This is a genomic window from Enterobacter sp. BNK-22 (assembly GCF_048684805.1).
GTDB lineage: Bacteria > Pseudomonadota > Gammaproteobacteria > Enterobacterales > Enterobacteriaceae > Enterobacter > Enterobacter quasiroggenkampii.
The window spans coordinates 2862875-2919444 of record NZ_JBLQTT010000001.1 but is presented as its reverse complement, the minus strand read 5'-3'; the positions used below and the strand labels follow the sequence as shown (position 1 = coordinate 2919444).

Sequence of the window (56570 nt, the reverse complement as noted above, 5' to 3'; positions counted from 1 at the left end):
CGACCCAGAGTTACCAGGACGGTTTTGAGAAGCAGTACGTGAGCTACCTGCAGCAGAACGACAAGCTGTACCAGATGGCGGTCGAAGACAGCAACAGCTCCTACAGCCAGGCTATCTGGGTGCTGATCAGCGTCCTGATTGCCGTGCTGGTGGTGATCGTGGCCGTCTGGCTGAACATCAAGCAGACGCTGATCTCCCCGCTGAATCGTCTGATCGACAACATTCGCCATATCGCCAGCGGCGACCTGGTGAAGCGCATTGAGGTTCAGGGCACCAACGAGATGGGTGAACTGGCCGACTCGCTGCGCCATATGCAGGGCGAGCTGGTGCGTACTGTTGGCGACGTGCGTAACGGCGCGAATGCGATCTACAGCGGCGCGAGTGAAATCGCGATGGGCAACAATGACCTCTCCTCCCGTACTGAACAGCAGGCCGCTTCCCTGGAAGAGACCGCTGCCAGCATGGAGCAGCTGACGGCGACCGTTAAGCAGAACGCCGAGAACGCCCGTCAGGCGAGCCATCTTGCCCTGAGCGCCTCCGAAACCGCGCAGAAAGGCGGCAAAGTGGTGGATAACGTGGTGCAGACCATGCGCGATATCGCGGGCAGTTCGCAGAAAATTGCCGACATTATCAGCGTGATCGACGGCATTGCTTTCCAGACCAACATCCTGGCACTGAACGCGGCGGTAGAAGCGGCGCGTGCGGGCGAGCAGGGCCGCGGTTTTGCGGTGGTAGCAGGTGAAGTGCGTAACCTGGCCCAGCGCAGCGCCCAGGCGGCACGCGAGATCAAGAGCCTGATTGAAGACTCCGTGGGTCGCGTGGAAGTGGGTTCAACGCTGGTCGAAAGCGCCGGTGAAACCATGGGTGAGATCGTGAATGCGGTCACCCGCGTCACGGACATCATGGGTGAAATCGCCTCTGCGTCTGACGAGCAGAGCCGCGGTATCGACCAGGTCGGTCTGGCGGTGGCAGAGATGGATCGCGTGACCCAGCAGAACGCCTCGCTGGTGGAAGAGTCTGCCGCAGCGGCAGCCGCACTGGAAGAGCAGGCAAGCCGTCTGACGCAGGCCGTGGCGGTGTTCCGCATTCAGCAGGAGCAGATGAAAGCGCGCGAATTCGCTTCTGCGAAAACCGTTTCAGCACCGGCGATGGCGCGTAAAACGGTTACCGCTGATGCAGGTGATAACTGGGAAACCTTCTAACGCCGTATGTTGTGCCGGGTGGCGGCTGCGCCTTACCCGGCCTACGGTTCGTGGTTTTGCCGGGTGGCGGCTGCGCCTTACCCGGCCTACGGTTCGTGGTTTTGTAGGCCCGGTAAGCGCAGCGCCACCGGGCGATATTACAGAGGCAGGCGCATGGCGCAGCGCGTTTCATATGCGAAACCGTGCGCTGTCTCTTCTTCCCTTTTCTGACGCAGTTCAGGCGTCAGCGTCGTCATTTTTTCAAACCCCAGCCGCGCATAGAACGGCGCATTCCACGGGACGTCCCTGAACGTCGTCAGCGTCAGCGCTGTCAGCCCTCTGTTACGGGCATGGTCTGCCACGCAGGCGATGAGCTGCCTGCCGATCCCTTTTCCCTGCCAGTCCAGATCAACCGAGAGTTCGACAATAAACAGTGATGACGGATGGGCTTCGGCAAGGATAAACCCGACGGGGTGGTCGTTTGCCAGCGCCAGCCAGCTTAGCCCGCGTTCGACATAGCCGAGGTGTTGCTCAGCGGAAATGACCTCGCCGTCGGCAAGCCAGGCGAGTTCCGGGAAGTCACGGAAGCGCCCGGCCGCCGCGCGTTCAATGGCGGGCAGGGCGGCAACGTCGTTGAGAGTGGTGGGGCGAATGCGAATAGTCATGGCGGCAAGTATAACCTGACCCGTCGACATTATTCCGAGCAGATCAGCACCGGCGAATAGAAATTGCTGATCACCAGCGCGTCTTCCGGCGTGCGCTCGATCGTCAGAAGCCTTTTATTGCCCAGCGTCAGGCCGGCAACGTATTTTTCAAAGACCCCGGGCGGCATGGCGTCATGGCTAAAACGCTCCACTTTTTGAATAACGATCTCATACAGTTCACCTTCCACGTGACGCCATTTAAACATCTCCTGGCGGGAAACCTCCCAGCTGCGCGGGGCATTCACCACACTGCCGTTAACCGTGATGTACCCCGTTTTGTCGGGATGAAAACGCATAATGATCTCACCGTCAAAGGTGAAATCGTGGCTGTCGCGCCGGTCGGAGAAGGTCAGGTTTCCGTCACAGGCCACCGACAGCGGGGGCGTGTGAAAGTACCACGCCAGCACGGTGCCCAGCAGCAGCAGGTTGAGGATCAGGATTAGCCAAACTTTTTTGTGTCTCATATCACCACTCGTAATAGTAAAGCGTACGACAGGCGCTGGCTTTACCCTGCGTGAGGGAACATTGGGAGAGCACCAGCCGCCCTTCGTGGCCGTAGAAAAGCGTTCTCTGAATGTGCATGTAGAAAATTGAATTTTTCAGGCACGGAAGATGGCCGTCCTTCTGAAGCGTTTGCGCCAGCGTAATCGCCTTCCCGTGAAACACGTCCGCCAGCGGCGTAAAGGTGTAGACCGGGCAGGTGCCAATGTGCGTCAGCAGATGGATCTCCCGCTGTGAATTTTCCGGCTTGATGAGCGCGATCCAGAGGCATAGCGCAACGACGACCAGCGTGAGCGCGCCGCAGAACAGCCCTTCCGGGCGAACGCGCCATGCAGGTTTCGCCGTTTCGGCGGTCGGCGGAGCCTCCTCCAGCGGAGTGACCGTGACATCGGCGCTGAGCATAAAGCCTGTTTTCGGTACGGTAACGATAAACAGCGCGTCGGGAAGCAGGGTCGCCAGCATCTTGCGCAGAATGCTGATGTACTGGTTTAAGGAGTTGTTAGACCCCTGGAGCCCTCGCCGATCCCAGACTTCCTGGAGAAAGGTTTCCCGTTCAACCACGTTCCCATGATGCTGAACCAGCAGCTTCATGATGGTATTTGCCGTACAGGTGAGGAGCTGCGCATCCTCGTCCGGCGCATTGATAAGAGAAACAGAACCGTCCTCGTCGTTGTAGACGATGGCGTCAGCAAGCAGGTATTTCATAAGTTCTTGTAATAAAAACAGAGATAAAAAATAAAAAGAGAAGGCCTACGCCTTCCGGGCTGCATTGCTGGCTATTTTAACGCCACTGTTACCGATAACATTGATCCAGACAGGATTTTGGGTGGTTTAATAAGTCAGCGTGATAATCACGTCATCAATAAATTCCCCGGTGCCGGTTAGCGGCTGCGCCGGAACCTCGCCGTAAACGGTGTAGTTCTGGGTGCCGCCAGCGGGATTGGTGACCTGCAGCGCATCGCCGCTGCTTTGATCTCCCCAGCGTTGCGTGGCCGCCTCATCCTGCCAGAGCCCGTAGCGCAGGCACTGGCCCTCGCTGTTGCAGAGCTGCCGCTGGTTACCGCTGGCATGGTTGCCTTTGCCCATGGCAAGGGTGAACGCGGTTCCGGCCGGACAGCGCGTGGTCAGGGTGGCGGTGGAACGCGTCGGACGCAGGGTCGCGGTGCTGGTCAGGGTGCCGAAGTTAAGGGGCGTCACGCGCTCGATGTAGCACCCCTGGCTGATTTCGGCCTGCGCGCTGGTGCCGCCCTGCACCTGCTCCCCCTCTGCGGAACCGTCCGAGCAGTTTTGCAGGGCATCCTGACGCAGGGAGCTGTGCCAGGCGATACGCAGATTCATGTTGTAGTTGTAATAATGGTAGGCCGGAAGCTGGCTTTGCCCTGCCGGAATGGTCGCGATAAGCGGAAAGGTACCGCTGACGTTGGCATTGCTTTCCGCGGCCAGGGTTTGCTGAATCAGGTTCCCGCTGCTGGCAGGCCCCAGCTCCTGAGATCGCGCTGCACCGTTCAGCAGGCGGAAGAGGAGGGTGTACTGTTTTCCCTCCTGATCCCCCGGCGAGATCATCTCAAAGGGCGGGGCGTCTACGCTGCTCAGGCAGACGTTGAGATATTCCGTCCTGCCCTCGTTGTCGGCCTGGCAGCTAAACTTGACCTCGGTGTTGACGGAGGTGGTATTGCCCGCCACGACGTTGCCAAAGTTAATGGCGGGCATGGAGGTTATCCAGCAGGCTGCCGCCATCGCCTTCACGGACAGGACGATCAGCAATAATAACGGTGCTCTTAATGACACAGTTGTTCTCCGATATTCTGTATAGATGACCCGGTACGGGGCGCCGGAAGCGTGACCCGGCACTCCCCCTCACCGGTCTTCACCACCAGCTCACCCGGCAGGGGCGGATCTTCAAGCCAGATAAAGCCGTCGCGTCCCACGATGGTGGCACCCTGCGGCGTTGACACGACGCTGCCCAGCGGGAGCGGCCTGCGGCGGCTGTCGACCAGCCGGGCCTGAACTGTGACGGCGTGATGGACGTTAAACTCGACTTTGACCGCGCTGCTGTTGCCCGGCCTGGCATGCATGTCGGTGACGGGGGCGATCACATCGGCGGGCAGATCGAGCGGGTTAATGCTGACTTTGCTGTTGTGGTAGCGCGGCAGATCGGTCAGCAGGAGATAACCGTCCTCATCCGTTTCACCGGCCGGGCGGTTTTCCAGCATCACCGGTACGTGCCCAACACCGTGCGTGGAGACCAGCGCCATGCCCTGCTGGATGTAGCGCAGCGCGTGCAGGCTGCCGTCCAGCAGCGTCAGGCTACCTTCGGCGGAGGCGTACTGGTTGCCCTGGCTGGCACCTTGCTGCAACCCAACGTGCCATTCGCCCGCGCGGCCCAGATAGCCTACGTCCGCATATTTTTCACGTCGTTCGCCAAAGCCCTGGCCCAGCTCCCATGACCAGCCGCCGGCCTCATCGTCCGGCTGGTGGCGGTAATCCATGCGCGGCGTATCCCGGCTGGCCTGAGCGGAGAGCGTGTCCTCGCGACCCAATGGGACGGAAAACAGCAGCTGAACGTGACTCGACGCATCCGTAAACGAGCGGGTGTAGCTCAGCGTGGTGGAGATGTGTGCCGGCAGCGATACCGACCAGGAGGCGTTGAGGTAACGCTCTGTGCTGCCCTGAATGTTCTGCTGTACCCAGCCCGCGCCCACGGTACCGAAATGGGGGATGGACTGGCTTACCCACACGCTGTCGCTGCGCCTGACGGGCGCGGCACCGCTCATGCGGGCGTTGTCGGCGAAATCCGCTTCGGTACGGACGGTGCTGGCAGAAATGCCCGTTCCTCTGCCGTTCCACTGCCAGCCGAGGCCCCACTGAACGCCCTGACCGTAAGGGCTGTCGCTCACGGCAACGTGCTGGCTGAGCACCCCTACGGCGGGAGAGACCAGCCAGTCAGCGCCCGTGCCCACGTTGTGCAGCCTGCGCTGCTGCTCCGTATGCAGCGCCAGCGTCAGGTGATTATTCACCCCATAGCGCCAGCCTGCGTCCAGCAACGACGAGGCGGCATAGTCGTCGGAGTGCAGGGCGTAGTTTTCGCGCATCCAGCCGATGTCCAGCGAACCGCTGCTGAGCCCTTCCGCCAGCATGCCCGGCGCGCCGTAGAGATCGAGCTGTACGGTGCGACGCTGGCCATTGATATCGGTAATCACCACCTCCGCCTGCCCGCTTCCGGTGAAGGAAGGCAGGGTATCCAGCAGAAAGTCTCCCGGCGTGACGCGCTGGCTGCTCTGCTTAAGGCCGTCGATATACAGATCGACTGTGGAAGGCAGCACGGCGGTGTCGCTATAGCGGCTGCGCGGTTCGGTATTGAGCTGGGGATTGAGCTCAAAGTTACGTGCCCAGTGCAGCCCGCCAAAGCGCACCTGTCGGCTCCAGCGGGTGCCGGTGGTGACGCTGTCGCCCAGCGCCAGCGTGGTCAGCGAGTCGGTGTTATCCCACTGCCAGCGGGTTTCGAGACGCGTGTGGGTCGGTCGACCGGCGCTGTTTTCCTCCCCGGCATGGCTTGAAAAACTGCTGCTGAACGTTCCGGGCAGCCCGCCGGACGCGGTCAGCATGGTCTGGGCGTTGAGCTGGCGCTTCCCCTGCACGTCGCTGGCGTAGAGCGCGTATCCGAGCGTATAGGCGCTGACGGGCTGCGCATCGGGATAGCGGTACATCGGCGCGGGCTTTGAGACGGTCAGATGCTGCTGGCCTTCGAGCGCGTCGGCCTCTGCGGTAATTGAAACCTGCTGGGACAGCACGTCGAGATTGATCTTCAGGCCCGGCAGGGAGGTCAGCTCAACCCACCCGGCGCGATCCTCCGGGGCGTGAAGCCCCAGCTTTTTCATGTCGCTGCGGCTTATCCATAGCGCATTATCCACCACCCGGCAGGCCCAAAGTTCGCCTCGCGGGGCGTGGTTCACGGTAATGGCCAGCCATTGCACGGTGTCGGCGGGGTCAGTCCGGGCTGACAGCATGAGCGGTAGCCAAAACAGGAGCGCGAGAAGCGAGCGGGCGCAGAGGTATCTGGCTGGCATGATGGTCATCATTGAGATAGACGCGCAGCGTGCTGAGCGCGTGACGTGTGGGCTGCTTGAGCGATAAAAGGGCGGTTTGTCCCGGGAGCACATAGCCCGCCAGGCCTTTAATCGACCCTACAACTTTCCCATCGGCCGTCAGGGCCTCAAGGTGGCTCAGGCGGATGTGGGAGTTTCCGGCGTTAAAGCAGCGGAGAGTGGCCGGTATGTCTGCCTGCTCACAGCTCAGGGCATCGTGGCTGACGGGCGCGCTCTGGTTCCCGGCAATAAACACCGGAATCGAGTAGCGCAGCAGGAAGTGTACCGCGGAGGGGTTGGCGGCACGGGACGCGGCGTCCGGCAGTTCGTCGATGACCAGCCGGTAACTTTGTTCCTGCGCACGGTTGCCGGGCTGCATGACGATAATGCGCACCAGCTGCTGCTGGCCCGGCGCCAGTGATGTCATCGCCGGGCTGGTGACCACCTCCCCGGTGGCCACCAGCACATCTTTACCGTTTTTTTGCGTCCATTCGTATACTCGAATCTGCGCACGGATAGCCGCTTTCCCACTGTTAGTGAGATAGACCGCCGCTGCCCGCTGGTCGCTCTGCAGATCGAGCGTTACCGGGGCCACCTGAAGCGTGGCGGCCAGCGCGTAGCGCGACAGCAGCGCCAGCATCATGAGCCACAAAATGAAGCAGGGAAGGTAACGACGCACGATCAATACTCCAGTTTTAACGTGATATCGTCGCTGTAGTTCCCTGCCTGGGCGGTTGTCAGCGCCCCGGCGTCAATGACGCCATACAGCGTTTCCTCCTGTTCCGCTCCGTTGCCGGTATCGTCCAGGCCATTCGTACCGGTGATTTGCGTCTGTTTGCCTTCGTCAGCAAAGAGCTTCCACGCAATCTTCTGCGCGCCCGTTTCGCCATTTTCCGGCTTCAGCCAGAAGGTACCGTTTTCGCCGTCGTTGCTGGTGGCGGTGAGGGTGAACGGCGTGCCGTTGGTACAGACGATATCGACCTGCGTTTTGGCCTGGATTTCGCTCGACTCATCGGAGCCGTGACGCGAGAAGTTAAGATCGTTGGCTTTGAGGGTGCACGACTTCACGACCTCAAGTGAGACGTGCATCGTCGCGCTTGCGGTACTGTCTGCGGCGATCGCAGCAGCAGGAAGCAGGAGAGCGGAACAACATACAACGGTGGGAATAATTTTCATGATCTTATTTCCTGACGTGAGTAACAGTGCAATTACAAAGCGAATGACTGAGCGTCCAGCAGGCAGCGTTTTTGATGGCATTTCGCCAGGTTGTGGCAGCAAAAAGTGGGGCAAGGCCATAAACAGGCGTTGCCGCGCAGAACGATGACCTTATCGCCAGCATTCGGAATGAAAGGGGTCATTTTCTCCCCCACAGATAGCCCTGGCCGTAATCGGCCTCGCTGGCGCGGGCCAGCGCGAAATCACCCGCGGTTTCGATGCCTTCGATCAGCACCTTGCTGGCGACGCGCTTGCACTCGCGGGTGAGATGCAGAAACTTCGCCTGCTCGGTCCGTCCGTTCCAGAAGGTATGTTTGTCAATTTTGATGCCGCAGAAGCGGATCTGGCTGGTCAGCAGGTCGGGAAGAAGGTCTTCGCAGACATCGTCTGCCCACACTTCTATCCCCCACTGATGGAGCGTCGCGATGCATTTTTGCAGCACCCGGCTTTGCGTATCGTCGAGTTGGACCATCGTATGGAGATCGGTGATCTCGATAGCAAGTCTCTCCGGGCACGGGGTTTCTTCTTTTAGCCTGTCGAGGAAGTCCGTTTCCAGCAGTAAATCCGATGTCGCATTGAGATAATACTTGTCGCCATCCTTGCAAAACATGGCGTGACGAAGCTGCGCAAAGAAGTGCGCTTTACGCTGCGTCGCCGACATCGAGCCAAAGTAATCTTCAAGATTGACGTTGGGCTTTGCCGTGGACAATACCTCCCAGGCAATCACATTTTCACTGCGCAGTGCCCGGATGGATTCGAACTTATAGCCGGTTAGCATGATAAACGTGCGTAACGCTCCGTGGTGATTTCAGGAGCTGTACATTTTATGGATTTGGTTTTTGGCAGGATATTTATAGATAAAAATGGCTTATATAAAGTGTTTTTATCTAATTTATAAGAATTATATAGGATTATTTATTTTCATAAGCGCCCGGCAGAACGCCGGGCGCGACGTGCATTAACCCGCTTTGCTGATGATTTTGATTTCGACCATGCCGATCCCGATCTCGCGCGGTGAATGCCCAAGGATATTCCCCTCGTTCGTGGACTGCGGGTCCGGCGGCACGATGACCAGGGTATTGCTGCGTGAAGGATTCTCAAAATGCAGCGTGTGCGTGCTCACGTCGTTTCCAAGCGTTAACGTCTGCTCCCGATCGCCCACGCGCACGGGGACGGGCTTTTTAGCATTCGGCCCATAGGCCCTGGCGGTGATCACCAGGTCGAACTGTTCCGGCAGGGGATGGGTGTACTCAATTTTCACCTCATTGCCCAGCTGCGCGTTGGACCAGCGTCCCCAGGACTCCGGCCGCGAGATGCCGCTAAACTGCTTCACTTCTTCCGGCGCGCCAGCCACGTTAAAGATAAAGCTGTCCGCTTTGTAGCGAATATCGTTGTCGACGATTTTCAGCATATCGACGTTACGCTGATAGCGCGCGGTATCAATCACCGTATCGTTGAAGGCGGTTTTGCCTTTCCAGTTTGCCTTATCCACGTGCTGCACGGTTTGCTCGCCGCCGAGCTGGCCCTGAGAAACGCACCAGTCGGTAGAGAGCGCCAGCGGCTGCGACCAGAGCTGGCCCATTTTGTAGCACCGGTCGACCCAGACGAAGTTATCGCGTGGCGCAAAATCGGCCAGCTGATAGCGCAGCGGCGCGGAATACTCGCTTTCTGGCAGCGGCTCAACGCGACCCTCCGACACGCGTACCAGCAGCGGCAGGCGGAAGTTGCTGCCCGAGAAGGCAATGGTGTTTTTATCCCGATCGACGGTGAAGTCCTTCATCTCTTTCGGGAAGTTCCACAGGCGGATGATGTCGGGCTTCCAGGCGAGGATTTTTTCCTTCATGTTGAGGAACACTTCCGACAGGGATTGCCCCGACAGCGTGCTGCGGCCCAGGCCAATAAAGTTGTCGCCGCCCAGGATGTCCAGCACGGTGGCGCCGTTATCCATGGAGTTGCGTTTGGTGGCGATCTCCTCCTGCTGCGGCTGGTCGCCGCGCAGGACGAAGAACAGATTGCTGCGATCCTGCTTGTTGAGCTGGTCCCACGCGCTGTTTTTCATCGCCAGGTGATCGGACGAGACGACGATGACGGTGTTTTTAAACCAGGGCGAGGCTTTGATTTTCTCGACCAGCGCGGCAATGTGCTCCTGACTGCAGGTGACGGCGCTAAACGATTTGTTGTTTTTACCATCAATGTCATAGCTTTTGCGCTTGCAGGTGCGCGAGACAAACCCGTCCGGATGGTGTGTGTCCACCGTCAGCGCAAAGAGAGAGAAACGCTTGCCCGCGCGGGACAGCTCCTCGAATTTCTTCCAGGTTTCGTCGAGTACCGTATCGTCATAGAAGCCCCAGTCGTTGCGGTAGCTCGGATCGGCAACCGTCGTTTTTAACTCTTCTGAGCCGTACAGGTGGTCAAAACCGTGGGATTTCAGGAACACATCTTTTCCGGCGAAGCGCAGGTTTGCTCCCTGCACAAAATAGTTTTCGTAGCCGGAGTTTTTCAGGATATCGCCGAGGCAAATATTCTGCGGGAAGAAGGTCGACATGGAGGCTGAGGCGTTACCTTCAAAAGGCGCGAACAGCGGGATACCACACTGGGAGGCAACCATACCGGCAATCGTGTAATCCGTACCGGGCAGCTGCATGGTGTGGCTGAAATCGAGACCTTCATTTTTCAGCGCACCCAGATCTGGCGTCAGGTCCGGGAAGGCATCGTTATCAAAGTACGTGCGCTCCAGACTTTCACCGTAGATATAGACCAGATTGAGCGTCGGGTTAGCGATCGTTTTCGACGGCTCTTTGTAGTAAGCCGCGAAATCCGGATCGCCGTCACGCGACTGGGATTTCACCAGTTCGGTGATCTGATGGAACGCCGGGCTGGCGTCGACGGAGGCCAGCGCCAGGAATAACGCCAGCAGGCTGTAGCCATGATGGTGCGGATGATGGCGACGTCGACGCAGCACCCAGGCCAGTGCGCCAAAAATGGTGACCAGCGCAACGACAAGGCCGAGCCCCGGCAGAATGTACTTGCTTACACCCGCGCCCGTCAGGCTGTTTGTCAGCGTGTAGAGCACCGCATCGTTAATGCCGTCACCGGTAAAGTAATCGCTGGCGTATAAGGTAATGTTTAAAATAATAAAAATGCCGAGCACCACCAGCGTGGCGATAAACCACCAGGTGTGACGGCCGGCTTTCCAGGCGTAAACGCCGACAGAAGCCAGAAAAAGGATAAGAGACAGGAATTCAGACAACAGCATATCCTCGTGACGCCAGATGCTTCGCTGGCTAACTGTTTATTTTTTGGGTCATACAATGTAATTGCGATGTCGTTAAGCTGCAATTTTAGTGTCACGAAAGTGTGCTGTTGTTAGGATTTGGTTTAGAAAATCGTTTTTATGAAGACGTGCACATCCTGACAAACGGACGCTGAGACGGTGGCAGGCAGGAAAAACGCTCATTTAGCGCCGCGTTGCAAGACTATCGCATTAAACGCGGCGTGTTGTGGCAGAAAATGGGGTGGATCAGGAGATGAAATTAACGCCTTGTTTCAGCACCAGATCGCAGGCTTTGGTTTTAACCTGTTTGGCCAGAGAAGAGTTGCCGAGGGTGCTCAGGTTAAGCTGCTGCCCGTTCTGCGCGTTAAGCAGGCCCTGAATGCCGTCCATGTAGTTGGTGTCCGCTTTTTGCTCCTGGGTATCCAGACCCAGTTTACCCAGCACCTGGTTTTTCACGTTTTGCGCGTCGGTCACGGAGGCCAGTTTTTGCTTCGCGCAATATTCCAGAATCCCCGCCGCGTTGTTCATCGTGCCCGCGCTCAGGCTCTGACCGCTGTTGCCCAGCAGGCTGGTGAGGGAAGAGGCGGAGAGTCCGCCCTGCGTGCTGCTGCTCTCTTTGGTCAGCTCGTTTGCTGCGCTTGACAGAGACTCCTGCCAGGACGCCGCCTGCGCTGCACCGGTTACCAGCAGCGCGCCTAAAAAGGTGCTGATTAGAATCTGTTTTTTCATCATGGCTCTCTCAAAAAGGTCCGTTTTGGGCCGAAGGGGTTCCAGTATATACCTGCGACCTGTCGGGGATTCCTGGAACTGTCTTAATACTCTTTCCCGGTGACGCGGCTGCGGTAACTGTCCCAGTCGAAGATGACATACAGGCTGTTACCCAGCTTCATGCGGTCCATGACGCGTTCCCCCAGCAAGCGGGTCATCTCGTCGATGTTGTGGTTTGTCAGCATGCCGGTCGGGCGTTTGGACGAGGAACGGCGATCGACAATCTGGTTGATGATGACTTTTTCATAGCGGGATTCCGTCTGAACGCCAATCTCATCGATGACCAGCAGGTCGACGTTACTCAGATCGTTAAGCAGCTGTTCTTCGGTGGTTTCACGGTTGCTGAAGGTGTCTTTCATCGCGGACATGATATCGGCCACGGTGATGATGAGGACCGATTTACCGCGCAGAAGCAGCTCGTTGCAGATGGCGGCAGCAAGGTGGTTTTTGCCGGTGCCCGGCTTGCCGCTAAAGATGAAGCTGGCGATATTGCCGTCGAATTCATCCACGTACTGCCGCGCGGCGGCCAGCGCGTTCATCTGCCCGGTGGTCTCAATTTTATAGTTATCGAACGAGCAGTTCTGGTGCAGGGGACGAATACCAGAACGGTTAAAGGTGCGCTGCATTTTCATCGCCCGGTTTTCGCGGGCGAGCGCGGCGGCGCGGATCTTACCTTGCTCTTTTTGCCACGCCAGCAGCTCTTCACCGGTGGTGAAAGCAGGCTTCACGTTGGCAGGCATCATTTTTTGCAGACGTTTCATCAGGTCGCCGACGTTCTTCATTTCGCACCTCGGAATCCGCTGGGGATCTGTTTATCCGGTTCTGAAAACGCATTGATATCACGTTTTGGCTGGCCATTGTTGCCGGCGCGGGTAATCTGGAGATGACGCGCGAGCTTTTGCTGCCACTGAATATGGGTGAACACTTTCCCTTCCGCCTGCCACCAGGCGGTAAACGCGGCAAGCTCTTCCGCGGTGGCGGGTTGGGTTAACGCAATGCCCCACAGCGCGGCCTGCCGCTGAAAATCCGCATCCGGCTGCCAGCCCGAATAGAGGGCAAATTTACCCATCGGAACGGTCACGGGAACGTTAACCGGTTCATCAAAGAACTGATTATCCAGCGTGACATCGCTTGCCGGGCGTGACAATTGCGCTTCGATCTCCAGAAGCTGTGCCAGACGTTCCGGTGTGATTGCGTAAAACGCTGGCGCGTTGTCGGCAAAAACCGCAACCGTGCCCCCTTCGGCGTGGGTCAACACACCGCGAGGGTCGCGCATAAAGGCATCAATACCAGCAATGCTGGTGGTCAGAATTCTGGAGGACATAACGCTTACTCTACTGATGACTACGGGCGTGATATGGGCTTATGGTAGCACAGAGAGGGGAAAGGGAAGGAGGGGATTTCCCCGGCGGCGCTGCGCTGACCGGGGCTACAGTTGTAGGCCTGATAAGCGCAGCGCCGTCAGGCAGTTATTACGCGATGATGTTCAGCGTGACGTCGATGTTGCCGCGGGTTGCATTAGAGTACGGGCAAACAATGTGCGCCGCATCGACCAGCTTTTTAGCTTCCGCAGGATCCATACCTTCAACATGGATGTTCAGTTTTGCTTCGATACCAAAACCGGTAGGCAGCGGACCAATACCCACTTCGCCTTCAATAAAGGCATCTTTTGGCAGGGTAAATTTGTCGCGTGCCGCCACGAACTTCATCGCGCCCAGGAAGCAGGCAGAGTAGCCCGCGGCAAACAGCTGCTCAGGGTTGGTCACGTCTCCCCCCATGCCGCCCATCTCTTTTGGCACACCCAGTTTGACGTCCAGTACGCCATCGGAGGAGGTGGCACGACCGTCACGGCCACCGGTGGCTTTTGCTTTGGCGGTATAAACAACTTTTTCTAAAGACATGGCAGGTTCCTCATCTTGTTTTAACGTGTGCTATTAAATAGCGTGCGATATATATGGGTAAATAATAACGCGTAAAGTATAGCGTTACGCGCGGTGTAGCTGTTGTCGCAAAAGTTCGAGCTGCTGTTTGAGCGCCAGCAGGGTGTCAGTATCACACTGCGCTGCGCACCCCACCGCATGGGGGATACCCAAAGCCTGCTGCTGGAGCTCACGTCCCGCTTCACTCAGGGTGACGGCGACTTGACGTTCGTCTTTGCGTGAACGGTGGCGGTTGATGAGCCCGGCGCTTTCCAGACGCTTCAACAGCGGCGTCAGGGTCGCAGAGTCAAGGAACAACCGTTCACCGATGTCCGACACCGTCATATCATCCTGCTCCCACAGCACCAGCATCACCAGATATTGTGGATAGGTCAGGTTCAGCGGTGCCAGCAACTGCCGGTACAGCTTGTTAAGCGCCAGATTTGCCGAATAGAGGGCAAAGCAGAGCTGGTTATCCAGCTTGAGCGCAGCGGTTGCATCGTTCGTTTTCGCGTTCATGAGATGAATATAGATAGTGTGCGATTTAATTGCAAGCAATTTTATGGGCAGGTGTAACGGAGCGCCACCTGAACGGCCATTTTGCGGTAGTGCTGGCGCTGCGCCTGCTCGTCTGCGCCTTCTTCAAACAGCAGCGTAAAGGTGTAGCTGTTGGCAACGTAGTGAAAGCTGAAGCTGCTTATCAGACGATGAAGATCGCGGGCGTCTACCGTCTCACTGAAGAGCTGTTTTTCTTTCCCCCGGCGCAGGATCTCCTCCAGCAGGTCGAGCGCGCTGCGGTTGACCTGGCGGAGATAGCTCGACTGCTGCATAAAGCGGCCGCGCTGCATGTTTTCCATGCAGATAATCCGGATGTAGTCAGGGTGGTCGGCATGATAGTCAAAAGTGGCTTCAACCAGATTGACCAGCGCTTCGACCGGGGGCATTCCCGTCAGGCTTAGCGCTTTTTCACTGGCGCGAATCTGGGTGTAAACATGTTCCAGTACCAGGAGATAGAGGTTCTCTTTATTCTTGAAATGGTAAACCACCATGCGTTTGGTGGTGCCCGCTTTCTCTGCGATCTGCTCCATCCGTGCACCGTTCAATCCATACTCGGCAAAAAGCGCGATGGCGCTCTGAAAGATTTTCTCTTTCAGGCTGGATTCTTCACTGTGATCGGGGTGTTCGCTGCCAGGGTTAGCCACATCCTTTCCTTATTTTCACCAAACGGACCAGACGGATTATCTCCACGGCAGCGAAATAACACAAATATCAAACGCGTGGGCGTTTGCGGTATAGCCACAGGCCGGGGATCGACAGCCCGATGGAGAGCGCGCCGACGATGGAGGACGCCTTAAGAAAGTTGCTCAGGAGGAGGATCATCTGAGGCTCGGTATAGCCGAAATGGCTGATTTTCACCGCGGAAATCATTGCGGTATAGGCCGATATGCCCGGGAACATCGGGATCACTGCGGCAACGGTGAACACTTTGGGATGTGCCAGGTACCAGCGCGACCACTGAATGCCGATACTGCCGACCAGCATGGAGGCCATAAATGTCGACCATTCGATGTTAAAACCCGCCGTCATCATCACCATGCGTGAGCCATGGCCAATCGCGCCCAGCAGGGCACACCACGGCAGAGCGCGTTGCGGGACGTTAAATACCATCGCGAAGCCGATGGCCGGAATCGCGGCCAGAAGCATGTCCTGCGCCAGTGCCAGCAGAAAATCGATCACGCCCATCCGCGTAGCCCCCAGAGTGTCATGGCCATGACCACGCCGATGCAGGTCGCCAGCGTCAGCAGGCTGGCGATAGCCCAGCGTGCCAGACCGGTATTGATGTGCCCTTTAAACATGTCGGCGACGGCGTTGATCAACGGAAAGCCCGGAACCAGCAGAAGCACGCTGGCGGCCATGGCAACGGTCGGGGTGTTGGCAAACTGCGGCAGACGCAGCAGCAGGCCAGAAACCGTGGTGGCGACAAATGCGGTAATGCAGAAGTTAATTTGCGGGTGCAGCTGCCGATGCGTCAGCAACTGGCGAACATACATGGCGATACTGCTGGCGAAAAAGGTGATGATTGCTCCGTCCCATCCGCCTTTGTTGAGCTTACAAAAGCAGGCGCACGAGAGCCCTACCATCAACACGACGAGCCAGCGCGGATAACGTAATGGCTTGATCTGGTTGAACCGTTTTTCAATCTCCCTGAGATCGAGAAGCTTATGTTCAGCGAGGATGACAATGTGCTGCACTTCGGTCACGACGTGCATGTTTATGCCGCGGTCATGGTTTTTGCGCGTGGAGGTCAGGCACTGACCGTCTTTAATCGTGGTCAGCACGATGGCATTGGATGAGATGGCACTTTCGACGCTGTCCATCCCTAGCGCCAGCCCCAGCCGGGTGGAAAGCTCCTCAACCAGCGCGCTTTCCGCGCCGTGCTGGAGCAGAAAAAGACCGCACTGAATACATAGCCGCGTGATAGCACGCTGCGTTGACCGCTCTGCCTGCATGTCGTGTCCTGAAAAAGATGGAGAGGTTGCCGGTTAGCCCATAATGAGTACTTTTAGCACAAAGTGCAGTCCCTCTTGCTGTGGGTCAGATCAAGGTTTGTGCAAACAGTGGCAGGCGGTGTCGTGAAAGGGGGCGGGATTAATTTATTAATGCTGTGAATTATTAATATCAAAATATAAAATATTTGTATTTAGTTATTCTAATTTTAAATTGTCGTTATTTTAATGACTCCACAATTAAATTTTATTTCGCTTTGTGAGATATTACTGCTGTTTAGGCATTTCTTAAACTAAGCATACATCTCATCTTCTGCTTGTATTAACCAGTCTTACACTCAGGGACGAAATAGTCATACGTTGATGTGTTTTAATGTTACTCATCAAATGAAAAATGGACACGGAGGGTCTATGTTGTCATTGCATGGTAAGCATGGCGTTGTCATTAGCCGGATGCCCGTGATGCAAAACGGGTTAGGGGGCGTGATGGCACGTCATTTCCCCGATTTTGAATTGAGCTATTGCCGCTCATTGCAGGAATTAACGCTGCTCCAGCTACGCCGCGCGGACGTCATTATTGCCGATATTTCAGGCGAATACAGGAATCCTCGGGGTGCGCTTGAAGAATATTACAGTTTATTGAATCAATACCGGGACATTCACTGGATCTTTTTAGTCTCGCGTCCGCTTTACCCTATTGCGGTTGAGTTACTTATGCGCCCGGAAAGTACGTTGCTTTCTGATATGGAGCCCATTGAAGGCGTGGTTAACGCGATTCGGGCAGGGAGTGAGCGGGCAGAGCGGATAAGCCAGACGTTATTAACCCCGGAGCCTCAGGGCACGGAGGATGAAAACGAACACGTTATCGCGCTTACGCACTCCGAACGTAAGGTCCTGCGTCTGTTAGGGAAAGGATGGGGGATTAACCAAATCGCCACATTGCTTAAGAAGAGCAATAAAACCATCAGTGCGCAGAAAAACAGTGCGATGCGACGGCTTTCATTACGCAGCAATGCGGATATGTACGCCTGGATCAACAGTACACAGGGAATGAGAGAGCTGAGTTTGTTGTCAGCCTATGGAGAGTTCGAGGAATGGAAAAAACCGATTCAACAAGACATATCGCCATCATCGAAAGTTGCACGATGACGGCTGTCGGGCTACAGCATCTTTTTGCCATGCCCGGCCTGAGCCATTACCAACTACACCTGTTTAGTGAATTTGACAGCTTTAAGAATGCACTTCGTCACGTTAATTTTTTCTCGCTGATCTATTCCCTTTCCGATGCGCGAGAGGAGCGTCGTAACTGCCTGGCGCACCTGCGGGACCTTGCGTTTACGCACGGCCATATCCAGCGCATCATTTTGGTTTCTGACGAGATGGAAGCACGGCTCATTAGCCATCTTTCTCCATCACGCCTGCACGGTGTCGTCAGTAAATCGGTGACGCTTGAGCATCTGCAGAAGGAACTCGTGGAGTTGCTGAGCGAAACGCTGCGTATCAATGACAATATGCTGAATCATTGGTACCGGAGCCAAAACAGGATGCTGAGCCCCACAGAACGGGCAATATTGCGTTATATGTCCTGCGGGTATTCCATCCCTGAAATCGCGGCACATCTTGAACGGAATATTAAGACCATCCGGGCACATAAGTTTAATGCGATGGTGAAACTGGGCGTGAATTCAGACGTAGGGTTACTTGATGCGGCGGATATTATTACGCATCTTCCTGCAAGAGAGCCGCAATGTTTGACTCTCCTCACGCCCACCTTTTTATAAACCGTTTTTGCGCGCCAGATACGCTCTGGCGCGTCAATCAGATACAGACATCCACCCATTTTGCGGAAGTCAGCTCTGCCATTCTGTCAGGTGAAATGCGCACAGCGCTGTGAATTGCGCCTGCGGCAGGCAGCACTTCGGCGTACTGCTTTAAAGAGATATCGCAATATACCGCGAGCGGGTTTTCCAGCCCGAACGGGCACACGCCGCCAACGGGATGACCGGTGATGGTCACTACTTCATCACTGCTGAGCATGCGCGCTTTCGCACCAAACGTGTCTTTCAGCTTTTTGTTATCCAGACGCGCATCGCCTTTCGCCACGACCAGAATCACCTCATTTTTAACCTTGAGTGACAGGGTCTTGGCGATTTGTCCCGGCTCGACACGATGGGCGGCAGCAGCCAACGCAACGGTAGCAGTACTTTGACTAAGCTCAATAACGTCTATATCCGGCGCGTTGTCGGCAAAAAACTGCTGTACAGACTGCAAACTCATTGTTTCCTCCTGACAAATATCCTGCGTAATCTGTCATAAGAAATTATGCTCTGTAAATATCTCTTAAGTAACAAATATCCCAAACGGCTGATTTCTGGATCCTCTTCACAATCACAGAAACCGGTTACAGTAACCGGTTGCAGAGCGGGAAGCGTAGATTAATACTGAGTACGTAACGTCCCCTGTATCCAATAATAAGAGCCAAATATGAAACCATTTCGTCTGAGCAGTACCGCTGGTTGGCAAGCCAGCAAGGTTGTGAAGCTGATGTATGGAACAACGTGCGGCGCGTATGTGCCCGTAACAAACGTCTGACAGGAGATCTGCCATGTCTGCCAACCATGCTGCGTTTAACCTGATATTCCGTTTCGTCGAAAATTACGTCAGCCCGATAGCCGGGCGGATCTCGTCCCAGCGTCATGTTATGGCTATTCGTGACGGGTTTATCTCCGCGATGCCATTTATGATTGTGGGTTCGTTTTTGTTAGTGTTCGCTTACCCACCTTTTTCGCCTGATACCACCTGGGGTTTCGCCCGCGCCTGGCTGGATATGGCGAAGCAGTTTGAGGGCCAAATCCTGACGCCGTTTGATATGACAATGGGCATTATGTCCATTTATATCTGTGCGGCGATTGCCTATAACCTTGGCAAACACTACGTCAAATCTCATCAGCTGGACCCGTTTATGTGCGCCATGCTGTCGCTGATGGCGTTTCTGCTGGTCGCGGCACCCAAAACCAAAGGCACGCTCCCTGTCGACAGTCTGGGGGAACGGGCATTTTTACCGCGATTCTGGTGGCGATTTACTGCGTTGAGATGATGCGTTTCCTCAAAGCGCATAACATCGGCATTCGACTGCCGGACCAGGTCCCGCCGATGATCAAAAACTCTTTTGATCTGCTGATTCCGGTGCTGGTGGTGGTGGTGACCCTCTATCCTCTGAGCCTGGTGATTCAGTCTCAGTTCGGCATGCTGATCCCGCAGGCCATTATGTCGGTCTTTAAACCTCTGGTTTCCGCGGCGGATTCTCTGCCGGCGATCCTGCTGGCCGTGTTGATTGGTCATCTGCTGTGGTTCGCCGGGATCCACGGCGCTGCCATCGTCTCCGGAATGTTGCAGATGTTCTGGCTGACTAACCTGGGCGCTAACCAGACGGCACTGGCCGCCAGCCAGCCTCTGCCGCACATCTTCATGGAGGCGTTCTGGACGTTCTTTATCGTGATTGGCGGGTCGGGAGCCACGATGGGGCTGGTGATTTGCTATCTGCGCAGTCGTTCAGCGCATTTACGCTCTATTGGCCGTTTGAGCGTGGTTCCCAGCTTCTTTAACATCAACGAGCCGGTCATTTTCGGTACACCGATTGTAATGAATCCGGTGTTCTTTATTCCGTTCCTGCTGGCACCGATGGTCAACGCCGTGCTGGCGTGGGCGGCGATGACGTTTGATTTGATTGGGCGCGTCATCTCGGTCGTTCCCTGGACGGCACCGGCGCCGATAGGCGCAGCGTGGGCCCTGGGCTGGGACTTCCGCGCGGCTATTCTGGTTGTGGTTCTGGCCTGCGTATCGGCGATTATCTACTTCCCGTTCTTCAAAGTGTATGAGAAGCAGCTGCTGGAGCAGGAAGCGGAAGAAGCGCAGCGTAGCGCGGAAGAGGACAATCAACAGGTAGCATAGGTAAAAACAAAACGGCAACGCAGGTTGCCGTTTTTTGTTTTTGTAGGCCCGGTAAGCGAAGCGCTACCGGGCAATTCACTGCTCTACTTCAGCGTGCAATCTCCACACTGCTTAACGTCCGGCAGGCGATAACGCTGGCAGCAGGTGCGGCGAACCAGAAGCCCGTCACGGAGTACAACGGTGCGGAATAGCGGGTTGTCACGGCCATCGGAAAGCTGCCTGGCAAAGAAACAGGACTGACGCAGGGCCTCAACGTTCTCATCACCGAGAAGCGGCTTCATTTCCGTTAAATACCAGTGGATTAAATAGCCCGTATTGCTCCAGATAAGCTTCCCGTTAATCTCTCCCGTCGCTTCCAGCGCTTCCACCACCGGGATCAGAGTCTGGGTGATGAGCTGCTCTATACGTTCCTGAGCCGTCAGGGGTTCAGCGCTGTGGTTTTCGTGGAGATCAATCCAGAAGCAGGCAGCACGTCCGGTTTCGTGAAACTCAACATGGAAATTATCCGGCGAGAGTTCCAGCATGCTCTTCTGTGTTAACAGCGCCAGCATGAGCGGCGGCACCATCAACCCGATATACCACTGCGCCCAGAGAGAGAGCAGGGGTTTATTTTCCCGCGTAAGGGTGGGTTGATTGCGATAAATATGGTCGGAATAGGTGGCCAGCAGCGATTGCAGCTTTGACGGCTGTCGCCACTCTGAGAGTGTCATCGCATGGGACGGGGGCGCTTCATCAAGCCGGATAAAGTCCAGCAGGTGGGCGCGCGTTTCCGCAATTTTGTCCCGTATCGCATCTGCAAGCGAAGCATTCCCGCTGGTGAGCGGCGCTCGCCAGAGGAGAGGTTCGACGATGTGTGCAGTATGCGTGGCCATAGGATAGATAGAAATCTAAATGATAATGATTGCCAATCCTAACTATTGCTCATACCAATGGCAAGACTTTTGTCCGGGTGACATCGTCGTTATGTCTACGCCGTCTGAATCTTTTCACTTAACAGAATGTTATTGCGTCCCATATGCTTTGCTTCATAGAGGGCTTTGTCCGCTTTTTCCAGCGCGCCTTCCACGTCTTCATCCTCGAAAATGGCGATACCAATGCTGATGGTGACGTTTGTCGCGACGCTTTCGTTAAACAGATGCGGGATTTTCAAATCGTACACTTTCTGACGGATCCGCTCGGCCGTCTGGCGGGCGTGTTCGAGTGAAATGTTGGTCAGCAGCACCATAAACTCTTCCCCACCAAAACGCGCCACAATATCGCGAGAACGCACGGCATCGCGGATTGCCGCAGAGACGCGCTTCAGCGCCTGGTCGCCCATCATATGGCCGTAATGGTCGTTATAGGCTTTAAAGTGGTCGATATCCATCAGCAGGACAAAGTGCTCGCCATTTTCTACCGTGGGCAGATTCTCCAGACGGCTTTGCAGACCGCGACGATTATAGAGCCCGGTAAGCGGGTCCATCATGCTGAGATCGGTAAGGGTTTCTCGTTCTTCCAGAAGGCGAGAGAGCAGCTCCTGAGCGAAACGGTCGTTGCGTCTTTGCAAAATGTTATGAATAGCAATTGCCACCACAGGAAGTGCGAAAGAATAGGTCATTCTCAGCCATATATCGTGATCGCTTAACCACAGGCAGACAATAAAGGTGGGCAGTGAATGCAGCGTAAAGGCTTTGATATTACTGGCGAACGCCAGCGTGCCGATAAAAAGTACCGTTAAAAGCGCGATTAACAAATACGTCGCATGATCGTGGGTAATTAAGGCGAATTTGGAGACAATTTGCCAGGCCCACAAAATACCGAAGATCCCTGAAACGACAGGAATATTTATCTTCCGCGCGCGCTTTCGCCAGTGCCAGATGAACAGGCCGGTACTGATGGAGAAAATAGCAATCAGAGGGGCGGAAAACAGTCGTACAGAATTGAGCGGGTTTGTTACCGAGAACACTGCCGAGGTTGCGTTCAGAAATAAAAATAAACGTAACGATAATTGATATTTTCTGTGAACCAAAGACCGCCAGGATTGTGATGTCATAGTCGTGTGTTTTTATTAAAATTTAATTAAAACAAATAAATAGATGTCGTTTCGCAATAAAATATGCAAAAAGCGCAAAGAGTAATTATCAGAAAATCTTTAGACGTTGTTAACAGGTGCGCAATTTATCACCTTAGGCAATTCCTGTCATTACGGGAAAGGTAAAGGTCGATGGATTTTGATTCATTCAGCTGACAAATGATAATCTCTGTCATATGATATTGGTTATCATTATCGTTGAAAGAGGGCAGATCATGTTGAACAGGGCGCTGGGCAGCGGTTGGGGGGTATTGCTACCGGGAGCCATTCTCGGCGGTTTGACGTTTGCCGATCTCTCTCTTGATACCTGGAAAGCCATCATTGTGTCAGGACTGTTAGTCACGTCAGGCATGATCTGGCATAAGCAACTGCGTCACTTTGTTTTACTGCCATCGTGTGTCGCGCTGGTCAGCGGAATTCTGGTGATACTGATGAGTTTGAAATAACAGGGAAAAGAAGATACTCAGAGGGGGTGTAAGATAATTGGTGCGAGGGGGGGACTCGAACCCCCACATCCTAAGGACACTAACACCTGAAGCTAGCGCGTCTACCAATTCCGCCACCTTCGCACAGTCATCTTACTCTTTATTGCTATGTTGATATCGCCTCGTTGGTGCGAGGGGGGACTCGAACCCCCACATCCGTAAGGACACTAACACCTGAAGCTAGCGCGTCTACCAATTCCGCCACCTTCGCCCAGTGCGAGCAATATCATCGTGATTTATGGTGCGAGGGGGGGACTCGAACCCCCACATCCGTAAGGACACTAACACCTGAAGCTAGCGCGTCTACCAATTCCGCCACCTTCGCATACCATCGATACTGTAAAAGTATCGTAACCACGGAGGCGCATTCTAGATGTTTTCAGCTTTACGTCAACAGAAAAGTGCGCGTGATGCCTTGATTGATGGAAAAATGGCCGATGGACGCGCCCTGTATAGCCGGATGGCGCTTTCGCGTATCCGGCCTGGAGGGGAGGCGATTACTTTTTGGCCTGACGTGTCATCACGGTGCGGTAGACCTTAAAGCGACCCGTCTGGGCGATAACTTCGTGGAAGCCAAAGGTTTCATCCAGCACTTTCGGGTACGCCAGGAAGGCGTTCGCGACGATACGCAGCTCACCGCCGCTGTTGAGGTGACGGACTGCACCACGGATCAGCGTTTGTGCTGCTTCCAGGCTGGTCTCCATACCGTCGTGGAACGGCGGGTTAGAGATGATCATGTCGAAGCGACCGGTGATGTCGGAGAAGACGTTGCTGGCAATCACCTCGCCTTCAATGCCGTTTGCGGCAAGCGTTGCGCGGCTGGCTTCAACCGCCGGGGCGCTCACGTCACACAGGGTTAAGCGCACTTTTGGCGAATGGCTGGCGAGCACGGTAGAGAGCACGCCCGCGCCGCAGCCCACGTCCAGCACTTTGCCTTTGGTGTGCGGCGTCAGAGTGGAAAGCAGCAGCTTGCTGCCCGTATCCAGCGCATCGCGACTGAACACGCCCGGCAGCGTTTTGATGGTCAGGCCGTCAAGCTGGTACTCATCCCAGTATGCCTGCGCATCAAATGTTGTCTGTTTTTCCAGACGGCCATGGTACAGACCACAGCGGCGAGCGCTGTCGACTTTGTTCAGCGGCGCATAGCCTTCCAGCAGCTGTTCCGCGCTACGCACGCCGCTGCGGTTTTCACCGACCACGAAAATATCGCAGCCGACCGGCAGCAGGGAGAGCAGGTTCATCAGCTGGAACTGGGCTTCCGGTTTATTCTTCGGCCAGTAGTAGATCAGCGTATCGCAGTCGGCGATATCGCTCTGCTCTGCCACCAGGCTAAAGCGCGCGCGCTCGCCCATCTGGCGGCTCAGCACCTGCCAGTGGTGGTAGTATTGGGTGTGGGCACGGCTTTCAGCACAGTCGAAACGTGCGGGCAGGTCATCCTGCATATCTCCGGCAAACAGAATACGGCTTTCTTCGAAATCATCACTGTGACGCAGCAAGACTTCACTTGCCGGGGTAAATGCAGACATGAATTGTTCCTCAATAAACTCAGGCGGGGATTATAGTAGGTAGATGGCGCACTTTCGACACATTTGCTATATTTGCGCGCCTGAGAGACAGGAGTTTTCCCTATGACATCCCGACGAGACTGGCAGTTGCAGCAACTGGGCATCACCCAGTGGGCTTTGCGTCGCCCGACGGCGTTGCAGGGCGAAATCGCCATCTCCATCCCGGCGCACGTTCGTCTGGTGATGGTGGCGGAAGAACTGCCTGCCCTGAATGACCCCCTGATCGATGATGTCCTTCGCAGCCTGAAGCTGACGGCCGACCAGGTTTTACCGCTGACGCCAGAGCGTGTCGCGATGCTGCCTCCTGATAGCCGCTGTAACAGCTGGCGTATCGGAGAGGCGAATGAGATCTCTCTTCAGGGGAGCCAGATCTGCTCGCCAGCGCTGGACGAACTGAAAGCCAACCCAAAAGCGCGCAGCGCGCTATGGCAACAAATCTGCGAATATGAACACGATTTCTTCCCTCACGACGCCTGACCTGTCCACAGCGTTCGCGATTGAAACACGCGCCCACGCGTTTCCGTGGAGCGAAAAAACCTTTGCCAGCAATCAGGGCGAACGGTATCTGAACTACCGCCTGGACGTTGACGGCACCATGGCCGCTTTCGCGATCACGCAGGTTGTTCTTGATGAGGCGACGCTGTTTAATATCGCGGTTGATCCCGCGTTTCAGCGCCGTGGGCTGGGAAGAGAACTGCTTGAGCACCTCATCCGTGAGCTCGAAACCCGTGACGTTTTCACCCTGTGGCTGGAGGTGCGCGCGTCGAATGTCGCCGCCATCGCGCTCTATGAAAGCTTAGGCTTTAACGAGGCGACAATCCGCCGTAACTACTACCCCACCGCAGAGGGACGTGAAGACGCCATCATAATGGCTCTGCCGATTGGATAATAAAAAATAAGGTTGTAACGATGAAATGGGACTGGATTTTCTTTGATGCCGACGAAACGCTGTTTACGTTCGACTCGTTTGGCGGCCTGCAGCGGATGTTTCTCGACTATAGCGTAACCTTCACCGCTGAAGATTTTCAGGACTATCAGGCGGTCAACAAACCGCTGTGGGTGGATTACCAGAACGGTGCCATCACCGCGTTACAGCTTCAGCACCAGCGCTTTGACGTCTGGGCGGAACGCTTAAAGGTCAGTCCGGGAACGCTGAACGAGGCTTTCCTTAACGCCATGGCCGATATCTGTGCGCCGCTGCCGGGCGCGGTTTCCCTGCTGAATGCGTTGAAAGGTAAGGTGAAACTGGGGATCATCACCAACGGTTTTACCGCCCTGCAGCAGATCCGCCTTGAGCGCACCGGCCTGCGCGATCATTTTGACGCGCTGGTGATCTCGGAAGAGGTTGGCGTGCCGAAGCCAGATCCGCGAATTTTCGACTACGCGCTGGCGCAGGCCGGCAATCCCGACCGCGATCGTGTCCTGATGGTGGGGGATACGGCAGAGTCAGATATTCTGGGCGGCATGAAGGCCGGTCTGTCGACCGTGTGGCTCAATGCGCATGGCCGTGAGAAGCCTGACGGCATCGAGCCGACCTGGACCGTGACGTCGTTGAACGAACTGGAGCAACTCCTGTGTAAACAATGATTGCCTGCCCCCCATTGATGGGTAAAATAGCCGCAATTTTGTATTCCATGATGCGTGGCGTGCTGCCGCGCTTATAAAAGAAGATTTAATTATGACGTTGTCTCCTTATCTGCAAGAGGTGGCCAAGCGCCGCACTTTTGCCATTATCTCGCACCCCGATGCCGGTAAAACGACCATCACTGAGAAGGTGTTGCTGTTCGGACAGGCGATCCAGACTGCGGGTACCGTTAAAGGCCGTGGCTCCAGCCAGCATGCAAAATCTGACTGGATGGAGATGGAAAAGCAGCGTGGTATTTCGATTACCACCTCCGTGATGCAGTTCCCGTATCACGACTGCCTGGTGAACCTGCTGGACACCCCGGGCCACGAAGACTTCTCCGAAGATACCTACCGTACCCTGACGGCGGTGGACTGCTGTCTGATGGTGATCGACGCCGCGAAAGGTGTAGAAGATCGTACCCGTAAGCTGATGGAAGTGACCCGTCTGCGCGATACGCCGATCCTCACCTTTATGAACAAACTCGACCGTGACATCCGCGATCCGATGGAGCTGATGGATGAAGTGGAAAACGAGCTGAAGATCGCCTGTGCGCCAATCACCTGGCCGATTGGCTGCGGTAAGCTGTTCAAAGGCGTTTATCACCTCTATAAAGACGAAACCTACCTGTATCAGACCGGTAAAGGCCACACCATTCAGGAAGTGCGCATTGTTAAAGGTCTGGACAATCCGGATCTGGACGCGGCGGTCGGGGAAGAGCTGGCCGCGCAGCTGCGCGACGAGCTGGAGCTGGTCAAGGGCGCGTCTCACGAATTCGACAAAGAGCTGTTCCTGAGCGGCGAAATTACCCCGGTCTTCTTCGGTACCGCACTGGGTAACTTCGGCGTTGACCACATGCTCGACGGTCTGGTGGAGTGGGCGCCGCAGCCAATGCCGCGCAAAACCGACACCCGTGAAGTGGAAGCAAAAGAAGAGAAGTTCACCGGCTTCGTGTTTAAGATTCAGGCCAACATGGATCCGAAACACCGTGACCGCGTGGCCTTTATGCGCGTGGTGTCCGGTAAATATGAAAAGGGCATGAAGCTGCGTCAGGTGCGTATCGGGAAAGACGTTGTCATCTCCGACGCGCTGACCTTTATGGCGGGTGACCGTTCGCACGTTGAAGAAGCCTATCCGGGCGACATCATCGGTCTGCACAACCACGGCACCATCCAGATCGGCGACACTTTCACGCAGGGTGAAATGATGAAGTTCACCGGTATTCCGAACTTCGCACCGGAACTGTTCCGTCGCATTCGTCTGCGCGATCCGCTTAAGCAGAAACAGCTGCTGAAAGGCCTGGTTCAGCTCTCCGAAGAGGGCGCCGTGCAGGTCTTCCGCCCGATTGCGAACAACGATCTGATCGTTGGTGCGGTCGGCGTGCTGCAGTTTGACGTGGTTGTTGCGCGCCTGAAGAGCGAATACAACGTGGAAGCGATTTACGAATCGGTGAACGTCGCGACCGCGCGCTGGGTTGAGTGTTCTGACGTGAAGAAATTCGAAGAATTTAAGCGTAAGAATGAAGTTCAGCTGGCACTGGATGGCGGCGATAACCTGACCTATATCGCGCCAACGATGGTCAACCTGAACCTGACGCAGGAACGTTATCCGGACGTTCAGTTCCGTAAAACCCGCGAGCACTAATCCCCTCTCAGAGCACGGCAGCAGCCGTGCTCTTCTTTTATTCCTGTCTTATTAATCCCTTGCGGAATGTTCTTAATTCAACGCAATTTCACGCTATTCGCGCGTTTTTTACCCAATTCTGAAAGCGGCTCTGTGAGAGTGATCTATATTTAACTCAGTGTTTAACACCGGGCGTGGATAAATTAACTGTTCAATGCATGGCTTTAGGTTATCCATTTTGCTCGCGTGTTTATTCGCAATATATATCACTACTAAGGAAGTACGTAGCCCGAATAACGGGTCAACACAGGAATAGATCGATGAATATGACAAGACTGAAGATTTCTAAAACTCTGCTGGCTGTAACACTGGGTAGCGTTCTGGTGAGCGGCTCCGCCCTGGCGGAAAGCAGCACCATGGATAAAGCACAATCCACGGCTGACAGCGCAGGGCAAAAAATCGATAGCTCTATGAATAAAGTCGGCAATTTCATGGATGACAGCTCTATCACAGCAAAAGTGAAAGCCGCACTGGTGGATGATGAAGCCATCAAGAGCACCGATATTTCCGTTAAGACCGACAAAAAAGTGGTCACGCTGAGCGGCTTTGTTGAAAGCCAGGCTCAGGCAGAACAGGCGGTGAAAGTGGCGAAAGGCGTCGAAGGCGTTGCCTCCGTCAGCGATAAATTGCACGTCCGTGACGGCAAAAACGCGTCGGTGAAAGGTTATGCCGGTGATGCAGCCACCACCAGCGAAATCAAAGCTAAACTTTTAGCAGATGACATCGTGCCGTCCCGTAAGGTGAAAGTGGAAACCACCGATGGTGTGGTTCAGCTTTCCGGTACGGTAGATTCGCAGGCGCAAAGTGAACGTGCCGAGTCCATTGCGAAAGCGATTGATGGTGTGAAAAGCGTTAAAAACGATCTGAAAACGAAGTAAATCTGGACCATTCGCCCGTCTGGCTAAAACCTGCGGGCGATATAAGAACGACTCTGGAAAAACGCCGGTGAGTGACCTGAGCGCTCACGTTTAGCGGCCGACATTAACTATGGTAAAGGAGAAGCTTATGTTTCGTTGGGGCATTATATTTCTGGTTATCGCGTTAATTGCCGCCGCATTGGGCTTTGGTGGACTGGCAGGTACAGCGGCATGGGCAGCTAAAATTGTCTTCGTTGTCGGTATTATTCTGTTCCTGGTCAGCCTGTTTACGGGGCGTCGACGTCCGTAGCAAACGCAATATTCCGTCAACAAAATAAAGCCAGTCACTACGACTGGCTTTTTCTTATTTGCGTAACAGGTCGGGTGCGTTACTGTGGTGTTATAAAATAATCAAAACAGGAAAGCAGAGGTGGGGCAACGAATTCCCGTTACGCTCGGCAACATTGCGCCGCTGACGTTAAAACCGTTTCGCGCAGGTCAACTCGCGCTGGTCTGCGAGGGTGGCGGACAGCGCGGCATTTTCACCGCTGGCGTGCTGGACGAATTTATGCGCGCGCAGTTCAACCCGTTTGACCTGTACTTCGGCACGTCTGCCGGGGCACAGAATCTTTCTGCCTATGTCTGTAACCAGCCCGGATACGCGCGAAAGGTCATCATGCGCTACACCACGGCGAAAGAATTTTTTAATCCGGTGCGCTTTGTGCGCGGCGGTAACCTGATCGACCTCGACTGGCTGCTGGAATCAACTTCCAGCCAGATGCCGCTGGCCATGGACACCGCGGCCCGCCTGTTTGATAGCGGTAAAGAATTCTGGATGTGCGCCAGCCGGGGGGATGACTATTCGCCGGGCTATTTTTCTCCGCAGAAGGAGAACTGGCTGGACATCATCCGCGCCTCCAGCGCCATTCCCGGTTTTTATCGTACCGGTGCGCTGCTGGACGGCATTAGCTATCTGGACGGGGGGATCAGTGACGCCGTGCCGGTGCAGGAAGCCGCCCGTCGCGGGGCGAAAACCATTGTGGTGATCCGTACCGTACCGTCGCAAATGTATTACACCCCACAGTGGTTTAAGCGGATGGAGCGCTGGCTGGGCGACAGCAGCCTGCAGCCGCTGGTGAACATCGCGAAGCAGCATGAAACCACCTACGGCGCGATGCAGCGTTTCATTGAAAAGCCACCGGGTAAGCTGCGTATTTTTGAAATTTATCCGCCTAAGCCGCTGCTGAGCATGGCGCTGGGCAGCCGCGTCCCTGCGCTGCGCATGGATTATAAAACGGGGCGGCTGTGCGGACGCTACTTCCTGGCGACGGTGGGGAAAATGCTGGCGGAGCAACCGCCGCTTCATCGCCATAAACGCATTATTACGCCGCCTGCGATTGTAGCCAACGACGCTCTGACGGTGCCCCTGGTGGACATTCCGCAGGCGAATGACGCTTTACTGGATAACGAGGATCTGGCGTGACGCACCGCTTTATCGATACCCACTGCCACTTTGATTTCCCACCGTTTACGGGAGATGAAGAACACAGTATTGCGAAAGCGGCTGACGCAGGCGTTCAGGCCATTATTGTGCCGTCAGTGGAAGCGGCTTACTTTTCCCGGGTGCTGGATCTTGCTGCACAGCACCCCGCGCTCTATGCGGCGCTCGGCCTGCATCCGATCGTGATTGAGCGGCATCGTGATGAGCACATTGAGAGACTTGATGAGATCCTGCAGACCGCAGAGGACAAGCTTGTCGCCATCGGGGAGATCGGCCTCGATCTTTATCGCGAGGATCCGCATTTTGAGCGCCAGCAGACGATCCTCGACGCGCAGCTCAGGCTGGCGAAGCGTCACGATCTGCCGGTGATCCTCCATTCAAGACGTACGCACGATAAGCTGGCAATGCACCTGAAGCGCATCGATTTGCCGCGCAGGGGCGTCGTACACGGTTTCTCCGGCAGCCTGCAGCAGGCGCAGCGTTTCATTGAACTGGGCTACAAAATTGGTGTGGGTGGCACCATCACCTATCCGCGCGCCAGTAAAACCCGTGACGTGATGGCACAGCTGCCGCTGTCGGCGCTTCTGCTGGAAACTGACGCGCCGGACATGCCGCTGAACGGTTTTCAGGGACAGCCGAATCGCCCGGAACAGGCGGCGCGTGTGTTCACCACCCTGTGTGAACTGCGACAGGAGCCGGAAGAGGTAATTGCCGATGCGCTGCTGGAAAATACGCGTTCGGTATTTGGCATCACGCTATAGATAAAGCGCCGGGCGGATCACCGTTATCCTCTGTTTTTCCAGCGCCCGCGCCAGCGGTTCAACGTCCTCGGGCGTGGCGCTACGCCACGACGCCGCCTCACCGTACACGCCATGCGCATGAAACGCGTTAAGGCGTACCGGCACGTTTCCCAGCCCGTGGATAAACGCCGTCAGCGGCTTGAGGTGTTCCAGATAGTCACACTGCCCCGGAATCACCAGCAGGCGGAGCTCCGTCAAACGGTGGCGTTCTGCCAGCCAGCGGATACTCTGCTTGATCTGCGCATTGTCGCGTCCGGTCAGGAAGCGGTGGTGTTCGTTCCCCCATGCTTTCAGGTCCAGCATCGCGCCATCCAGTACCGGCAGCAGCTTTTGCCAGCCGGTTTCGCTTAACAAACCGTTGCTGTCGACCAGGCAGGTCAGATGATGTAGAGCGGGATCGGCTTTGATCGCGGTGAACAGCGTCACTAAAAACGGCAATTGCGTTGTGGCCTCACCGCCGCTTACGGTGATTCCCTCGATAAACGGTGCGGACTTGCGGACCTGGGTGAGGATCTCCTCCACGCTCAGGCGGTGCGCCATGGGCGTCGCCTGTTGGTGGCACAGGTGCAGGCAGGTGTCGCACTGCTGGCAGTCGCTCTCCTGCCACCAGACGCGCCCGGCCTGAATGGTCAGCGCGTCGTGCGGGCAGTGGGGCACGCAGTCCCCGCAGTCGTTGCAGCGGCCGATCGTCCACGGGTTGTGGCAGGTTTTACAGCGCAGGTTGCAACCCTGCAGGAACAGGGCCAGGCGGCTGCCCGGTCCGTCCACGCAGGAAAAAGGGATGACCTGACTAACTAAAGCGCATCTGCTGTTCATGGCTAATCACGCGCGGCTGACGTTCCAGAATGCGGGTATTGCGTGCGGCTTCTTCCCCCAGCCACGTGGTGTTCGTTCTCGACCCTGCTTCCCGGTATTTCTCCAGATCCGATAGCCGCACCATATACCCGGTGACGCGCACCAGATCGTTACCCGCCACGTTGGCGGTAAACTCGCGCATACCCGCCCTGAACGCGCCCAGGCACAGCTGGACCACCGCCTGCGGGTTGCGTTTTACCGTTTCATCCAGCGTTAGGATATCGCTTATCCCGGAAGAGTAGTGCTTGTGATGGGGAGCCACCGCCAGCAGGTGGCTGATGGGATCCGGCTCGTCGCCGTAGGGCAGGCGCGCGCCTGGCGTGGTGCCTGAATCGGAGCTGATCCCCGACTGCGCATGGAGCATCGCGCGCTGCTTCCAGCCGTGTTTCACCGGCGTGTTTTCGACAAACGCCGCAAGCTGTTCGCTGATGCGGTAGCCCAGCGCGTTGGCCTGTTCATCCTTTCCGTAACGTCCCGCGATGCCTGCTTTCTCACAGAGCACGTTTACCGCTTCTGCCAGACCGTACATGCCAAACATCGGCACAAACCGATCGGCATCAATCAGCCCCTCTTTCACCAGGAAGCTATTCTCAAAGAAGCCGGATTGTTGATACAGGAAATCGCAGCGGGCATCAATGATGGCCATTTGCTGCTGGCAGTAGTGCGGAAGGGCGCGACTGAAGAAGTCTTCACTTGACGTGCTGTGTTCGGCGATGGCCTTGAGGTTGAGACGCACCAGGGTGCTGCCACCGCCAGCCAGAGGCAGGGAGTTGTAACAGCTCACCACGCCATAACGGCCTTTTGTGAAAATTTTATCATTCACCGGGCCATTAGAAATATGCGGTTTGCTGCATTCACATATGTTTTTCGCCACCTCAAGCAGTAAATCATCCGGGGTGATCTCTGGATCATAAACAAAGGTCAGGTTCGGCGCGACCTGCTTCAGCTCTGCATCGGCATGCAGAATGGCACGGGTGATGGGCGTATCTTCCGGCCCGATATTGGCATGCATAAAGGCATCCGGCAGCGTACGGTCAAGATAGCGCCAGAAACGTTTTATTCGGCTATTGATTTCTTCTTGTGTTAGAATTCTAACATGCGGTTGCAGCAGCGCATCAAGCTGGCCGAGATAGACCGGCATCGATGTGACGGACGGAACATGATGGTAGAGGATGGTTAACAGCGAGAGGGCATCGTCGAGATCTTTTGCCCCTTCCAGCTCCAGCCATTCTGAACCGTTAGCCAGAAATTTTGCGTAATCCGGCAGAACGTAACGGGGTTTGTAAGGCGCATGGCCTTCGAACATGTCACAGATAAACCCCTCGTCCAGCGCGGCGCGCGCAGCTTCAGGAAGTGCCGGATACGGCAGGTTGTTTTCCGCTTCCAGCGCCAGAAAATGACGTTTTTGTTCCGGGGTTAACACCGGGCTTGTCACAATTTGCTGGCAACGTTGCTGCAGGGCGTCGGGGCTGGAGTGGGGCATATTCGCTTCCTTGAATGTTCTGCGGATGATGAACGGATTGTAGAAAGCCTGCCTGTTGACGCTTTTGATCCCACAGGGGGTATTGCTGCTTTAGTCGGCAATTTGCGCACTAAAGTTTGAAGAAGATCTCATTACAGTAATGCAAATTTGTACGCAGTTTTCATTAACTGTGATGAATGTCGAAGTGTGGATGCGGGTGGATGTTAGAATACTCACAGACCCGCAAGGTAAAATTTATACGGCACTGCCGTTGGAGATTGTTATGACCGATTTAACTGCAAGCAGCTTGCGCGCGTTGAAACTGATGGACCTGACTACCCTGAACGATGACGACACCAATGAGAAAGTCATCGCCCTGTGCCATCAGGCGAAAACGCCAGTGGGTAATACCGCAGCCGTTTGTATCTACCCGCGCTTTATCCCGATTGCCCGTAAAACGCTGAAAGAGCAGGGCACCCCGGACGTGCGCATTGCAACCGTGACTAACTTCCCGCACGGCAACGACGATATCGAGATTGCGCTGGCAGAAACCCGCGCGGCGATTGCATACGGTGCAGACGAAGTTGACGTGGTGTTCCCTTACCGCGCGCTGATCGCCGGTAACGAGCAGGTCGGTTTTGACCTGGTGAAGGCCTGTAAAGACGCGTGTGCGGCGGCCAACGTGCTGCTGAAAGTGATCATCGAAACCGGCGAGCTGAAAGAAGAGGCGCTGATTCGTAAAGCCTCTGAAATCTCCATCAAAGCCGGTGCGGATTTCATTAAAACCTCTACCGGTAAAGTGCCGGTAAATGCGACCCCGGAAAGCGCGCGCATCATGATGGAAGTGATCCGCGACATGGGCGTGTCCAAAACCGTAGGCTTCAAACCTGCGGGCGGCGTGCGTACCGCCGAAGACGCGCAGCAGTTCCTGGCGATTGCCGACGAACTGTTCGGCGCCGACTGGGCCGATTCCCGCCACTACCGCTTCGGCGCGTCCAGCCTGCTGGCCAGCCTGCTGAAGGCGCTGGGTCACGGCGACGGTAAGAGCGCAAGCAGCTACTGATTGCCAACAATGCCGGATGACGCTTCGCTTATCCGGCCTACAGGATCGTAGGGCGGGTAAGCGTAGCGCCACCCGCCACAATTCCCCCGATTCCGCATGGAGGTTACCGTGTTTCTCGCACAAGAAATTATTCGTAAAAAACGTGATGGTCATGCATTAAGCGACGAAGAGATCCGCTTCTTCATCAACGGCATTCGTGATAACACCGTCTCAGAAGGGCAGATTGCGGCTCTGGCGATGACCATTTTCTTCCACGATATGTCGATGCCTGAGCGCGTGTCGCTGACCATGGCGATGCGAGATTCAGGAACCGTTCTGGACTGGAAAAGCCTCAACCTTAACGGCCCGATTGTGGATAAACACTCCACCGGCGGCGTGGGTGACGTGACCTCCCTGATGCTCGGCCCAATGGTGGCAGCCTGTGGCGGTTACATCCCGATGATCTCCGGGCGCGGCCTGGGCCACACCGGCGGTACGCTCGACAAACTGGAAGCCATTCCGGGCTTCGATATCTTCCCGGATGACAACCGCTTCCGCGACATTATTAAAGACGTTGGTGTGGCGATTATCGGCCAGACCAGCTCTCTTGCTCCGGCAGACAAGCGTTTCTACGCGACCCGCGACATCACCGCGACCGTTGACTCCATCCCGCTGATCACCGCCTCTATCCTGGCGAAGAAGCTGGCAGAAGGGCTGGACGCGCTGGTGATGGACGTGAAGGTAGGCAGCGGCGCGTTTATGCCAACCTATGAACTCTCTGAGGCGCTGGCCGAAGCGATCGTTGGCGTCTCCAACGGCGCAGGCGTGCGCACTACCGCACTGCTCACCGATATGAACCAGGTGCTGGCTTCCAGCGCCGGTAACGCCGTCGAAGTGCGTGAAGCCGTCCAGTTCCTCACCGGGGAATACCGTAACCCGCGTCTGTTCGACGTCACCATGGCGCTGTGCGTGGAGATGTTAATCTCCGGCAAGCTCGCCAAAGACGACGCCGACGCCCGCGCGAAGCTGCAGGCGGTGCTGGACAACGGCAAAGCGGCGGAGATCTTCGGCCGCATGGTCGCGGCGCAAAAAGGCCCGACCGACTTCGTCGAAAATTACGCGAAGTACCTGCCCACCGCGACGCTCAGCAAAGCGGTGTATGCCGATAGCGAAGGGTTTGTCTCCGCCATGGACACCCGTGCCCTCGGCATGGCGGTGGTCTCAATGGGCGGCGGTCGTCGTCAGGCCTCAGACACCATTGATTACAGCGTCGGCTTTACCGATATGGCCCGTCTGGGCGACAGCGTTGACGGCCAACGTCCGCTGGCGGTGATCCACGCCAAAGACGAAGCCAGCTGGCAGGAAGCGGCGAAAGCGGTGAAAGCGGCCATCATGCTTGACGATAAAGCACCGGAAACCACACCGACTGTCTATCGCCGTATCACCGAATAGCGGTATACTGATCTGATCGATAATTTTTGAAGCACTACGTACGGAGAACAATTATGAAACGTGCATTTATTATGGTGCTGGACTCATTCGGCATCGGCGCAACCGAAGATGCAGAACGTTTTGGTGACGTGGGTTCCGATACCATGGGTCACATCGCGGAAGCCTGTGCGAAAGGCGAAGCGGACAACGGTCGTAAAGGCCCTCTGACTCTACCTAACCTGACCCGCCTCGGGCTGGTGAAAGCGCATGAAGGCTCTACCGGTAAAATCGCAGCCGGTATGGACGGCAACGCGGAAGTCGTGGGCGCCTATGCCTGGGCGCACGAACTCTCATCCGGTAAAGACACCCCGTCTGGCCACTGGGAAATCGCCGGTGTGCCGGTGCTGTTCGACTGGGGTTACTTCTCCGATCACGAGAACAGCTTCCCGCAGGAGCTGCTCGATAAGCTGGTGAAGCGTGCCAACCTGCCGGGTTACCTCGGCAACTGCCACTCTTCCGGTACCGTGATTCTGGACCAGCTCGGCGAAGAGCACATGAAAACCGGCAAGCCGATTTTCTACACTTCTGCTGACTCCGTGTTCCAGATTGCCTGCCACGAAGAGACGTTTGGCCTGGATAAACTCTACGAGCTGTGCGAAATCGCCCGCGAAGAGCTGACCGAAGGCGGCTACAACATCGGCCGCGTGATCGCGCGTCCGTTTATTGGTGACAAAGCGGGTAACTTCCAGCGTACCGGTAACCGTCACGATCTGGCCGTTGAGCCGCCGGCACCAACCGTGCTGCAGAAGCTGGTCGATGAGAAAGACGGTCACGTGGTGTCCGTGGGTAAAATCGCGGATATCTACGCTAACTGCGGCATTACCAAAAAGGTCAAAGCGACCGGTCTCGATGCGCTGTTCGATGCCACCATCAAAGAGATGAAAGAAGCGGGCGACAAGACCATTGTCTTCACCAACTTCGTGGACTTCGACTCCTCCTGGGGACACCGTCGCGACGTCGCGGGTTATGCTGCGGGTCTTGAGCTGTTCGACCGCCGTCTGCCGGAGCTGATGGAGCTGGTGGGTGAAGATGACATTCTGATCCTGACCGCGGACCACGGCTGTGACCCAACCTGGACCGGTACCGACCACACCCGCGAGCACATTCCGGTGCTGGTGTACGGCCCGAAAGTGAAGCCGGGCTCGCTGGGTCACCGTGAAACCTTCGCGGACATCGGCCAGACCCTGGCGAAATATTTTGGTACGTCTGACATGGAATATGGCAAGGCCATGTTCTGATGTCATTGCCCGGTGGCGCTTCGCTTACCGGGCCTACGGTTTTGTAGGCCGGGTAAGGCATAGCCGCCACCCGGCAAAAACAACAATGTAAAAGGAACTGAAGATGGCAACTCCTCACATTAATGCAGAAATGGGTGATTTCGCTGACGTCGTGTTGATGCCGGGCGACCCGCTGCGCGCGAAGCACATTGCAGAAACCTTCCTCGAAGACGTGCGTGAAGTGAATAACGTACGCGGCATGCTGGGCTTCACCGGTACCTATAAAGGCCGCAAAATCTCCGTCATGGGTCACGGTATGGGTATCCCATCCTGCTCTATCTACACCAAAGAGCTGATCACCGACTTCGGCGTGAAGAAAATCATCCGCGTGGGCTCCTGTGGCGCGGTGCGTATGGACGTTAAGCTGCGCGACGTGGTTATCGGCATGGGTGCCTGCACCGATTCCAAAGTAAACCGCATGCGTTTCAAAGACCATGACTTCGCGGCAATCGCTGACTTCGGCATGGTGCGTGACGCGGTTGACGCGGCAAAAGCGCTTGGCGTTGACGCGCGCGTGGGTAACCTCTTCTCTGCCGATCTGTTCTATGCACCAGACGGCGGCGAGATGTTCGACGTGATGGAAAAATACGGCATTCTGGGCGTGGAAATGGAAGCGGCGGGCATCTACGGCGTTGCGGCTGAGTTTGGTGCGAAAGCGCTGACCATCTGCACCGTGTCCGACCATATCCGTACTCATGAGCAGACCACTGCCGCTGAGCGTCAGACCACCTTCAACGACATGATCAAAATCGCGCTGGAATCCGTTCTGCTGGGCGATAAAGCGTAATGTTGTCTGCCGGGCGGCATTCGCTGCCCGGCATTTTCACTTCTTACAGATACACGACGCTGATCGTCGCCTGACCATCAAACTCGGTGTCTTCCGTCAGAGACAGCTTCTTCAGGTTTTCCACTGCCAGCGAGACGTTCAGCGGGAAAGAGACGCTGGTCACCGCCATCGGGTCGGTTTTACCGGCAGATGCCACGCTCATCAGACCCAGGTCTTTGTTCGCAATGGTGCCACCATTGGCTTTCTGCCAGCGGCCCATACTTGTACCTGCAGACAGCGCAGTACGGATAGGCTCAACCGTTGCGCCATTCGCCGTGACGTCACCGGTGCTGGTATACACTGAGTATGCGCCGATGTTCTTACCGTCATGCGTTTTACCCAGACCAAAGGTCGAGATGCTGCCGCGCAGCTCGCCACCGTTAGACGTCGCATTCATCACCTTCAGATTGGAACTGCTGCCGGTGCTGGCGTTGGTGTCTGCGCGGTTATCCGCGATGCTCCAGCCCACTTTAGTCGGCGTTGGGCAGTTGATCGTGAGTGTCAGACCTTTTTCACCCAGCTGGGTTGCCTGGGTTTGAGAGAGATCGCCGACCTGGACGGTACCGAAATCGATCACGCCATTGTTGCTGAGTTCAGGCGTACAGGAATTGCCGGTCAGCGACGCTTTGACTTTCAGTACCGCTGTGTCACCCGCATGAGCACAGGTCGCTGCCAGTGCCAGTGCGGCGGCAAGGAGACTCTTTTTCATGGTTAATCCTTAACATAGATGTAATGAATATTAAATTGAATGGACGGATCCATAATTTAAAAGGTTTATTTTTCTTCTTACTCTTCACCCAAAAAATGAATACGAAGGTGAATTCTTTTACTCGCTAGTTAATAATTCCCAGGCGAGAGTGCTTTCCAGGTCGGTATTATCGGAAATTCTGCGCAGCTGGTTATTATTAATGATGGGTATAAGTTTTATGGTTACGCTCATTTGCTTGCCCTGAATCGGTGTCGCGTTTTGGCGAGCAATGATGCCGTCGTTGTTTTTCAGGAAAACATGTTCTTTGGGGCTGTCTGATGAGGTAAATTTTACCCGGTCGGTGGTTTTGACGAGATCGTAGTGGCGTCCGTCTACCGTCATGTTGTTCGCGACCAGCGCCAGCCGTCCCTCCTGCCCAAACAGCACGCCGCCGTTGGCGCCAGATGCGGACTGCATGAACAGGGCCATGACCTGAGGCTGAGGGCAAAACACGTTGATCATCACCTCTTTTGCGGGCATGCGATTCCAGTTTTTCAGCGAGGCAGCAATATCGTCCTGTTTGAATCGGCCAAACGAGACGGTCGGCTGAGAAAGGGTCATCTGGCACTCCTCGCTGAATACCTGAGAGGCGAAAAATAATGTCAGACCGCTCAGCATCACGTTAACTATTTTCACTGGCATGTTCCTTCTGCTTTTTCGTAATAGGCGTCTTTATCTTTCTCTTCATTCAGCGTGTAGTGGATCTGGCATAAACGCGTCATATTGTCGTCCACGACATACAGCTCCGGCGTCGTCGAGGCATCAGAAATAAACACACTGCCGTTATCCATCACGCTGACAATATAGTTGCTGTCTTTGTCCACGATACTTAGCCCTTTTTCGAGCCAGCCGCCATTGACATGTTTTACCTTCAGCATCACGCGACGGGTATTCAGCACCTGGAAATCGACCTGTGCAAATGAGCCGTAGGCCGCGGACACGGTCTGGATACCATTTGATAAATCCATCCCCTGCGGCAGCGAGCTGGTATTGATCACAATTTGTGATTTCTGCCACTCTCTGAGCCCGGGAACGACGGCTTGCCCCCAGTAATCTGTCCAGACGGTGCCATCGGGTGTGGTGATTTCTATCCCGCTTTCCGGCTCACTTAGCCTTGCGATGCCAAAGGTCTCTTTCACCGGGAAGGGGGCAAAGGTGAGGCCATGGCGGTGCATGACAATGCCACCCCCTAACGATGCGCTGTAGTTATGCTGGTTTCCGTCATTCAGACCAGCAGACAGTCCAAGTTGGGTATAGTGCAGGTTGGTCGTGATATTGCCGTTAAAGGAATCACTTTTGTCCTGATTATCGCGATCGGCAGAAATGTTGTAGTTGAGGTTTCGGCCGACAGAACCGCTGTCCTGGACGCCATAGTTTTGCTTTTCACCCTGAGTACGCATGTAGGTACTGACGCGATCGTCGCCCAGAGGGACGATCAGACTGACATAGAAGAGATCGTCATTGTTGCTGGTGCTGTTTTCTGTTTCGCTATTGCTCATGGCGTGTTGCCAGTTTACGGACAGCGAGGTACGCCCCAGGCTTTTGCTCCACGAGGCCATCAGATAGCGTGAGTCACCGCTGCTCTCATCGCCAGAGTTCGCGCTGTATTGTAAAGAGAGGGAGCCGATGTATTCGTTGTTCCAGCTGAGGCTGGTATTCCATGCGTTTTCATAGCTTTGCGATTCTTCGTCCATGGCTTCGGTAAGCTCACGAAAGTCGCCGTTATACTGGGAAGCACTGAGCCCGAGCGTCAGCTGCGCGGGGAGTAAAATATTGCTGCTGAGCTCAAACTTGCTGCCCCGCTGCGTATCATAAAAGCGGGACTGACTCAGCAATACGCTGGGTGAAATGAGCCAGTTTTCATTGACGGACCAGTCGAGCTTTGCACCGGTAGACTGGTATTTCTCGGCCAGCACGCTTGCCGCAACGGCAGTCAGGCGTGTAGTCAGGCTCGTACCGTCAGACACGGTGAACACCCAGGGGGAATTCTTTTCATCGCCACTGTCGCGAACCTGACCAAGTGCCAGATTTAACCCCTCGGCACGGTTGCTCCCGATGACGTTGAGGGCTGATGAGGGCACGGTGAAATGGGTTGTTGAGCCATCGGTTTCGATAACGCTGACATCCAGGTCGACATTGCTGCGCAAAACCGGTACGTCCGGCAGCGTGAAGGGACCGGCATTGATCAGCGAAGAATAGATAACCTGACCGGACTGACGAACTTCTACGCGAGCCTGGTTTGTACGGGCAATACCAGAGACTTCCGTGACCTGAATATTGGGCTGAAGACCGGTTTCAGGCATGAGCTGGACCCCGGTAATTTGCGCGCCGCTAAACAGGGCGGAGTTGATATTGATTTGACCGACCTGCGCACGCATTTTTTTCTCTTCAAAAACGTGCTCAGCGTAGGTGTAAAGATTCTCGGCACTGCGGGTGCCGTTATCGTCCGTCAGGATGTAGTTACTGCGCAGCGTCCAGTTTGCAATGTTAATACCGGTACCGATATTTCCCTGTGAAAACGTGCTGTTGCCACCGCTGCCATATTCGTTGTAGTTGGTGAAAGCGTTGTAGTTAATGAGGCCCGCAACGCCGCCGTGAGAGTAAAACCTGGCGGCATAGAACCCGTTATCCATGGCTTCTGCCGGAACGAAGATCTCCAGTGACTCGGTGTTGGGCATGAGCGTGATCGTGGCTGAAGGGTAGTCTTTGAGCAGGTCATGACACGTCTCTTTTTCGCTGATATTTAGCGGTAAAAGCCCCACGGCGCTGATGAAATCATCATCAACGCAGAGCTGCCCTTCGTCCCCTATCTTGACGGCGAGGCTGCCCTTTTCAATGCCGTTTATTTTTACCTGCACGGCATGCTTGCCAGGCAGATAGCGTTGAGCTTCAGAGAAATAGTGGGCGAGGTTGGTACTGATGCCACGTGTCGCCAGAATATCCGTATTAAAGTCCACATCGGACGCATGCAGCGCGGAAGACGGCAGTAATGCTGCCACTACTGCCGCTCGGCGCATCCTGTTGCGCAATGATAGCTCAGTCACCAAAGCACCCTGTCGTTTTAGCGTTTAAGGGGGGCTGTGTAGTTATCCACTTCAATCCCGTAGCGGCTGGCGGGGCTGAACTCTACTGCGTTATCGGCGCTACCCATCGGCTTGTCCATCTGCACTTTCATGGTTTCACCCGGCAGGATAAAGGTCTTGTTGACCAGCCCGGTTGCTCGCGATGGAAGTAGGGTAATGGCGGTTGAGAAGCGCACGACGTAAGGGGAGGTATTGCGCACCACAACCTCTTTTCCTTCCAGCGACCAGGTCAGTAACTTCCACGCGTCGGTGACGACAGGCAGGCTTTTCGGATGGATCAGTACCGGCAGATCCTGGCGAAGGTTAATCCCCACCTTCACGTTTTTATCTTTGTTCTTCGGCGGAATACCTTCGAAGATCACGCGCTTATAGTGTTCGACCGTGAGAGGTTTATCGGTTTCAAGAATAAAACGCACCTGCTGTTCCTGGCCTGGTTCCAGACGAACAACCGGCTGGGTGACGTTGAGCTTTACGCCATTTTCCCCTTCGATATCGTTAATAGAGGTGTAGAGCAGAGTCGGTATGGTGTCGGTATTTTTGACGCTCATTACGCCGCCGTGGTTGGCTTCATCAATCATCAGCAGCGTGGTTTCAGGTACCATGCCTGCGGCGAACAGCGTGGTGGGAAGCGCGAATAAAAGGACGGAAAACAGGGATGAAGTTTTCATTATTCTGGTCATGATTTTTTCGTGGTTAACGGTATTAAAAAACTCCCCATCGAAATGGAGAGTTTTGCGGCAACATGCTGAATTACAGATAAACCAGCGTAATAGTGGACTGGCCGTCGAGATCGGTTTTGTCGGTCAGGGTCAGATCTTTGCTTGGCGCGGTAGCCAGCGCGATTTTCAGTGGGAAAGCCGCAGTGGTGAAGGCCATTGGCGCACGCTCACCCGTTTTGGCAACGGTCATTACGTCGGTACCGTCGTTCATGATGATGCCGCTGGTCCACATGTTGACCCAGCTTCTGCTGCTGATGGCGCCGCCGGTGTACATAGACGCGGCAATAGGCTGAGCCGTTGCGCCGTCTGCGGTGACGGAAGTCAGATAGGTCGCAACGGAATAGGCACCGATGTTTTCCCCTGCGCTGGTTTTACCCACGCCGTTCAACTGGTAGTTACCGGATGCCTGAGCACCGTTCGCCGTGCCGTTATCCACGTGGAACTCGCTTGATGTTTTATTCTTACCGGCATTTGAATCTGCACGGTCATCTTTGATCGTCCAGCCTACGCGGGTAGCCGACTGGCATTTGATGGTGAATGTCACATCTTTATGGCCAGCCTGGTAGGCCGCGGAGGAGGAAAGCGAATCCAGACCCACTTCGCCGAAATCTGCCAGACCGCCGTTGCTGATTTCAGGCACGCAACCAGCGCTGGTCAGCGTTCCCTGAACTTTCAGCATTGCAGTCGGTTCAGCATAGACCGCAGTCGCTGCCATTGATAAAACGGTAGCGAGAAGGAGCTTTTTCATTGTTATTCCTTAACCATAGAAAGAGTTAATAACTCAGATATTTTTAATTTAAAAATGACTTGCAAATCGATAAGTATCGGCATGACAAGCAGCGCCGATTTTAGTAATGATTTAAGTAATTCAATAATTAGTTTTACTTACACGTGCTTTGAGATTTAATAAGGCTCATTTAAACATTTATGAATGTATTTATTTAAATGAAAACGGCGGAATACTCCGCCGTGATAGTGACCAATCGTCAATGATTACAGGTAAACCAGCGTGATGGTGGTTTCGCCGCTCAACTGAGCTTCATCCGTGGTGGACAGGCGGTTAGTGTTAACAATCGCCAGAGACACTTTGAACGGATAAACCACGTTGGTGATGGCCAGCGGTGCGGTATAGCCAGGCTTGGTTGCGGTCATAATTTCCGCGTTACCGTTAGCGATAACGCCAGACGCCAGGTTGCGCCACATGTATTCGCCTTTGCTGTTCACGTAGGCTGGGGCATAGATAGCCTGGGCAGGCATGCCGTTAGCCGTGATCTCATTGACGCGGGTGCTGATCGCATACGCACCAATTTTGTCGCCAGCGGCAGTGGTGCCCACGCCATAGGTGGTGCCAGCACCATACACGTCGCCGCCATTGTCTTTGGCATCACGAATATAAAACTCGCTGGAGCTCAGATCGTTTGCCGCATTGGAGTCTTCTTTGTTATCGGCAATACTCCAGGCAACTTTGGTTGCAGACGGGCAGTTGATGGTCAGAGACATGTCTTTCTGGCCCATCTGGTTGGTCTGGGTTGGAGAGAGCTGATCCAGCGCGATAGTCCCAAAATCAATAGAACCGCCGTTGCTTAATTCAGGGGTGCAAGAAGCATGGTTCATTTTACCCTGAACCTTCATCACGATGCTGCCGTCTGCCAGCGCTGCCGTGGATGTCATTGCAATCAGTGTTGCAAGAAGAACTTTTTTCATTGTTATTCCTTAACCAATAATTGAATAATTGTATTAATTATCATGAAGTCATTAACTTGCAGTGTTGCAAGCGCGAGGATTCTATTAATGGTTAATGTTAATTCTATAATGATTAATTCTAATTTTTGTTTTGAGAAATATTAATGCGGGTAAATACATTTGTGCATGTATTTACATGTAGAAGGAGGCGAATAATAAAAAAGCGGTGCATTTATTCACCGCTTTTTTATCCGGGTTATTTTATAGCCAGGGCGATCCAGGCCGATAATTCCCGCAATTCTCTTTCTTGTTGCGGAAAATCGCCGATCAGCGCATCACACTCCTGCTGCAACATATCCGCCCGATACAAACAGCCCTGCAGACGCGCGGCCAGCGCCTCTAACGGTGCCGGATTGAGACTATCCGTAAAGACCTGCGTGCGGGTTATGTGGCCCTTCTCAACGTCAAAGTGCAATTCCACGCCGCCCCAGGTAAAACGTTCGTCCAGTAGATGGGAAAAGGCAGGGGCCTGACCGAAGTTCCACTCCCAGCTGCTCTGGCGGGCGAAAGTGTCGGCGAAGTTGGGCAGGTCCGGCGTTTTGTCCGGGGAGATCACTTCGGCTTCTACCCGCTCACCGTAATGTGCAAAGAAAGCGTCACGGATCGCATCGCAAATCTGCTCGTGAGTAATCCCGGGCAGCAGTTCCACCAGATTCGCCACGCGCCCGCGTACGGACGTAATGCCCTTAGCCTGTAGCTTTTTCTTATCAGGATTAAGGTAGTTCGCCAGACGGCTCAGATCGGCATTCAGCAACAGGGTGCCGTGGTGGAAGCCGCGATCCATCGTTTCACGATAGGCAGAGCCGGAGACCTTGCGGTCACCGTCGGGCGTTTTGACCACCAGATCGTTGCGTCCCGAGGCTTCAGCCGTCACGCCGAGCGCATTGAGCGCGTTGAGGACGATGGATGTTGAGATGGTTTTGTCGTATTCCGGTTTTCCCGCCATAAAGGTAAAGCAGGTATTGCCCAGATCGTGGAACACCGCACCGCCGCCGCTACTCCGGCGCGCCAGGCGGACGTTGTCTTCTTCCATGCGCCGGGTGTTGCACTCTTTCCACGGATTTTGCGCACGACCAATGACCACCGTATCGGCGTTACGCCAGAGAAAGAGGACGCGCTGGGTGGCAGGCATCTGGCGGAAGATGCACTCTTCCACCGCGAGATTAAACCAGGGATCGCAAGAGTCAGAGATAAGCAGGCGTAACGTCGTCATGGCAAAGTTCCTTTTCTGAATCGTTCGCCTACTTTATCACTATTCTTTCTTCTCGCTCTCTTCGTCTTCGGGGACCGACCGGCTGGCGGTCAGCAGGAACGGGGATTGCTGCCAGCGCGTGCGTTTGCCGCGAAGCAGGGTGCGCGCCAGCACAACGCCAATGGCGAGCGAAAGCAGCAGCATCAGGCGCAGAATGTTGGTGGTATTATCGACCTGCTTGGCTTCAGTCGGAAGAGTATGGGTGTCGAGCGTCAGGCGCAGATACCCCAGAGGGCCATTCTTGCCCTGAATAGGTTCAACAAGCTGTTGGTTGAAGTAGCCGCCGGCTTTTTTGCCGTCCAGCGCCAGCCTGTCGCGCACGTCGACATGTTCGCCCGCGCGGGCAATCAGGTTGCCTTGCTCATCATAGACGCCCGCATCAAGAATGCGGCTGTTCTCCGTCAGCAGGCGTAAAACCTGGCCTATTCGCTTCTCGTCCGGCGTTTCGGTTCGCATGGACGGTGCGACGTTGAGCGTCACCTGGCGTGCCAGCGTGCGGGCCAGCTCTTCAAACTGCGGGTTGCGTTGCCGTTGATGATTCTGGCTAAACCACGATGCCCCTTGCATCAGCACCACTAAGAGTGCGAGACAGGAAAGGACAATCACGGCTCGATGGAGCCGGAATTTCAGTTTTGCGCGAGCCATATTCCACCTGCTGAAAATTTACGGCTTAATGTTGCCAGAAGTGATGGTTACAGGGTAGCCTCATGCGTTATTTTCCCTCTGCAACCTTCCGGCGCGAACGAAATTACAGGAGCTTTAATGCCGAACATTACCTGGTGTGACCTGCCAACGGATGTCTCTTTATGGCCAGGATTGCCGCTCTCTTTAAGTGGCGATGAGGTGATGCCTCTGGATTACCATGCCGGTCGTAGCGGCTGGCTGCTGTACGGACGCGGTCTGGATAAGCAACGCCTGACCCAGTATCAAACCAAACTGGGGGCCGCGATGGTCATCGTTGCCGCCTGGTGCGTGGAAGACTACCAGGTCATTCGTCTGGCGGGCTCTCTGACGCAGCGCGCCACGCGCCTGGCGCATGACGCCGGGCTGGATGTCGCACCACTGGGTAAAATTCCGCACCTGAAAACTCCCGGCTTGCTGGTCATGGACATGGACTCTACCGCCATTCAGATCGAGTGTATTGACGAAATTGCGAAGCTGGCGGGCAGCGGTGAGCTGGTGGCGGAAGTCACCGAGCGTGCGATGCGCGGCGAGCTGGATTTCACCGCCAGCCTGAGACAGCGCGTGGCGACCCTGAAAGGGGCCGATGCCAACATTCTGCGCCAGGTGCGCGATGTGCTGCCGCTGATGCCCGGGCTGACGCAACTGGTGCTGAAGCTGCAGTCCCTCGGCTGGAAGGTGGCGATCGCCTCCGGTGGCTTCACCTTCTTCGCGGATTATCTGCGGGAAAAACTGCATCTGACCACCGTGGTGGCCAATGAACTGGAGATCATGGACGGCAAGCTGACCGGCCAGGTGATCGGCGATATTGTGGATGCCCAGTACAAAGCCAATACGCTGACGCGTCTGGCGGAAAAATATGAAATTCCGGTTGTCCAGACCGTCGCCATCGGGGACGGTGCGAACGACCTGCCGATGATCAAAGCGGCCGGCCTGGGCATTGCCTACCATGCCAAGCCAAAAGTGAATGAAAAGACGGAAGTGACTATCCGTCACGCTGACCTGATGGGAGTGTTCTGCATTCTCTCCGGCAGCCTTAATCAGAAATAACGGTCTGCTTTGTAGGCCGGGTAAGCGTAAGCGCCACCTGGCACGCAGGCCGCAGAGAAATAACGAGGTAAACCGTGGCGAAAGCTCCAAAACGCGCATTTGTCTGTAATGAATGTGGTGCGGATTATCCGCGCTGGCAGGGGCAATGCAGCGCCTGTCATGCCTGGAACACCATCACCGAAGTGCGTGGTGTGGCGGCTTCGCCGAGCGTGGCGCGCAATGAACGCCTGAGCGGCTACGCGGGCAATGCGGGCGTAGCGAAAGTCCAGAAGCTCTCGGACATCAGCCTCGAAGAGCTGCCGCGCTTCTCCACCGGGTTTAAAGAGTTCGATCGCGTGCTCGGCGGTGGCGTGGTGCCGGGCAGCGCGATTCTTATCGGTGGTAACCCGGGCGCGGGCAAGTCAACCCTGCTGCTGCAAACGCTCTGCAAGCTCGCCGAGCAGATGAAAACCCTGTACGTCACGGGGGAAGAGTCCCTGCAGCAGGTGGCGATGCGCGCGCACCGTCTGGGCCTGCCGACCGGCAACCTGAACATGCTGTCGGAAACCAGCATCGAGCAGATCTGCATGATCGCCGAAGAAGAGCAGCCGAAGCTGATGGTGATCGACTCCATCCAGGTGATGCACATGGCGGACATCCAGTCCTCGCCGGGCAGCGTCGCGCAGGTCCGTGAAACCGCGGCCTACCTGACGCGCTTTGCTAAAACACGCGGCGTGGCGATTGTGATGGTGGGCCATGTGACCAAAGACGGCTCGCTGGCGGGGCCGAAGGTGCTCGAACACTGTATCGACTGCTCCGTGATGCTCGATGGCGACGCGGATTCCCGCTTCCGCACCCTGCGCAGTCATAAAAACCGCTTTGGGGCGGTGAACGAACTGGGCGTGTTTGCCATGACCGAGCAGGGGCTGCGTGAAGTCAGCAACCCGTCGGCCATCTTCCTGAGCCGTGGCGATGAGATCACCTCCGGCAGCTCGGTGATGGTGCTGTGGGAAGGGACGCGCCCGCTGCTCGTCGAAATTCAGGCGCTGGTCGATCACTCGATGATGGGCAACCCGCGGCGCGTAGCGGTTGGTCTGGAACAGAACCGTCTGGCGATCCTGCTGGCGGTGCTGCACCGTCACGGCGGGCTGCAGATGGCGGATCAGGACGTCTTCGTGAACGTTGTCGGCGGCGTCAAAGTCACCGAGACCAGCGCAGACCTGGCGCTGCTGCTGGCGATGGTCTCCAGTCTGCGCGACAGACCGCTGCCGCAGGATCTGGTCGTCTTCGGCGAAGTGGGCCTTGCCGGGGAAATCCGTCCGGTGCCCAGCGGGCAGGAGCGAATCTCCGAGGCGGCAAAACACGGTTTCCGTCGCGCGATTGTTCCGGCTGCCAACGTGCCGAAAAAAATCCCGGAAGGGATGCAGGTTTTTGGCGTGAAGAAACTCGCAGATGCGTTAAATGTCTTTGACGACTTATAATTACGTATTCGATTTTGCAGGAGGCACCGTAATTTATGTCATCATTTGACTACATCAAGACCGCTATCCGCCAGAAGGGCTGCACGCTGCAGCAGGTGGCAGACGCCAGCGGCATGACCAAAGGCTACCTGAGCCAACTGCTGAACGCCAAAATCAAAAGCCCCAGCGCGCAGAAGCTCGAAGCGCTGCACCGCTTTCTGGGGCTGGAATTCCCGCGTATGCAAAAGAACATCGGCGTGGTGTTCGGCAAGTTTTACCCGCTGCATACCGGGCATATCTATCTGATCCAGCGCGCCTGCAGCCAGGTGGACGAGCTGCACATCATCATGGGGTACGATGAAACCCGCGATCGCCAGCTGTTTGAAGACAGCGCCATGTCGCAGCAGCCGACCGTGCCGGACCGCCTGCGCTGGCTGCTTCAGACCTTCAAGTACCAGAAAAACATCCGTATTCACGCCTTTAACGAAGAGGGCATGGAGCCGTACCCGCACGGCTGGGACGTGTGGAGCAACGGCATCAAAGCGTTTATGGAAGAGAAGGGCATTGCGCCTAACTGGATTTACACCTCTGAAGAGTCCGACGCGCCGCAGTTCCGCGAGCATCTGGGCATTGAGACGGTGCTGATCGATCCGAAACGCACCTTCATGAACATCAGCGGGGCACAGATCCGCGAAAACCCGTTCCGCTATTGGGACTACATCCCAACCGAGGTGAAGCCGTTCTTTGTGCGCACCGTCGCCATCCTGGGCGGCGAGTCGAGCGGTAAGTCAACGCTGGTCAACAAGCTGGCGAATATCTTCAATACCACCAGCGCGTGGGAGTACGGGCGCGACTATGTCTTTTCCCATCTGGGCGGTGATGAGATGGCGCTGCAGTATTCCGACTACGACAAAATCGCGCTCGGTCATGCCCAGTACATTGATTTCGCGGTGAAATACGCCAACAAGGTGGCGTTTATCGATACCGATTTTGTCACCACCCAGGCGTTCTGCAAAAAGTACGAAGGGCGTGAACATCCGTTCGTGCAGGCGCTGATTGACGAATACCGCTTTGACCTGGTGATCCTGCTGGAAAACAACACCCCGTGGGTGGCCGACGGCATGCGCAGCCTCGGCAGCTCCGTCGACAGGCGTGAATTCCAGACCATGCTGGTGGATATGCTCAACGAAAACAACGTTGAGTTTGTGCACGTGGAAGAGTCGGACTACGACTCCCGTTTCCTGCGCTGCGTCGAGCTGGTGAAGGAGATGATGGGGGAGCAGGGTTAAAGACGGCTCCGTGCTATCCCCTCTCCCCTATGGGGAGAGGGTTAGGGTGAGGGGGAACAAGCCACTCAGAACTCAATCACCACTTTCCCACGCATATGCCCGTCCAGCACTTTACGGTGCGCCTCCGTAATGCTTTCCACGCTCAGCCCGTGCAGCGTTTCACTCAGTGAGCTTTCCACCAAGCCGTTATCCACCAGCTTCGCCACCTCATTGAGGATCTCACCCTGACGCGCCATATCAGCGGTCTGGTACATGCTGCGGGTGTACATAAATTCCCAGTGCAGCGCGGCGGATTTCGACTTCAGTTTGTCCTGGTTCAGCGGGTGTTCATTCTCCACGATAGAACAGATATGCCCTTGCGGCGCAATCAGTTCGCTGACCGCCTCCCAGTGTCCGTCGGTATCGTTGAGGATGAAAATGTAATCCACAAAGGTCAGCCCGTGCTTCGCCAGTTCGCCTTTCAGATCGCGGTAGTTCACCACCACATCTGCACCGCGATCGCGGCACCACTGGGCGGAATCTTCACGGGAGGCCGTTGCGATGACCTTTACCTTGCTGTTGTGCTTCGCAAACGGGATCGCCAGCGATCCCACGCCGCCCGCACCGCCGATGATCAGCAGGGTTTTGTCCGTACCGGCATCCTGAATATTCAGCCGTTCAAACAGGCCTTCCCACGCGGTGAGCGCGGTCAACGGCAGTGCAGCGGCAGCCGCCCAGCCGAGGCTTGTCGGTTTGTGCCCGACAATGCGCGCGTCGATCAGCTGGTGTGTGGTGTTGCTGCCCGGGCGGGTGATGTCCCCTGCATACCACACCTCATCTCCCGGTTTGAATCCGGTGACGCCAGCGCCAGCGGCTTTGACGATCCCGCTGGCATCCCAGCCGAGCACGCGCGGCTCTTTCAGCCCGTTTTTGGCAATGCCCGCGTGGACTTTGGTATCGACCGGGTTAACGGAGACGGCCTTCACCTCCACCAGCAGATCGTGCTCGCCGGGCTGTGGCATCGGTGGGGTGATTTCAATGAAGGTGGACGGATTTTCCGGGTTCACGGCAATGGCTTTAACTGACATGGTGTGCTCCTCAATGGCATGCGTTTTGTTGAGGCTAGTCTATTAAGTGGCCAGCTGCATGATAAGATGGACAATCAAGAACTCAGCGTTCGTACAGGATGAACAATCATGTTTAAACAGCTGCAGGATATGGCGCTTTTCGCGCTGGTGGCGGAGATGGGCAGCTTTACCGCGGCAGCCCAGAAAGCCGAACTGCCGAAATCCAGCGTCAGCCAGCGAATTAGCCAGCTGGAGCAGCAGGTGGGTATCCGCCTGCTTAACCGCACCACGCGCAGGCTGAACCTGACGTTTGCGGGCGAGCACTATCTGGTGCACTGCCGCGAAATGCTGGCGGCCAGCGAGCGGGCGGAGTATGCCATTCAGCGCCTGCGCGAAAACCCGAGCGGGCGGCTGCGCATCACCTGTCCGGCTGGGATTGGCGCGACGCTGCTGGCGCATATGAATGCCGAGTTCCAGCTTCGCTATCCTGAGGTTTCGCTGGACGTGTCGATCTCTGATGATGTAGTGGATCTGGTCGAGTCCGGCTTTGACGTGGCGCTGCGTACCGGCAAGCCGCAGGACTCCTCCCTGATTGGCCGAATGATCGGACACTGTCCGCGCTACATGCTGGCCTCGCCGGACTATCTGGCGCGCCGGGCGCCGCTAACGCATCCCCGTCAACTGGTGGAGCACCGCAGCATTACGCACAGAGCCTGGTCGGAGTGGCTTCTGCGAAGCGAGAATGAGGATTACCGCTACCTGCCGGATAACGCGCACATGACCGATAATCTGGTATACGCCCGTGAGTGCGCGATGGCCGGTGCGGGGATCACGCTGCTTCCTGCATTTCTGCTGGAAGATAAGGTTGAAAAGGGCGCGCTGGTGCAGGTGCTGCCGGAGTGGAACGTTGAAGGCAACGACCTCTGGCTGGCCTACCCGAGCCGCAAGCTGAATTCGCCCGCGCTGATGAGCTATATCGACTTTGCGATGCAGTTTGACGAGGTGAAGCGGTATTACGTGGGCAAATAAAAAAGCCGGGTGGCGGCTTCGCCTTACCCGGCCTATACACTGTGCGGCCTGATGCCCTCACCCTGACCCTCTCCCACGGGAGAGGGAACAACCATAAAAAACGGCAACCGAAGTTGCCGTTTTGCTTTTATTTCGCAATACGCTTGTACTTAATACGCTTCGGCTCCAGCGCGTCGGCGCCCAGCGTGCGTTTCTTGTACTCTTCGTATTCGGTGAAGTTACCTTCGAAGAACTCCACCTTACCTTCGTCCTGGTAGTCCAGGATGTGGGTCGCGATACGGTCCAGGAACCAGCGGTCGTGCGAGATAACCATCGCGCAGCCCGGGAATTCCAGTAGGGCGTTTTCCAGCGCGCGCAGGGTTTCGATATCCAGGTCGTTTGTTGGTTCATCGAGCAGCAGAACGTTACCGCCCACCTGCAGCAGCTTCGCCAGGTGCAGACGACCGCGCTCACCGCCGGACAGCTCGCCTACACGTTTGCCCTGATCGGTGCCTTTAAAGTTAAAGCGACCAACGTAGGCGCGGCTTGGCATCTCGGTGTTGCCGATACGCATGATATCCAGGCCGCCGGAGACTTCTTCCCACACGGTTTTGCTGTTATCCATCGCGTCACGGAACTGGTCAACGGAGGCCAGCTTCACGGTCTCACCCAGGGTGATAGAGCCGCTGTCTGGCTGTTCCTGACCGGACATCATGCGGAACAGGGTTGATTTACCCGCGCCGTTCGGACCGATGATCCCGACGATAGCGCCTTTCGGTACGGAGAAGGTCAGGTCGTCGATCAGCACACGGTCGCCGTAAGACTTACGCAGGTTGGTCACTTCAACCACTTTATCCCCCAGACGTGCTCCAGGTGGAATAAACAGTTCGTTGGTTTCGTTACGTTTCTGGTATTCGGTGTTGTTCAGCTCTTCGAAGCGTGCCAGACGGGCTTTGCCCTTAGACTGACGGCCTTTCGCGCCCTGACGCACCCACTCCAGCTCTTTCTCGATAGACTTACGACGGGCCGCTTCCTGAGATGCTTCCTGAGCCAGACGCTGATCTTTCTGCTCCAGCCAGGAGGAGTAGTTGCCTTCCCACGGAATACCTTCACCGCGGTCCAGCTCCAGGATCCAGCCGGCGACGTTGTCGAGGAAGTAACGGTCGTGGGTAATCGCCACAACGGTGCCTTCGAAGTCGTGCAGGAAGCGCTCCAGCCACGCCACGGATTCCGCATCCAGGTGGTTAGTTGGTTCGTCGAGCAGCAGCATGTCTGGTTTTTCCAGCAGCAGGCGGCACAGCGCCACGCGGCGGCGTTCACCCCCGGAGAGGTTCGCGATTTTTGCATCCCAGTCCGGCAGACGCAGGGCATCCGCCGCGCGCTCCAGCTGCACGTTCAGGTTGTGACCGTCGTGCGCCTGGATGATCTCTTCATACTTGCCCTGCTGTGCGGCCAGCTTGTCGAAGTCCGCATCCGGCTCGGCGTATTTGGCATACACTTCATCCAGACCTTTCAGGGCGTTAACCACTTCGGATACCGCTTCTTCAACGGATTCGCGAACGGTGTGTTCCGGGTTCAGCTGAGGTTCCTGCGGCAGGTAGCCAATCTTGATGCCAGGCTGCGGACGGGCTTCACCTTCGATGTCTGTATCAATGCCGGCCATGATGCGCAGCAGGGTGGACTTACCGGCACCGTTGAGACCCAGAACACCGATTTTTGCGCCCGGGAAGAAGCTCAGCGAGATATTTTTAAGAATATGACGTTTCGGCGGGACAACTTTGCCGACACGATGCATGGTATAAACGAATTGAGCCACGTTGGACTTCGCCTCTTTTATCGTAATGAGAAGGAATTTCAGCCTCGAAGTGTAGCCTTTTTCCCGCCCTAATCCCAGCCAGGAACGTCGGGAGTGTTAAAACGCGCAAGAAAGGTAAAAAAGTGTCCATGACGTGGCGCGTTGAAGGATGCCTGGTTAGCATAAGTTAATTAGACTTTGACGTGGCAAGACGCTGCAATTGACGAAAAAACAATGAGGAAGAGCTTGTGGAAAAAGCCAAACAGGTGGTCTGGCGTCTGCTGGCTGCCAGCGTATGCGTAATGGCGGTAAGCCAGGCGGTGCATGCCGATTCACTGGATGAACAACGTAGTCGTTACGCTCAGATTAAACAGGCGTGGGACAACAAGCAGATGGATACCGTGCAGGCGCTGATGCCGACGCTAAAGGATTATCCGCTGTATCCGTATCTCGAGTATCGCCAGATCACGGACGATCTCATGAACCAGCCAACCGTCACCGTGAATAACTTCATTCAGGCGAACCCGACCCTGCCGCCAGCCCGAAATCTCCAGTCTCGTTTTGTGAATGAGCTGGCGCGTCGCGAAGACTGGCGCGGGCTGCTGGCGTTTAGCCCAGAAAAGCCGAATACCACCGAAGCCCAGTGTAACTATTACTACGCGAAATGGGCGACCGGCCAGCAGGAAGAGGCCTGGGCCGGGGCGAAAGAGCTCTGGCTGACCGGGAAAAATCAGCCGAACGCCTGTGATTCCCTGTTTGGCGCGTGGCGTGCTTCCGGCAAGCAGGACCCGCTGTCCTATCTTGAGCGCATCCGCCTGGCGATGAAGGCAGGCAACACGCGGCTGGTGACCACGCTGGCGGGGCAGATGCCGTCCGATTACCAGACGATCTCTACGGCGGTTATCTCGCTGGCAAACGATCCCAACAGCGTGCTGACCTTTGCCCGCAGTACGGGCGCGACCGATTTTACCCGCCAGATGGCGGCGGTGGCTTTTGCCAGCGTGGCGCGTGACGATGTGGAAAACGCGCGACTGATGATCCCGCAGCTGGTGCAGGCGCAGCAGCTTAATGAGGAGCAAACCCAGGAGCTGCGCGATATTGTGGCGTGGCGACTGATGGGCACCGATGTGACCGACGAGCAGGCGCGCTGGCGAGACGATGCCATTATGCGTTCGAACTCCACGTCGCTGGTGGAGCGCCGCGTGCGTATGGCGCTGGGTACGGGCGATCGTCGCGGGCTCAATACCTGGCTCGCGCGGTTGCCAATGGAGGCCAAAGAGAAAGACGAATGGCGCTACTGGCAGGCCGATCTGCTGATGGAGCGCGGTCGTGATGATGAAGCCAAAGAGATTCTCCATACGCTGATGCAGCAGCGCGGGTTCTACCCGATGGCGGCCGCGCAGCGCCTGGGCGAGGAGTACACCTTCCGCATTGATAAGGCGCCCGCTAACGCGAACCCGGCGCTGACGCAGGGGCCAGAAATGGCGCGCGTTCGCGAGCTGATGTACTGGAATATGGATAACACCGCGCGCAGCGAATGGGCGAATCTGGTGACCAGCCGCACCACCGATGAAAAAGCCCAGCTTGCCCGCTATGCCTTTGATAACCACTGGTGGGATCTGAGCGTGCAGGCGACGATCGCCGGTAAGCTGTGGGATCATCTGGAGGAGCGTTTCCCGCTGGCGTACAACGATCTGTTCGAACGCTATACCCGCGGCAAAGATATTCCGCAAAGCTACGCGATGGCCATTGCCCGTCAGGAAAGTGCCTGGAACCCGAAAGTCCGTTCCCCGGTGGGCGCCAGCGGCCTGATGCAGATTATGCCGGGAACGGCGACGCACACGGTGAAGATGTTTAACATCCCTGGATACAGCAGCCCGTCACAGCTTCTCGATCCGGATACCAACATCAATATCGGTACCAGCTATCTCCAGTATGTGTATCAGCAGTTCGGCAACAACCGCATCTTCTCATCGGCGGCCTATAACGCGGGACCGGGTCGCGTGCGCACCTGGCTCGGCAACAGCGCCGGACGCATCGACGCCGTGGCGTTTGTCGAGAGCATCCCGTTCTCGGAAACGCGCGGCTACGTGAAGAACGTGCTGGCCTACGACGCCTACTATCGCTACTTCATGGGGCAGAAAGATACCCTGATGAGCGATGCCGAGTGGCAGAGACGTTACTGATCGGCGTGGGTTGTGTTATGCTGTACTCGCTAATGAGTACAAGAGGCAGCATAACATGACCCAGCATTCCCCGTATTCCTCGGCAATGGCCGAACAACGTCATCAGGAGTGGCTTCGTTTTGTGGAGTTGCTTCGCCAGTCTTACGAGCAGGATTTGCATTTACCCCTGATGCAGCTGATGCTCACGCCGGACGAGCGTGAGGCGCTGGGCACGCGCGTGCGGATCATTGAAGAGTTACTGCGCGGCGAGATGAGCCAGCGCGAGCTGAAAAATGAGCTCGGCGCGGGCATCGCAACGATTACCCGCGGATCGAACAGCCTGAAATCGGCGCCCGTTGAGCTGCGTCAGTGGCTGGAAGCGGTGTTGTTGAAAAATACCTAACGATAAATCGCGTTATGGAACGGGCTTAATGCCAGGATCACCGCCTGGTGGTAAACGCCTGAACGCGTCAGCGCGCCTGCGGTAAAGACGCCAATCGCCCCTTCTTTACGGCCAATCTCATCAATGCCGGTGTACTGCGACATCACCGGCCCGAGCGCTTCACCCGCACGCACTTTTTCCAGAATGATTTCCGGCAGGGGCAGGGTGGCCGAACGCGCTTCGCCGCGCTGTTCACGGCTTTCGATCACCACCCAGCTAAAGGTTGCGCCTTCGTCGATACCGGCTTCAATCGCCACCCAAAAGTCCGCATCCGGTGCCGCAGCCCTGGCATTTGCCACGCGATTTCGTGCGCCAGCGCGCGTTTCCTCGCTGCCAAACGGCTGTTCAGGAACGCCACTCTCGACGCCGATGGCCTCAATATGGCAGGATCCTGCGCCGAAGATCTCGTCAAATGCCCTTAGAATTGCCTGAATTTTGGCAGGATTAGTGGTAGCAGAGACAACAT

56 protein-coding genes, 3 tRNA genes and 1 pseudogene (2 of these 60 running past the window's edge) are annotated in these 56570 nt (G+C 55.9%); 23 read left to right on the top strand and 37 right to left on the bottom strand.

All coding sequences use genetic code 11. From position 1 onward, the window contains the following. Positions 1–1202, top strand: partial view of a methyl-accepting chemotaxis protein gene (tsr, locus tag ACMGGE_RS13790; RefSeq protein ID WP_248222527.1) — the 3' portion only. It extends 463 nt beyond the left edge of the window; the window shows 1202 of its 1665 coding nt (coding positions 464–1665); its start codon lies beyond the left edge, outside the window; its stop codon occupies positions 1200–1202. Between the two features lie 137 nt (positions 1203–1339). Here tsr and ACMGGE_RS13785 read toward each other — a convergent pair whose 3' ends face one another. The 17 genes from ACMGGE_RS13785 to ACMGGE_RS13705 form a co-directional block, all read right to left on the bottom strand. Continuing rightward, on the bottom strand, positions 1340–1846 hold the full coding sequence (locus ACMGGE_RS13785) for a GNAT family N-acetyltransferase (protein ID WP_048225731.1): 507 nt from the start codon (positions 1844–1846) through the stop codon (positions 1340–1342). 29 nt (positions 1847–1875) lie between these two features. Further along, positions 1876–2349 (bottom strand): hypothetical protein, encoded by a 474-nt coding sequence (locus tag ACMGGE_RS13780; RefSeq protein WP_048028616.1) that lies wholly within the window; start codon positions 2347–2349, stop codon positions 1876–1878. A gap of 1 nt (position 2350) precedes the next feature. Next, positions 2351–3091: a winged helix-turn-helix domain-containing protein gene (locus ACMGGE_RS13775; RefSeq protein ID WP_048225541.1), complete on the bottom strand. Its 741-nt coding sequence runs from the start codon at positions 3089–3091 to the stop codon at positions 2351–2353. A gap of 126 nt (positions 3092–3217) precedes the next feature. After that, positions 3218–4174, bottom strand: coding sequence for a spore coat U domain-containing protein (locus ACMGGE_RS13770; protein WP_414455936.1), 957 nt, complete (start codon positions 4172–4174; stop codon positions 3218–3220). Continuing rightward, positions 4165–6453: a fimbria/pilus outer membrane usher protein gene (locus ACMGGE_RS13765; RefSeq protein ID WP_414455934.1), complete on the bottom strand. Its 2289-nt coding sequence runs from the start codon at positions 6451–6453 to the stop codon at positions 4165–4167. Before ACMGGE_RS13765 ends, ACMGGE_RS13770 begins: the two co-directional genes overlap by 10 nt. Continuing rightward, entirely contained in the window at positions 6374–7150 is a 777-nt protein-coding gene (locus ACMGGE_RS13760) for a molecular chaperone (RefSeq protein ID WP_420293867.1), read from the bottom strand. The genes ACMGGE_RS13765 and ACMGGE_RS13760 overlap by 80 nt, the downstream gene beginning before the upstream one ends. A 2-nt stretch (positions 7151–7152) precedes the next feature. After that, on the bottom strand, positions 7153–7647 hold the full coding sequence (locus tag ACMGGE_RS13755) for a spore coat U domain-containing protein (protein ID WP_045907722.1): 495 nt from the start codon (positions 7645–7647) through the stop codon (positions 7153–7155). 178 nt (positions 7648–7825) lie between these two features. Next, the gene (locus ACMGGE_RS13750) at positions 7826–8464 is read right to left on the bottom strand and encodes an EAL domain-containing protein (protein ID WP_048028608.1); all 639 of its coding nucleotides are present in this window, start codon (positions 8462–8464) and stop codon (positions 7826–7828) included. A 180-nt stretch (positions 8465–8644) separates the two neighbouring features. Continuing rightward, entirely contained in the window at positions 8645–10936 is a 2292-nt protein-coding gene (gene opgB, locus ACMGGE_RS13745) for a phosphatidylglycerol--membrane-oligosaccharide glycerophosphotransferase (RefSeq protein WP_420293866.1), read from the bottom strand. A gap of 270 nt (positions 10937–11206) precedes the next feature. Further along, positions 11207–11689 carry a DUF2501 domain-containing protein gene (locus ACMGGE_RS13740; protein ID WP_024908282.1) on the bottom strand — a complete coding sequence of 161 codons (483 nt, stop codon included), beginning with the start codon at positions 11687–11689 and terminating at the stop codon, positions 11207–11209. Positions 11690–11772: 83 nt separating this feature from the next. Continuing rightward, positions 11773–12510 carry a DNA replication protein DnaC gene (gene dnaC / locus ACMGGE_RS13735; protein ID WP_420293865.1) on the bottom strand — a complete coding sequence of 246 codons (738 nt, stop codon included), beginning with the start codon at positions 12508–12510 and terminating at the stop codon, positions 11773–11775. Further along, on the bottom strand, positions 12507–13052 hold the full coding sequence (dnaT, locus tag ACMGGE_RS13730) for a primosomal protein DnaT (protein WP_063620694.1): 546 nt from the start codon (positions 13050–13052) through the stop codon (positions 12507–12509). Before dnaT ends, dnaC begins: the two co-directional genes overlap by 4 nt. 148 nt (positions 13053–13200) lie before the next feature. Next, positions 13201–13629, bottom strand: coding sequence for an organic hydroperoxide resistance protein (locus ACMGGE_RS13725; RefSeq protein WP_008502092.1), 429 nt, complete (start codon positions 13627–13629; stop codon positions 13201–13203). Positions 13630–13713: 84 nt separating this feature from the next. Next, the gene (locus ACMGGE_RS13720; protein WP_023293337.1) at positions 13714–14166 is read right to left on the bottom strand and encodes a MarR family winged helix-turn-helix transcriptional regulator; all 453 of its coding nucleotides are present in this window, start codon (positions 14164–14166) and stop codon (positions 13714–13716) included. Positions 14167–14207: 41 nt separating this feature from the next. Next, positions 14208–14849: a TetR family transcriptional regulator gene (locus ACMGGE_RS13715; RefSeq protein ID WP_063620696.1), complete on the bottom strand. Its 642-nt coding sequence runs from the start codon at positions 14847–14849 to the stop codon at positions 14208–14210. A 67-nt stretch (positions 14850–14916) separates the two neighbouring features. Beyond that, positions 14917–15390, bottom strand: a complete 474-nt coding sequence (locus ACMGGE_RS13710; RefSeq protein WP_045907727.1) for a threonine/serine exporter — start codon at positions 15388–15390, stop codon at positions 14917–14919. After that, positions 15381–16157 (bottom strand): threonine/serine ThrE exporter family protein, encoded by a 777-nt coding sequence (locus ACMGGE_RS13705; protein ID WP_048028601.1) that lies wholly within the window; start codon positions 16155–16157, stop codon positions 15381–15383. Before ACMGGE_RS13705 ends, ACMGGE_RS13710 begins: the two co-directional genes overlap by 10 nt. Positions 16158–16565: 408 nt before the next feature. Between ACMGGE_RS13705 and ACMGGE_RS13700 the strand changes: the two genes are divergently transcribed. Both ACMGGE_RS13700 and bglJ read left to right on the top strand, forming a co-directional pair. Beyond that, positions 16566–17303, top strand: a complete 738-nt coding sequence (locus ACMGGE_RS13700) for a helix-turn-helix transcriptional regulator (protein ID WP_048028599.1) — start codon at positions 16566–16568, stop codon at positions 17301–17303. After that, positions 17300–17935 (top strand): DNA-binding transcriptional activator BglJ, encoded by a 636-nt coding sequence (gene bglJ, locus ACMGGE_RS13695; protein WP_063620702.1) that lies wholly within the window; start codon positions 17300–17302, stop codon positions 17933–17935. Before ACMGGE_RS13700 ends, bglJ begins: the two co-directional genes overlap by 4 nt. Positions 17936–17972: 37 nt before the next feature. On the opposite strand, the gene ACMGGE_RS13690 is transcribed toward bglJ, so the two are convergent. Further along, a complete protein-coding gene (locus ACMGGE_RS13690) occupies positions 17973–18431 on the bottom strand; it encodes a YbaK/EbsC family protein (protein ID WP_008502085.1) in 459 nt (152 codons plus the stop codon). A 328-nt stretch (positions 18432–18759) separates the two neighbouring features. Between ACMGGE_RS13690 and ACMGGE_RS13685 the strand changes: the two are divergent. Further along, positions 18760–20105 (top strand): annotated as a pseudogene (locus tag ACMGGE_RS13685) (PTS sugar transporter subunit IIC). Between the two features lie 83 nt (positions 20106–20188). Here the strand turns inward: ACMGGE_RS13685 and fhuF are convergent. Then, positions 20189–20977, bottom strand: coding sequence for a siderophore-iron reductase FhuF (gene fhuF, locus ACMGGE_RS13680; RefSeq protein WP_420293864.1), 789 nt, complete (start codon positions 20975–20977; stop codon positions 20189–20191). A 95-nt stretch (positions 20978–21072) separates the two neighbouring features. Further along, complete coding sequence (locus ACMGGE_RS13675) at positions 21073–22137, bottom strand: GGDEF domain-containing protein (RefSeq protein ID WP_420293863.1); 1065 nt, start codon at positions 22135–22137, stop codon at positions 21073–21075. Between the two features lie 215 nt (positions 22138–22352). Between ACMGGE_RS13675 and ACMGGE_RS13670 the strand changes: the two genes are divergently transcribed. Further along, a complete protein-coding gene (locus tag ACMGGE_RS13670; protein WP_048028591.1) occupies positions 22353–22622 on the top strand; it encodes a DUF1435 domain-containing protein in 270 nt (89 codons plus the stop codon). A 38-nt stretch (positions 22623–22660) separates the two neighbouring features. Here the strand turns inward: ACMGGE_RS13670 and ACMGGE_RS13665 are convergent. The 4 genes from ACMGGE_RS13665 to rsmC form a co-directional block, all read right to left on the bottom strand. Further along, positions 22661–22745 (bottom strand) — tRNA-Leu (locus tag ACMGGE_RS13665). A gap of 42 nt (positions 22746–22787) precedes the next feature. Then, a tRNA-Leu gene (locus tag ACMGGE_RS13660) sits at positions 22788–22872 on the bottom strand. A gap of 28 nt (positions 22873–22900) precedes the next feature. Next, positions 22901–22986, bottom strand: a tRNA-Leu gene (locus ACMGGE_RS13655). 172 nt (positions 22987–23158) lie between these two features. Next, the gene (rsmC, locus tag ACMGGE_RS13650) at positions 23159–24187 is read right to left on the bottom strand and encodes a 16S rRNA (guanine(1207)-N(2))-methyltransferase RsmC (RefSeq protein ID WP_039265277.1); all 1029 of its coding nucleotides are present in this window, start codon (positions 24185–24187) and stop codon (positions 23159–23161) included. 102 nt (positions 24188–24289) lie between these two features. Here rsmC and ACMGGE_RS13645 point away from each other — a divergent pair, with 102 nt between their 5' ends. The 8 genes from ACMGGE_RS13645 to ACMGGE_RS13610 all read left to right on the top strand — a co-directional run bounded on the left by ACMGGE_RS13645 (position 24290) and on the right by ACMGGE_RS13610 (position 30652). Next, entirely contained in the window at positions 24290–24703 is a 414-nt protein-coding gene (locus ACMGGE_RS13645) for a DNA polymerase III subunit psi (protein WP_045907736.1), read from the top strand. After that, entirely contained in the window at positions 24672–25115 is a 444-nt protein-coding gene (gene rimI, locus ACMGGE_RS13640) for a ribosomal protein S18-alanine N-acetyltransferase (protein WP_008502078.1), read from the top strand. Before ACMGGE_RS13645 ends, rimI begins: the two co-directional genes overlap by 32 nt. Positions 25116–25135: 20 nt before the next feature. Next, positions 25136–25813, top strand: a complete 678-nt coding sequence (gene yjjG / locus ACMGGE_RS13635) for a pyrimidine 5'-nucleotidase (protein WP_045907737.1) — start codon at positions 25136–25138, stop codon at positions 25811–25813. A 91-nt stretch (positions 25814–25904) separates the two neighbouring features. Further along, positions 25905–27494 (top strand): peptide chain release factor 3, encoded by a 1590-nt coding sequence (gene prfC / locus ACMGGE_RS13630; RefSeq protein ID WP_008502076.1) that lies wholly within the window; start codon positions 25905–25907, stop codon positions 27492–27494. A gap of 299 nt (positions 27495–27793) precedes the next feature. Beyond that, the gene (gene osmY / locus ACMGGE_RS13625; protein ID WP_008502075.1) at positions 27794–28411 is read left to right on the top strand and encodes a molecular chaperone OsmY; all 618 of its coding nucleotides are present in this window, start codon (positions 27794–27796) and stop codon (positions 28409–28411) included. A 127-nt stretch (positions 28412–28538) separates the two neighbouring features. Beyond that, the gene (locus tag ACMGGE_RS13620) at positions 28539–28700 is read left to right on the top strand and encodes a DUF1328 domain-containing protein (RefSeq protein ID WP_003856556.1); all 162 of its coding nucleotides are present in this window, start codon (positions 28539–28541) and stop codon (positions 28698–28700) included. A 120-nt stretch (positions 28701–28820) separates the two neighbouring features. Next, positions 28821–29873, top strand: coding sequence for a patatin-like phospholipase family protein (locus ACMGGE_RS13615; RefSeq protein ID WP_008502074.1), 1053 nt, complete (start codon positions 28821–28823; stop codon positions 29871–29873). After that, a complete protein-coding gene (locus tag ACMGGE_RS13610) occupies positions 29870–30652 on the top strand; it encodes a TatD family hydrolase (protein WP_420293862.1) in 783 nt (260 codons plus the stop codon). Before ACMGGE_RS13615 ends, ACMGGE_RS13610 begins: the two co-directional genes overlap by 4 nt. On the opposite strand, the gene ACMGGE_RS13605 is transcribed toward ACMGGE_RS13610, so the two are convergent. After that, a complete protein-coding gene (locus ACMGGE_RS13605) occupies positions 30647–31507 on the bottom strand; it encodes a YjjW family glycine radical enzyme activase (RefSeq protein ID WP_420293861.1) in 861 nt (286 codons plus the stop codon). The two genes, ACMGGE_RS13610 and ACMGGE_RS13605, sit on opposite strands and share 6 nt — an antisense overlap. After that, positions 31482–33029 carry a YjjI family glycine radical enzyme gene (locus ACMGGE_RS13600; protein WP_420293860.1) on the bottom strand — a complete coding sequence of 516 codons (1548 nt, stop codon included), beginning with the start codon at positions 33027–33029 and terminating at the stop codon, positions 31482–31484. The genes ACMGGE_RS13605 and ACMGGE_RS13600 overlap by 26 nt, the downstream gene beginning before the upstream one ends. Before the next feature lie 262 nt (positions 33030–33291). On the opposite strand from ACMGGE_RS13600, the gene deoC reads away from it, so the two are divergent. The 4 genes from deoC to deoD all read left to right on the top strand — a co-directional run bounded on the left by deoC (position 33292) and on the right by deoD (position 37605). After that, on the top strand, positions 33292–34071 hold the full coding sequence (gene deoC, locus ACMGGE_RS13595; RefSeq protein ID WP_003856543.1) for a deoxyribose-phosphate aldolase: 780 nt from the start codon (positions 33292–33294) through the stop codon (positions 34069–34071). Between the two features lie 108 nt (positions 34072–34179). Next, positions 34180–35502 (top strand): thymidine phosphorylase, encoded by a 1323-nt coding sequence (gene deoA, locus ACMGGE_RS13590; protein WP_252077589.1) that lies wholly within the window; start codon positions 34180–34182, stop codon positions 35500–35502. A gap of 53 nt (positions 35503–35555) precedes the next feature. After that, the gene (gene deoB / locus ACMGGE_RS13585) at positions 35556–36779 is read left to right on the top strand and encodes a phosphopentomutase (RefSeq protein WP_014882457.1); all 1224 of its coding nucleotides are present in this window, start codon (positions 35556–35558) and stop codon (positions 36777–36779) included. A 103-nt stretch (positions 36780–36882) separates the two neighbouring features. Beyond that, entirely contained in the window at positions 36883–37605 is a 723-nt protein-coding gene (gene deoD, locus ACMGGE_RS13580; protein WP_045907741.1) for a purine-nucleoside phosphorylase, read from the top strand. 43 nt (positions 37606–37648) lie between these two features. Here the strand turns inward: deoD and ACMGGE_RS13575 are convergent, their stop codons facing one another. The 8 genes from ACMGGE_RS13575 to ACMGGE_RS13540 form a co-directional block, all read right to left on the bottom strand. Beyond that, positions 37649–38353: a DUF1120 domain-containing protein gene (locus ACMGGE_RS13575; protein WP_045907742.1), complete on the bottom strand. Its 705-nt coding sequence runs from the start codon at positions 38351–38353 to the stop codon at positions 37649–37651. A gap of 117 nt (positions 38354–38470) precedes the next feature. Continuing rightward, positions 38471–39034, bottom strand: coding sequence for a hypothetical protein (locus ACMGGE_RS13570; RefSeq protein WP_417929847.1), 564 nt, complete (start codon positions 39032–39034; stop codon positions 38471–38473). Then, positions 39025–41391 carry a fimbrial biogenesis usher protein gene (locus tag ACMGGE_RS13565; RefSeq protein ID WP_420293859.1) on the bottom strand — a complete coding sequence of 789 codons (2367 nt, stop codon included), beginning with the start codon at positions 41389–41391 and terminating at the stop codon, positions 39025–39027. Before ACMGGE_RS13565 ends, ACMGGE_RS13570 begins: the two co-directional genes overlap by 10 nt. Positions 41392–41453: 62 nt before the next feature. Further along, positions 41454–42143: a fimbria/pilus chaperone family protein gene (locus ACMGGE_RS13560; RefSeq protein WP_420293858.1), complete on the bottom strand. Its 690-nt coding sequence runs from the start codon at positions 42141–42143 to the stop codon at positions 41454–41456. Between the two features lie 82 nt (positions 42144–42225). Beyond that, on the bottom strand, positions 42226–42942 hold the full coding sequence (locus ACMGGE_RS13555) for a DUF1120 domain-containing protein (RefSeq protein ID WP_420293857.1): 717 nt from the start codon (positions 42940–42942) through the stop codon (positions 42226–42228). A 245-nt stretch (positions 42943–43187) separates the two neighbouring features. Then, positions 43188–43898: a DUF1120 domain-containing protein gene (locus ACMGGE_RS13550; protein WP_045907746.1), complete on the bottom strand. Its 711-nt coding sequence runs from the start codon at positions 43896–43898 to the stop codon at positions 43188–43190. A gap of 235 nt (positions 43899–44133) precedes the next feature. After that, complete coding sequence (gene lplA, locus ACMGGE_RS13545; protein WP_420293856.1) at positions 44134–45150, bottom strand: lipoate--protein ligase LplA; 1017 nt, start codon at positions 45148–45150, stop codon at positions 44134–44136. 39 nt (positions 45151–45189) lie between these two features. Next, on the bottom strand, positions 45190–45834 hold the full coding sequence (locus tag ACMGGE_RS13540) for a YtjB family periplasmic protein (RefSeq protein ID WP_048225575.1): 645 nt from the start codon (positions 45832–45834) through the stop codon (positions 45190–45192). Between the two features lie 117 nt (positions 45835–45951). On the opposite strand from ACMGGE_RS13540, the gene serB reads away from it, so the two are divergent. From serB to nadR, 3 genes are all read left to right on the top strand, one after another. Further along, the gene (gene serB / locus ACMGGE_RS13535) at positions 45952–46920 is read left to right on the top strand and encodes a phosphoserine phosphatase (RefSeq protein WP_008502066.1); all 969 of its coding nucleotides are present in this window, start codon (positions 45952–45954) and stop codon (positions 46918–46920) included. Positions 46921–46994: 74 nt separating this feature from the next. Further along, positions 46995–48380, top strand: a complete 1386-nt coding sequence (gene radA / locus ACMGGE_RS13530) for a DNA repair protein RadA (protein WP_023293325.1) — start codon at positions 46995–46997, stop codon at positions 48378–48380. A gap of 35 nt (positions 48381–48415) precedes the next feature. Continuing rightward, complete coding sequence (gene nadR, locus ACMGGE_RS13525) at positions 48416–49648, top strand: multifunctional transcriptional regulator/nicotinamide-nucleotide adenylyltransferase/ribosylnicotinamide kinase NadR (protein WP_032643997.1); 1233 nt, start codon at positions 48416–48418, stop codon at positions 49646–49648. Positions 49649–49713: 65 nt separating this feature from the next. Here nadR and ACMGGE_RS13520 read toward each other — a convergent pair whose 3' ends face one another. Continuing rightward, positions 49714–50715, bottom strand: coding sequence for a zinc-binding alcohol dehydrogenase family protein (locus ACMGGE_RS13520; protein WP_420293855.1), 1002 nt, complete (start codon positions 50713–50715; stop codon positions 49714–49716). 108 nt (positions 50716–50823) lie between these two features. Between ACMGGE_RS13520 and ACMGGE_RS13515 the strand changes: the two genes are divergently transcribed. Beyond that, positions 50824–51723 carry a LysR family transcriptional regulator gene (locus ACMGGE_RS13515; RefSeq protein ID WP_248210244.1) on the top strand — a complete coding sequence of 300 codons (900 nt, stop codon included), beginning with the start codon at positions 50824–50826 and terminating at the stop codon, positions 51721–51723. 127 nt (positions 51724–51850) lie between these two features. Here ACMGGE_RS13515 and ettA read toward each other — a convergent pair whose 3' ends face one another. After that, positions 51851–53518, bottom strand: coding sequence for an energy-dependent translational throttle protein EttA (ettA, locus tag ACMGGE_RS13510; RefSeq protein ID WP_003856515.1), 1668 nt, complete (start codon positions 53516–53518; stop codon positions 51851–51853). Between the two features lie 227 nt (positions 53519–53745). Here ettA and sltY point away from each other — a divergent pair, with 227 nt between their 5' ends. Both sltY and trpR read left to right on the top strand, forming a co-directional pair. Next, positions 53746–55683: a murein transglycosylase gene (sltY, locus tag ACMGGE_RS13505; RefSeq protein ID WP_048028566.1), complete on the top strand. Its 1938-nt coding sequence runs from the start codon at positions 53746–53748 to the stop codon at positions 55681–55683. Positions 55684–55738: 55 nt separating this feature from the next. Then, positions 55739–56065, top strand: a complete 327-nt coding sequence (gene trpR, locus ACMGGE_RS13500; protein WP_047747961.1) for a trp operon repressor — start codon at positions 55739–55741, stop codon at positions 56063–56065. Here trpR and yjjX read toward each other — a convergent pair. Continuing rightward, positions 56062–56570, bottom strand: partial view of an inosine/xanthosine triphosphatase gene (gene yjjX, locus ACMGGE_RS13495; protein WP_008502058.1) — the 3' portion only. The gene runs 7 nt beyond the window's last position; 509 of the gene's 516 nt are visible here — the last part of the coding sequence; its start codon lies beyond the right edge, outside the window; it ends in the stop codon at positions 56062–56064. The genes trpR and yjjX overlap by 4 nt on opposite strands.

Coding starts and splice junctions, on each gene's coding strand:
- ACMGGE_RS13785 (WP_048225731.1), bottom strand. CDS start 1,846: ATGACTATTCGCATTCGCCCCACCACTCTCAACGACGTTGCCGCCCTG.
- ACMGGE_RS13780 (WP_048028616.1), bottom strand. CDS start 2,349: ATGAGACACAAAAAAGTTTGGCTAATCCTGATCCTCAACCTGCTGCTG.
- ACMGGE_RS13775 (WP_048225541.1), bottom strand. CDS start 3,091: ATGAAATACCTGCTTGCTGACGCCATCGTCTACAACGACGAGGACGGT.
- ACMGGE_RS13765 (WP_414455934.1), bottom strand. CDS start 6,453: ATGCCAGCCAGATACCTCTGCGCCCGCTCGCTTCTCGCGCTCCTGTTT.
- ACMGGE_RS13755 (WP_045907722.1), bottom strand. CDS start 7,647: ATGAAAATTATTCCCACCGTTGTATGTTGTTCCGCTCTCCTGCTTCCT.
- ACMGGE_RS13750 (WP_048028608.1), bottom strand. CDS start 8,464: ATGCTAACCGGCTATAAGTTCGAATCCATCCGGGCACTGCGCAGTGAA.
- ACMGGE_RS13740 (WP_024908282.1), bottom strand. CDS start 11,689: ATGAAAAAACAGATTCTAATCAGCACCTTTTTAGGCGCGCTGCTGGTA.
- dnaC (WP_420293865.1), bottom strand. CDS start 12,510: ATGAAGAACGTCGGCGACCTGATGAAACGTCTGCAAAAAATGATGCCT.
- dnaT (WP_063620694.1), bottom strand. CDS start 13,052: ATGTCCTCCAGAATTCTGACCACCAGCATTGCTGGTATTGATGCCTTT.
- ACMGGE_RS13725 (WP_008502092.1), bottom strand. CDS start 13,629: ATGTCTTTAGAAAAAGTTGTTTATACCGCCAAAGCAAAAGCCACCGGT.
- ACMGGE_RS13720 (WP_023293337.1), bottom strand. CDS start 14,166: ATGAACGCGAAAACGAACGATGCAACCGCTGCGCTCAAGCTGGATAAC.
- ACMGGE_RS13710 (WP_045907727.1), bottom strand. CDS start 15,390: ATGGGCGTGATCGATTTTCTGCTGGCACTGGCGCAGGACATGCTTCTG.
- ACMGGE_RS13705 (WP_048028601.1), bottom strand. CDS start 16,157: ATGCAGGCAGAGCGGTCAACGCAGCGTGCTATCACGCGGCTATGTATT.
- ACMGGE_RS13700 (WP_048028599.1), top strand. CDS start 16,566: ATGTTGTCATTGCATGGTAAGCATGGCGTTGTCATTAGCCGGATGCCC.
- bglJ (WP_063620702.1), top strand. CDS start 17,300: ATGACGGCTGTCGGGCTACAGCATCTTTTTGCCATGCCCGGCCTGAGC.
- ACMGGE_RS13690 (WP_008502085.1), bottom strand. CDS start 18,431: ATGAGTTTGCAGTCTGTACAGCAGTTTTTTGCCGACAACGCGCCGGAT.
- fhuF (WP_420293864.1), bottom strand. CDS start 20,977: ATGGCCACGCATACTGCACACATCGTCGAACCTCTCCTCTGGCGAGCG.
- ACMGGE_RS13675 (WP_420293863.1), bottom strand. CDS start 22,137: ATGACATCACAATCCTGGCGGTCTTTGGTTCACAGAAAATATCAATTA.
- ACMGGE_RS13670 (WP_048028591.1), top strand. CDS start 22,353: ATGATATTGGTTATCATTATCGTTGAAAGAGGGCAGATCATGTTGAAC.
- rsmC (WP_039265277.1), bottom strand. CDS start 24,187: ATGTCTGCATTTACCCCGGCAAGTGAAGTCTTGCTGCGTCACAGTGAT.
- ACMGGE_RS13645 (WP_045907736.1), top strand. CDS start 24,290: ATGACATCCCGACGAGACTGGCAGTTGCAGCAACTGGGCATCACCCAG.
- rimI (WP_008502078.1), top strand. CDS start 24,672: ATGAACACGATTTCTTCCCTCACGACGCCTGACCTGTCCACAGCGTTC.
- yjjG (WP_045907737.1), top strand. CDS start 25,136: ATGAAATGGGACTGGATTTTCTTTGATGCCGACGAAACGCTGTTTACG.
- prfC (WP_008502076.1), top strand. CDS start 25,905: ATGACGTTGTCTCCTTATCTGCAAGAGGTGGCCAAGCGCCGCACTTTT.
- osmY (WP_008502075.1), top strand. CDS start 27,794: ATGAATATGACAAGACTGAAGATTTCTAAAACTCTGCTGGCTGTAACA.
- ACMGGE_RS13620 (WP_003856556.1), top strand. CDS start 28,539: ATGTTTCGTTGGGGCATTATATTTCTGGTTATCGCGTTAATTGCCGCC.
- ACMGGE_RS13605 (WP_420293861.1), bottom strand. CDS start 31,507: ATGAACAGCAGATGCGCTTTAGTTAGTCAGGTCATCCCTTTTTCCTGC.
- ACMGGE_RS13600 (WP_420293860.1), bottom strand. CDS start 33,029: ATGCCCCACTCCAGCCCCGACGCCCTGCAGCAACGTTGCCAGCAAATT.
- deoC (WP_003856543.1), top strand. CDS start 33,292: ATGACCGATTTAACTGCAAGCAGCTTGCGCGCGTTGAAACTGATGGAC.
- deoB (WP_014882457.1), top strand. CDS start 35,556: ATGAAACGTGCATTTATTATGGTGCTGGACTCATTCGGCATCGGCGCA.
- deoD (WP_045907741.1), top strand. CDS start 36,883: ATGGCAACTCCTCACATTAATGCAGAAATGGGTGATTTCGCTGACGTC.
- ACMGGE_RS13575 (WP_045907742.1), bottom strand. CDS start 38,353: ATGAAAAAGAGTCTCCTTGCCGCCGCACTGGCACTGGCAGCGACCTGT.
- ACMGGE_RS13570 (WP_417929847.1), bottom strand. CDS start 39,034: ATGCCAGTGAAAATAGTTAACGTGATGCTGAGCGGTCTGACATTATTT.
- ACMGGE_RS13560 (WP_420293858.1), bottom strand. CDS start 42,143: ATGAAAACTTCATCCCTGTTTTCCGTCCTTTTATTCGCGCTTCCCACC.
- ACMGGE_RS13555 (WP_420293857.1), bottom strand. CDS start 42,942: ATGAAAAAGCTCCTTCTCGCTACCGTTTTATCAATGGCAGCGACTGCG.
- ACMGGE_RS13550 (WP_045907746.1), bottom strand. CDS start 43,898: ATGAAAAAAGTTCTTCTTGCAACACTGATTGCAATGACATCCACGGCA.
- lplA (WP_420293856.1), bottom strand. CDS start 45,150: ATGACGACGTTACGCCTGCTTATCTCTGACTCTTGCGATCCCTGGTTT.
- ACMGGE_RS13540 (WP_048225575.1), bottom strand. CDS start 45,834: ATGGCTCGCGCAAAACTGAAATTCCGGCTCCATCGAGCCGTGATTGTC.
- serB (WP_008502066.1), top strand. CDS start 45,952: ATGCCGAACATTACCTGGTGTGACCTGCCAACGGATGTCTCTTTATGG.
- nadR (WP_032643997.1), top strand. CDS start 48,416: ATGTCATCATTTGACTACATCAAGACCGCTATCCGCCAGAAGGGCTGC.
- ACMGGE_RS13520 (WP_420293855.1), bottom strand. CDS start 50,715: ATGTCAGTTAAAGCCATTGCCGTGAACCCGGAAAATCCGTCCACCTTC.
- ACMGGE_RS13515 (WP_248210244.1), top strand. CDS start 50,824: ATGTTTAAACAGCTGCAGGATATGGCGCTTTTCGCGCTGGTGGCGGAG.
- trpR (WP_047747961.1), top strand. CDS start 55,739: ATGACCCAGCATTCCCCGTATTCCTCGGCAATGGCCGAACAACGTCAT.